This is a genomic window from Thioalkalivibrio sp. ALMg3, assembly GCF_000381225.1.
GTDB lineage: Bacteria > Pseudomonadota > Gammaproteobacteria > Ectothiorhodospirales > Ectothiorhodospiraceae > Thioalkalivibrio > Thioalkalivibrio versutus.
In genome coordinates this window covers 1-56,533 of sequence record NZ_KB906234.1, presented here as the reverse complement: position 1 = coordinate 56,533, position 56,533 = coordinate 1, and the positions used below count along the sequence as shown (strand labels likewise).

Below are 56,533 nucleotides of genomic sequence, written 5' to 3'. Positions count from 1 at the left end.
CGACGCGACGGCCCTTCGGGTTCATGACGAACGGGATACGCAGCGAGGCGGAGCGGTTGCGGGCGGAGTAGGCCAGCATGACCGGTGCCTCGAAGCCCGGCACCAGACGCTTGTAGCTGTTGGTGGACGGGTTGGTGAAGGCATTCAGCGAGCGGGCGTGCTTGATGATCCCGCCGATGTAGTACAGCGCGGTCTCGGACAGGCCGCCGTACAGGTCACCGGAGAACAGGTTCTTGCCGTCCTTGGACAGCGACTGGTGCACGTGCATGCCGGAGCCGTTGTCACCGACGATCGGCTTGGGCATGAAGGTCGCGGTCTTGCCGTGGACGTGGGCCACGTTCTGGATCACGTACTTCAGGATCTGCACCTCGTCGGCCTTCTGCGTCAGGGTCGCGGGACCCACGCCAATCTCGCACTGGCCGGCGGTCGCCACCTCGTGGTGGTGCACCTCGGTCTCGAGGCCCATCTCGGTCATCACTTCGCACATGGTGGAGCGGATGTCGTGCAGGCTGTCGACCGGCGGGACCGGGAAGTAGCCGCCCTTCACGCCCGGGCGGTGACCGATGTTGCCGTCCTCGTAGACGCGCTCGGAGTTCCAGGAGGCCTCCTGGGAATCCACGCGGCAGTAGGAGCCGGACAGGGTGCTGCCCCACTTCACGTCGTCAAAGATGAAGAACTCGTTCTCCGGGCCGAACAGCGCGGTGTCGGCGATGCCGGTGCTCTGCAGGTAGGCCTCGGCGCGGCGCGCCAGGGAGCGCGGGCAGCGGTCGTAGCCCTGCATGGTGGCCGGTTCGACCACGTCGCAGCGGATGTTCATGGTCATGTCTTCGAAGAACGGATCGAGGACCGCGGACTCGGCGTCCGGCATCAGGATCATGTCGGACTCGTTGATTCCCTTCCAGCCGGCGATCGACGAGCCGTCGAACATCTTGCCTTCCTCGAAGGTTTCCTCGTCGATGTCGTGGGCCGGCACGGTCACATGCTGTTCCTTGCCCTTGGAGTCGGTAAAACGGAAGTCGATGAAGCGAACTTCCTTTTCCTTGATCTGGTTCAGCACGTCGGCTGCGGACATGGGGATCTCCTTGGTCTTTACTTGAGTCTTCAAAGGTGGCCGGCCGGCCCGTCGGGCGCTTGCGCGGCGTCGCGGTTCATTATGCAGGCATCATGCCATCCGGTCCTGTTTGGCCCGGGCGCGCGAAAAACGGGCACCCGGGGCGCCCCGCCGCATCCTGGGTGCACCAATCTGGTGCCTTATCTGCACAATTTTCGTGCGCATCGTGGTGGCCCGCACCTAATGAGTGCAGGGCCGATAGAGTAGCGTGACCTCGCCCAGCATGTCGCCTACCCCGGGATGGCGGTGCAGTCGGTCGGCCAGGGCCTGGGTGCGGGCCTCGAGGTCTGCCGGCGCGGCTGCCCCGTCAAGGCGCAGGGTCAGCGTCACGTGTACCCGACCGCCGAGATAATGCAGCGACAGGTGCTCCACCGCATCCAGTTCCGGGGCGTCCGCCCAGGCCTCGCGCAGCGCCTCCACCAGCGTCGGGCGCAGCGGCAGCATGGAACTCCGGGCCTGTTCCGCGTCGTTTTCCGGATCCACGTGCACGGTGATGTCGTTCACCCGGTCATGTGCATCGGTCACCGCGTGGAACACCGCATCGGCAATCCGATGGCCCTCGGAGACCGAGATCATCGGCGCGACCTGGATATGCACGTCCACGACGACTTCGCTGCCGTGGCGGCGCGTGCGCAGCATATGCGCATCCTTGACCCCGGGCACATCCATGATCGTGCGGTGGATGCGCTCGACCTTCTCCGGCTCCAGGGCCGTGTCGATCAGCTCCGCCGCGCTGCGTACGATCAGCCGCCCGGCGATATGCAGGATGAACAGCGCGACGATCAGCGCCGCGAGGGCATCCGCCCACGGGAACCCGGCCACCGCAGCGGCCACCCCGGCCAGCACGAACAGCGACGAGATCGCATCCGTGCGGTGATGCCAGGCGTTGGCATCCAGCATCCGCGACTTCAGGCGCTTCGCCACCCGGTGGGTGTACTGATACAGGCCTTCCTTGGCCACCAGGGTCAGCAGGGCAAAGGCGATCGCCATGTTTGCGGGGCCGGTCATGGCCTCGGGCTCGACCAGGCGGTTGCCGGCAGCCCAGGCAATCGCCAGACCCGCGAGCGCCAGAAAGACTCCGACGATCACCGTGGCCAGGGTCTCGATCCGCGCGTGACCGTAGGGGTGTTCCTGATCGGGGGAGGCGGCGGCCTTGCTTGCCGCGAACAGCACCACCCCGTCGGTGATCAGGTCCGACAGGGTATGCACGCCGTCCGCCACCAGGGCCTGCGAGTTCAGCAGCCAGCCACTGACGAGCTGCGCCACGGCGAGGAAGCTGTTCACGGCCGCGCCGACCAACGTGACCCGGCGGGTATCACGATAGCGCTGGCCGCTCTCCGGCGTGACCGAAGGTCCGGAATTGGCGAGGGGGTCGCTCAGGGCCACTCTCCCGAACAGAATCAGGGCCCCAGTATGGGCGCGCTTTGGCTGCATGCAAAACGCCCGCGCCAACGCGAGCGGTGGCCGTGGCCGAAGCCGGGCCGATATACTGTCGGCTTTGCCCTGACCCGGGATCCCGCATGTCGCAAGAACGCACCCCGCCCAGCAGTCCGACCTTCCAGGACCTGATCCGCCGCCTGCAGGACTACTGGAACGATCACGGCTGCGTGGTCCTGCAGCCCTACGACATGGAGATGGGCGCGGGGACCTTCCATCCGGCGACCTTCCTGCGCTCCATCGGGCCGGAGCCGTGGCGCGCGGCCTATGTGCAGCCGAGCCGCCGCCCGACCGACGGGCGCTACGGCGACAACCCCAACCGTTTGCAGCACTACTACCAGTTTCAGGTCCTGCTGAAACCCTCGCCGCCGGACATCCAGGCGCTCTACCTGGGCTCGCTGGAGGCGCTCGGGTTCGACACCCTGACCCACGACGTCCGCTTCGTCGAGGACAACTGGGAGTCCCCGACGCTGGGCGCCTGGGGTCTGGGCTGGGAGGTCTGGCTGAATGGCATGGAGGTCACCCAGTTCACCTACTTCCAGCAGGTGGGCGGACTGGACTGCCACCCGGTCTCCGGCGAGATCACCTACGGCCTCGAGCGCCTGGCGATGTACTTGCAGGGGGTGGAGAGCGTGTTTGATCTGGTCTGGACGATCGGGCCCGACGGCCGCGCGATCACCTACGGCGACGTCTACCACCAGAACGAGGTGGAGCAGTCCACCTACAACTTCGAGCATGCCGACCGCGACGCCCTGTTCGCCGCCTTCGACCAGCACGCGACCGAGAGCGATCGCATGATCGAGCTGGGCCTGCCCCTGCCGGCCTACGAGCAGATGCTGCGCGCCTCGCACAGCTTCAATCTGCTGGATGCGCGCGGCGCGATCTCGGTCACCGAGCGCCAGCGCTATATCCTGCGCGTGCGTGAGCTGTCGCGGAACGTCGCCCGGAAATACTACGAGTCGCGCGAGGCCCTGGGCTTCCCGCTGTGTGCCGAAGACGACGCGAACAAGCCCGACGCCGCCTGAATCCCGCAATCCCGCGCCGGCCGGCCCCCTGGGTCGCGCGGCGCGTACTGGACCCAACCTGGACCCGACATGGCCGAAGCCCGCGAACTCCTGATCGAACTTGGCACCGAGGAGCTGCCCCCGACCGCCCTCGCGCGCCTGCGCGACGCCCTGGCCGAGGGCCTGACCACCCGCCTGCGCGAGGCCGGGCTGGAGCCGGGCGAGCCCGAGGCCTTCGCCACCCCGCGGCGCCTGGCCGTGTTGTTCCCGAGCGTACCCGCGCGCCAGCCGGACCAGCTGCAGGAGCGCCGCGGCCCGGCGGTGGCCGCGGCCTTCGACGATGCCGGCGAGCCGACCAAGGCCGTGCTGGGCTTTGCCCGATCCTGTGGCGTCGAGGTCGAGCGCCTGGAGCGCGAGACCACCGACAAGGGCGAATACCTGGTGTTTCGCCAGCTGCAGCCGGGGCGCGCCCTCGGCGAACTGCTGCCGGAGATGCTGGAGGCCGCGCTGGACGCCCTGCCCACACCCAAGCGCATGCGCTGGGGCAGCAGCCGTACCGAGTTCGTGCGGCCCGCACACTGGCTGGTCGTACTGCACGGGCCCGAGGTGCTGGAGATGACCGTGCTGGAACAAACAGCGGGTCGGGAGACCCACGGCCACCGCTTCCATCAGCCCGGCGCCCTGGAGCTCAAGCGCGGGAACGACTACGCCGAGCGGCTGCGTCGCCCGGGGTTTGTCGAGCCGTCTTTCGAGGCGCGCCGCGAGCGCATCCTCGAGCAGGTCCACGAGCAGGCGAAGGCCCTGGGCGGGCGCGCGCTGGTGGATGCGGACCTGCTGGACGAGGTGACCGCGCTGGTCGAGTGGCCGGTGGCGCTGACCGGCGGCTTTGATCCGCGTTTCCTGGATGTCCCGCAGGAGGCGCTGATCTCCACCATGCAGGACAACCAGAAATACTTCCCGGTGGTCGACGAGGCCGGCCGCATGCAGCCGCACTTCATCGTGATCAGCAACATCGAATCGCGCGACCCGCACGCGGTGCGCGACGGCAACGAGCGCGTGCTGCGCCCGCGCTTCGCGGATGCCGAGTTCTTCTGGCAGCAGGACCGCAAGAAGCGCCTGGAAGAGCGCCTGGAGGCGCTGGACTCGGTCGTGTTCGAAAAGCGCCTGGGCACGCTGCGCGACAAGTCCATGCGGCTGGAGGCCCTGATGCAGCGCCTGGCCGGGCTGATGGGCCTCGACGCACCCCTCGCTGCGCGCGCCGCACGTCTGGCCAAGTGCGACCTGGTCACCCAGATGGTGTTCGAGTTCACCGAGTTGCAGGGCACCATGGGGCGTTACTACGCCCTGCACGACCGCGAGGACGAGACCGTCGCCGCCGCGATCGAGCAGCACTACTGGCCGCGCCAGTCCGGCTCCGAGCTGCCGGACGCCCCGCTCGCCCAGGCGCTGGCGCTGGCCGATCGTCTCGACACCCTGGTCGGCATATTCGCCATCGGCAAGCAGCCCAGTGGCACCAAGGACCCGTTCGCCCTGCGCCGCGCCGCGCTCGGGCTGGTGCGCATCCTGGTCGAGCGCGAACTGCCGCTGGCCTTGACCCCCTTGCTGCAGGCCGCCGCCGAACCCATCCGCGAACGCGTGCCGGAGGCCGATCAGGCCGTGGAACCGGTACGCGAGTACATCCTCGAGCGCCTGCGCGGGTACCTGCTGGAACAGGGGCAGGCGCACGAGACTATCGAGGCAGTGGCTGCGGTCGCGCCGGATGCCCCGCTGGATTTCGTGCGCCGCGTGCGCGCGGTCAGCCTGTTCCGCGAGCGCCCGGAGGCCGAGGCCCTGGCCGCCGCGAACAAGCGGATCCACAACCTGCTGCGCAAGGCCGGCGAGGAGGCCGAGGCGGAACTCGATCCGGAGGCCCTGGCGCTGGACGAGGAGCGTCAGCTGTACCAGGGCCTGCAGGCCGTGCGTCCGGGGGTCGAGCAGGCGGTGGCCGACGGTGACTACCTGCATGCCCTCGGCGAACTGGCAGGCCTGCGAGATCGGGTGGACACCTTTTTCGACCAGGTGATGGTGATGGCCGAGGACGCCGCAGAGCGGCGCAACCGCCTGGCCCTGCTGCGTGAACTGCGTCGCGCGTTCGAGACCGTGGCCGACATCGGCCGCCTGGCGACGGGGTAGGGCCGGGCGATGCTGCCCCTGATCCGAGGTCTGCTGTTCCAGCTGGGGCTCGTTGGCTCCATCCTGGTCTTCGGGCTGCTGGTACCGCCGCTGATCTGGCCGTTTTCCCGCCCCGTCCGCTACCGTGTCCTGACCCTGTGGGGCCGGTTCAACGTCTGGTGGCTGCGTGTCAGTTGCGGCATCGATTACCGGGTGCACGGGCGCGAGCACATCGACCCCTCGCGCCCGCATGTGGTGCTGTCCAAGCACCAGTCGGCCTGGGAGACGGTGGCCTTCGTCGGGATCTTTCCCATGCAGACCTGGGTGCTCAAGCGTGAACTGATGCGGATTCCCCTGTTCGGCTGGACGTTGTCCATGCTCGATCCGGTACCGATTGATCGCGAGGGCGGACGCCAGGCCCTGGAGAACCTGGTGGCCGAAGGCAAGCAGCGCCTGGACCAGGGCCGCTGGGTGATCGTGTTCCCCGAGGGCACGCGCGTGGCCCCGGGCGAACACGGGCGCTACCGTCAGGGCGGCGCGATGCTCGCAGTGCGCACCGGCTACCCGGTCCTGCCGGTGGCGCTGAACAGCGGGAGCTTCTGGCCGAAAAAGGGCCTGCGGCGCTATCCCGGCACCGTCGAGGTAGTGATCGGGGCACCGATCGAGACCGCCGGTCGCAAGCCGGTCGAGGTGCTGTCCGAGGCCGAGAGCTGGATCGAGACCACCATGACCGAGATCGAACCTCGCCCCGCCACCCTGTCGACGGAGAAGCCCGATGGCCAGTGAACCCCTGATCAGCGCCCCATTGGTCGAACTGCGTGACCGGACCATCTACCGGATCGGCGATTCGGAACCGGCCGTGTGGCTGATCGACGACCTCGAGCTCGGCGGCATCCTGGTGAACGCGCCGATCTATTCGGAATCGCTCCTGGAGGCGATCCGGGCCATCAGCAAGCCCGCGTACCTGTTCCTGCCCAGCCGGCATGGGGCGCAGGATCTGGATGCCTGGCGCGCTGCGGGACTGGAGACCCTGACGTTCGAGGCCGAGGCCCCGGCGATCCGCGCAGCGGGCGGCGAGATCGATATCGCCTTCAACCGCAAGCAGCGCCTGTCGCGCACCATCGACTTCCTGCCGATGGCCGGCGTAACCGATGGCACCTGTGCACTGCGCCTGAAGAATCTGCCCGGCGTGGTCTTCTTCGGCCCTGCCCTGGCCCCGGGCGCGGACGGCTGGCCCACGCTGATCCAGAACCCTGAGGATCATTCCTTCGAGGCACGCCTGTTCGGTGCCCTCGGAGTGAAGGATCTGAAGTTTGCCTACGCCTTCTGCGACCGCTTTGATCCCGCCACTACGCAGTTCGGCCCGGACGCTGACCAGCACATCCAGGCCCGCATCGAGGCCGTGTTCGACGAGTAGCGGTGCTGTCCAGGGCTTGCGGGTGCGGTGCGGCTGGGGGGGTACCCCTCGCCGATTGCCGCGGCGCGTTGCGCCTCGCAATGACGAGTCGATACGGGTTCCTGCACTCGATTCGTGTGCGTCAGCTGCGGGTGATCAGGGTCTGGATCACGTGGCCGGCGGCGGTCAGGCCGAAGATCGCGGGCAGGTAGGAGATGGTGCCGTTGACCGAGCGCGGGCGCCCGCCGTCGCCGACCGGCCGGTGCTCCGTGCCCTTGCGCGGCTGCTCGATGGAGAACACCACGGGGTAGTCGAGATGTGCGCCCAGGCGCCGCAGCCGCTTGCGCATCTGCCGCGCGAGTGGGCACACGCGGGTCTCGGTCAGCGGCCCCACGCGCACGGCCGTCGGGTCGATGCGCCCACCTGCGCCCATGCTCGAGATCACGGCCTGCCCGCGGGCCTGGGCGGTCGCGACCAGCGCGGCCTTGCAGACAATGGAGTCGATCGCGTCCAGCACGAAGTCGGCATCCTCGGGGACCAGGTCGCCGATGGTGTCGGGCTGGAGGAAGTCCTGGCGAATGATGACCTCGATGTCGGGATCGATGTCGCGGATGCGGTTCGCCATGATCTCGGTCTTGGGCCGGTCCACGGTGGAGCGCAGCGCGACGAGCTGGCGGTTCAGGTTGGAGGCCCCGACCACGTCGTGATCGGCGAGGGTCATGCGTCCGACCCCGGCCCGCGCGATCGCCTCGGCCGCGTAGCTGCCCACACCGCCCAGTCCGGCGATGAAGACATGCCGATCGCGCAGGCGTGCGGTGACGTCATGCCCCAGCAGCAGATCCGTGCGTTCGGTAAAGGGATTGTGCGGGGCGTCGGCGGGCGAGCTCATGCAGCGGAACCGGTCGGGAGCCGGAGGACCCGGCGTGCGTTTTGTGACGTGATTATAGCCATCTCGGCCGGATCCATGTCTCGCAGGGCCGCGAGCTGGCGGTTGACCTCGGCGGTCATGGCCGGTTCGTTGCGCTCGCCCTGGTGTCCGGCCAGCGGTTGGTCCGGGGCGTCCGTCTCCACCACCAGCGCCTGCAGCGGTGCGTCGCGCACCACGCGGTGCAGTTTCTTTGCGCGCTCGTAGGTCACGGGTCCGCCGATCCCGAGTGCAAAGCCGAGATCCGCCGCCTGCCGAGCCTGCTGCGGACTCCCGATGAAGGCATGCAGGATGCCGCTGATGCCGGGGTACTGGCGCAGGCCCTTCAGGACCTCGTCGAGCGCGCGTCGGCTGTGGATGATCACCGGCAGCTCGCGTTCCCGGGCGATGGCCAGTTGCCGCGTATAGAACCGCCACTGACGGTCCCAGTCGAGCTCCTGGTGGTAGCCGTCCAGTCCGATCTCGCCGACGGCGACGGTCTCCGGGTGCGCGTCCAGCCAGGGCTCCAGCGCGTCGAGGTCGTCATCCGCATGGTCCTGCAGGAAGATTGGGTGCAGACCGTAGGCGACATGCAGACCATCGTAGTGCCGGTGCAGGGCGTCCAGATCCGGCCAGCGGGCACGCGTGACGCCGGGCAGGACCAGCTCCTGCACGCCGGCGGCGCGGGCCCGGTCCAGCACCGCCGGGCGGTCCGGATCGAACGCGTCGAGGTCCAGGTGGACGTGCGTATCGATCAGGTGCAACGGATCCGACCTACGGACAGGGGTAGGTATAGCGGGCGTGGATCGCCTCGATGGCTTCCAGCACGGCGTCGGACAGGGTGATGTCGACGGTGGCGATGTTCTCGCGCAGCTGTTCCATGGTGGTCGCGCCGACCAGGTTGCTGGTCACGAACGGTTGCTGGTTGACGAAGGCCAGTGCCAGCTGGGTTGGCGTCAGCCCATGTTCGGCGGCGAGCCTGGCGTACTCGGCGGTCGCGGCCAGGCCGGATTCGTTGCTGTAGCGCTGGAAGCGCTCGAACAGGGTCAGGCGGGCACCTGCCGGCTTGGCGCCATCCAGGTACTTGCCGGAGAGCATGCCGAAGGCCAGCGGCGAGTAGGCCAGGAGGCCGGCGTCCTCGCGGATGGCCATCTCGGCCAGGCCCGCCTCGAAACTGCGGTTGAGCAGGTTGTAGGGGTTCTGGATGGAGACAATGCGCTCGGACAGGCCGCGGTCATGTGCGCGGATCCATTCCATGAAGCCCCACGGGGTCTCGTTGGAGATGCCGATGGTCCGCACCCGGCCGCTGTCGACCATGGCCTTCAGGGCGGCGGCGGTCTCCTCGATCGGCGTGGCGTTATCGTCGGGCTTGTGGCTGTAACCGAGCTGGCCGAAGAAGTTGGTCGCGCGCGCCGGCCAGTGGACCTGGTAGAGGTCCAGATAGTCGGTCTGCAGCCGCTTGAGACTGTCGCTCAGGGCCTGCTCGATGTGCTCGCGGTTCAGCTGGGGGCCGCCGCGCAGGTAGTCGATCATGCCGGGGCCGGCGACCTTGCTGGCCAGCACGACCTGTTCGCGATTCTGGCGCTGCGCCAGCCAGTTGCCAATGTAGGTCTCGGTCAGGCCCTGGGTGTCTTCGCGCGGCGGCACCGGATACATCTCGGCGGCGTCGATGAAGTTCACGCCCTGCCCCAGCGCGTAGTCGAGCTGCTCGTGCGCCTCGGCCTCGGTGTTCTGCTCGCCCCAGGTCATGGTGCCCAGGCCGATCAGGCTGACTTCGATATCGGTACGTCCCAGCTTGCGGTACTGCATGCCTTCTCCCGGGGTGTGGTGGAGTGCGTTTCAGGTGAACAGGGTCAGGACCCCGGTGTAGCCGTACAGGCGGTTGGCGAAGATCTCGCCATTGGCGAAGAAACCGACCAGGGGTACGTCCCCCAGTCCCTTTTGCACGATAGCCAACTCCGCGCCTTCCTGCCCGAACTGGTGGCGTCCGCGCCCGACACAGGAGACGTAGAGCGCCCCGCGAATACCGTTGGGTGCCTGGGCGCGCACCTGTTCCAGCATGCGTTCCAGGTCGTCGCGGGCGGCCTGGCCGTCGCGGCGCACGAACAGGATCTGCGACCCCGGTTCCAGCATCTCGCCGATCGCGAGGACCTCCTGGTCCAGGTCCACCCCGATGATGTTGCGCACGCGATAGTCGCCGGTATCCGAGCCGGCGATGGGAAAGCCGACCAGGATGTAGCCCAGCGCGCGTTCCAGATCGCGCGACAGGACATCGCCGATGATGCCCTTGAATGCCGGCAGCGCCTGCTGCCCGTCCAGACGCACAATGATGTTGCGCCAGGTCTCGGTCAGCTCGTGCTGGCCGGGCAGCGGTGTGCAGCCCTGGCTGTGGCGCGCGGCGATGGCGACATCGTCGCGCAGCGCCAGGCCGGTGATGCCCGAGGCGGAGACCCCGTCGGCGATCTGTACCACGCCGGGCTCGCCGGAGTTGACACCCCCGGTGGCGAACCAGGCGGTCTGCTCGCCGATCTCCGTCAGTATGTCTTCCAGGCCCTCCGTTTGGGGGTCGGCATTCAGGATCAGACGCCCCGGGGTCTGCGGGTCGAGGAAGCCGTCCAGTTCCTGTACCAGATCCTCGAAGCGACGTACCGGATGGTAGATGACCCGAACACTGGATGCCGGGAACTCGCCGATCATCAGGGTCACACCGGGCTGCTCGTAGAGCTCGTCGCGCGGGCCGATGATTGCCATGGCCATGCCGCCGACGAAGTGATCGATCCCGAGGCCTTCGCGCAGGTGTTTCAGTAGGCTGCGGGCGTGGCGGCTCAGGGGGTCGGAGAGATAGATGAAGCCGACGCGTACCTGATCATCGCCACGCACCGGCTGTTCGCCGAGCTCGGCGATCAGGGTGGTGGCCAGGGCCCCGGGCTCGTCGCCGCGGGCGGTGGCGCTGCGAAAGGGTGTGGTCATAAACCGAGATGCTCCAGCATGCTGAGGGCCTCGTTGTCGTCGACCGGCAGGCCGGTGTGCACGTGCAGGCCGCCGTCTTCGGCGAAGACCAGGCGGGCGTGGTGGCGAGTGTCCAGTTCCTCCAGAAACCAGGCGATCTCGGAGGGGTGCACGGCATGCTGCCCGCGCGTCAGGTGGCGCACGAGGATGGCGTCCTCGCGTACGTCCAGAAACAGTGGCTGAGGGAGCTCCAGCGGCAGGATGTAGGTCTGCACCAGCCATTCCACCGGGGTGGGGCGCCGCCGCGGCAGCGGTCGGCTGTCCATGCGGAAGTGGCCCCCGCCGCCCGGCTGCTTGATGAGCTCCTCCAGCCAGTCTCCGTTGAAACCCTGGTGCACGATCAGCGAGCGTCCGTCGTAACGGCTGCGAAAGCGCTCCATCTGTTGGGCCGGCCGTGGCCCGAAGAGTCCGATCACGCCAACTCCGTCCTGTTGGTTAAATTCCGAATCCTAGCGGAATGCCCGGCCATGAACGAAAAAAGCCCCGCCGGAGCGGGGCTTGGGAACTTCTCTTGGGCTTGCGGATCAGCCGCGACGCGACAGCATCTCGTGGATGATCGGGGCCAGGATGACCTCCATCGCGAAGCTCATCTTGCCGCCCGGGACCACCAGGGTCTTGGGATCGGACATGAAGGAGTCCGGGATCATGTTCTGCAGGTACGGGAAGTCGATGCCGAGCTTCGCCGGATCCTTGAAGCTGATCACCACCATCGACTCGTCCGGGGTCGGCACCGCGCGGGCGATGAACGGGTTGGAGGTGTCCACCGTCGGCACGCGCTGGAAGTTGATGTCGGTGTAGCCGAACTGCGGGGTGATGTAGTTCACGTAGTCCGGCATGCGGCGCAGGATCGTGTCGACGATCGCCTCGGCGGAATAGCCGCGCTCGGCGTTGTCGCGGAAAATCTTCTGGATCCACTCGAGGTTCACGATCGGCACCACGCCGATACCCAGGTCCACGTGCTGCGCGGCGTCCACTTCGCCATTCACGACCAGGCCGTGCAGGCCTTCGTAGAACATCAGATCGGTGCCCGGCTGGATCTCTTCCCAGGGGGTGAACTCGCCCGGTCCAAGGTTGGTGCCAAGGCGCTCGTTGTGCTCGGCGGCCTCTTCGTCGGAGTGCAGGTAGTAGCGCTTCTCGCCCTGGCCGGTCTCGCCGTAGGTCTTGAACAGCCCCTCGATGCGATCGAACAGGTTGGCTTCGGGGCCGAAGTGCGAGAAGTGATCGTTGCCGTCGGCGGCGGCCTTCTGCATCGCCTCCTTCATTGCCTTGCGGTCATAGCGATGGAAGCTGTCGCCCTCGATCACTACCGGGCTGATCTGCTCGCGACGGAAGATGGACTCGAAGGAGCGCTTGACGGTGGAGGTGCCGGCACCCGAGGAACCGGTCACCGCAATCACGGGATGCTTCTGGGACATGGGATTTCTCCTTGCAAACGGGTTGCTAAAGGTTGCGTTTAACAGACTAGAAAATCAGGTTGAGCATGAACATGGCGACCACGGCGAACAGGATGGTCATGATGCCGCCCGCCTTCATGAAGTCCTTCACCCGATAGCCGCCGGGGCCCATGATCAGGGCGTTCACCTGGTGGGTCGGGATCAGGAAGGAATTCGAGGTGGCGATCGCCACGGTCAGCGCGAACACGCGCGGGTCGGCATCCATGCCCGCGGCCTGCGCGGCGATCGCGAAATTGATCGCCAGCGGCACCAGCAGCACGGTCGCGCCGACGTTGGACATGACCAGCGTGAAGAACGTGGCCAGGGCGAAGATCGTCGCCTGCAGCACCCAGGGCGGTACGGTCCCCAGCATCTCCAGCGTGTTCTGCGCGATCCAGGCGGCGGTTCCGGTGTTCTCCACCGCCATGCCTAGCGGGATCAGTGACGCCAGCAGGAAGACGGTCTTCCAGCTGACGGCGCGATAGGCGTTGTCGAGGCTGATGACGCCGGTCAGGATCATGCCCAGTGCGCCGGTCAGCAGTGCGACCGAGAGCATCAGGTCGGTGAACACGATCAGGCCCACGGTCAGCGCCAGGAAGAACAGAGCATGCGGCACCTTGGACGGTACCAGTTCCTCGCGCGGATAGTCCGACGTGATCACCACGAAATCGCGGTCCTGCTCCAGCCGGGCCAGCGATTCCCAGGTGCAGTGCACCACCAGGATATCGCCCGGTTCCAGGGGGATGTCGCGTAGCCCCTCGCCGTAGGTCTCGTTGCCGCGCTGGATGCGCATCACCGACAGGCCGTAGGTCTGGCGCATCGCCAGTTCGGTGACCGTCTTGCCGGCGAGGTTCGAGCCCGGCGCGATGGCGACCTCGGCGACGCCGGAACGCCCACTGTCCAGGGCGTTGGCGAACACGTCGAGATGGGTGCTGGGACGCTTGCGCGTGCCCTCGCACAGCTTTTCCATGCGTGACGGGCTGGCCAGCACGGCCAGGTGCGAGTTGGCCTGGATCTCGTAGCCGGTCCACGGTGCCATGCGCAGCTCGTCGCGCATGTAGGTGCCGACGATCGCGATCCCGGTCTCGCGCTCAATCTCGGCCACCGTGCGCCCAACCATCGGGTCGTTCTCCGGGACGAACAGCTCATGGATCTCGTAGGACAGGCCGTACACGCGCTGGAAGTAGTCCTGTGCACTTTCGCGCTGGGTGGCCTTGCTCTTGACCGACGGCAGTACGAAGCGGCCCAGCAGCACGAAGTAGACGATGGCGGTGGCCAGCAGGGCCAGGCCGATCGGGGTCACGTCGAACAGCTGGAACGGTTCCATGTCCGACGGCAGCAGGTCGTTCAGCAGGATCAGCGGGCTGGACCCGACCAGAGTGATGGTGCCGCCGACGATCGCGGCGAAGCCCATCGGCATCAGCAGGCGCGACAGCGGGATGTTCAGGCGATTGGAGATGCGGCTCATCACCGGCATGAACAGCGCGGCTGCGCCGATGTTCTGCATGAAGCTGGAGATTACGCCGACGGTTCCGGAGACGGTCGGGATGATGCTTTTTTCGGTGGTGCCACCCACGCGCATGATGAACGCCGCCACCTTGTGCATCACGCCGGTCTTGTCCAGGCCGGCGCCGATAATCATCACCGCGATGATCGAGATCACCGCATTGGAGGCGAAGCCGCTGAACAGCTCTTCCTGGCCGACCAGCATCCCGAGTCCGGGCACCAGCGTCAGCAGGCCGAGCAGGACCATCACCGAGATCGCCGCCAGGTCGACCCGGATGATCTCGGAGACAAACAGGAAGATCGTGAACGCGAGCAGCGCAAGCACCACGATCATCTCGGTGGTCAGCGTAAGGTTTTCCATGTTCCAGTCGTGTCCTGAGGACCCGCGCCGGACGGCGCGTGGCCAGAAGCCGAAAAAGGGGACTCGCGCCGGGCGCAGGCGCCGAGGCGGGTCGGAGGAAACAGGTTCCGCCTTTCCCTTGAAAGCGCGGGATTATTTCATCCCGCGGGCACGGACGCAAAAAATGCGCCGGCGTCGGGTTGGCGGTTCGGTCGGCGCGGCCCCGAGTGCTGGCGTTTGCCGGCATGTCGGTTATGCTTGGAAAAAAGTCCAGGTGGAGACCCTAGCATGTCCGAATCCGATGCCCCGATGTGCCGTTTCGAGACCATCGTCCTGGCGACGGATGGCTCCGAATTCAGCGAATCCGCCGAGAATGTGGCGCTGGATCTGGCGCAGCGCTGTGGTGCGCGCCTGATCGTCGCACGGATTATCCGCACCGATACCCAGCACGATGCGTTGTCTCCGCCGCGCAGCCACGAGGCGAGCGTTGCCGGCCAGACCGATCTGGACGCGCTGGAAAAGCGCGCCCGCGAGGTGGGCATCGATGCCTCCATGATCCTGCGCCACGGGGTCGACCGGCACCAGGAGATCGTCGCCATTGCCGAGGAGTTCAAGGCCGGGCTGATCGTCATCGGCCGGCGCGATCGCGGTGACCTCTCGCGCCTGATGGTGGGGGACGCCACGCGCAAGGTCGTGGGGCTCGCACCCTGCAACGTGATGATCGTCCCGCGCGGCGCCCAGGCGCCGCATCGCGGGCTTCTGGTGGGGACCGACGGCTCCGACCTTGGGGACCAGGCCGCGCGCGCCGCAATCGAGCTGGCCGGCTATTGCAAGCTTCCGATCACGATCGTGTCGGTGGCGGTCCCGGGGCAGAACGAGGAGCGGCGTCAGGAGGGTGTCCAGGCCATCCAGCGTCTGCAGGGCGAGGCCCGCGAGAAGGGGCTGGAGGCCGATGCGACCTTCGAGGAGGGGCGCCCCGAGGTCACCCTGCTGGAGGTCGCTGCGCGCGACCATCGCGATCTGGTGGTGGTCGGCAGCCACGGGCGTACCGGGCTCAAGCGCCTCCTGATGGGCAGCGTGTCCGAGCGCGTGATTGGCGGGGCTGACTGCCCGGTCCTGGTGGTCAAGAACGTCTGATCCGACCCGGCATCGCGCCGGGTATCATCAGGCGGGTTCGTCGGTGCGCCGGTAGAGCAGATCGGCGACCTTGTGGCCGCGTTGCTCCCCGCGCCGTTCGAACTTGGTCACCGGGCGCTCCGGCGGCCGGCCGGGAGCCGGGATCAGGCCATCCGGCACGAACCATGGCCGGCATTCCTCCAGCACCACCATCATGTGTTCGGCGTATTCGGCCCAGTCGGTCGCCAGATGCAGCCGCCCGCCCGGCCGGATGCGCGTCGCCAGGTGGCGCACGAAGGCCGGCTGGATCAGGCGCCGCTTGTGGTGGCGCTTCTTGTGCCAAGGGTCGGGGAAGAACACCTGCACGCAGTCCAGGCTGGCGGGCGTCAGGTAGTGCTCCAGCAGTTCCACCGCATCGACGTCGCTGACGCGCACATTGGTCAGGCCGCGCTGCTCCACCTCGCGCAGCAGATGTCCGACCCCCGGCCGGTGCACCTCGGTCCCGATGAAGTCGCGTTCCGGTTGGTTCGCGGCCTGCTCGGCCAGGCTCTCGCCGTCCCCGAAGCCGATCTCCAGCGTCACGGGTGCCGTGCGCCCGAAAACGGAAGTCAGGTCCAGCGGTGCCGCGGGTTCCGGTAGCTGCAGGCCAAAGCGCGGTAACAGGTCGTCCAGTGCCCGCTGCTGGCCCGGCGTCAGCCGGCCCTCGCGGCGCACGAAGCTGCGGATACGGCGGTAGAACGGCTTGTCGTCCGTCTCGGCGTTGGCGTGGTCGCTCATGCTCAGCTGAAGAACAGGCCGGTCTGCGGCGAGGAGGCCGAGGCGTAGCGCCGCGGCGCCATGCGCCCGGCGCGAAAGGCCTGGCGCCCGCCGATGATCGCGTGGCGCATCGCCGAGGCCATCAGCACCGGGTCGTCGGCCGCGGCGATGGCGGTGTTCATCAGCACGCCGTCGCAGCCCAGCTCCATTGCGATCGCGGCGTCCGAGGCGGTGCCGACTCCGGCATCCACCAGCACCGGAACCGAGGCGTTCTCCACGATCTCGCGGATGTTGTAGCGGTTCTGGATCCCCAGGCCCGAGCCGATCGGCGCGGCCAGCGGCATGATCGCCAGGCAGCCGATGTCTTCCAGGCGCTTCGCCAGCAGCGGGTCGTCGGTGGTGTAGACCATCACGTCGAAGCCTTCGGCCACCAGCGTCTCGGCGGCCTTCACGGTCTCGAAGACGTCCGGGTACAGGGTCTTCTCGTCGCCCAGGACCTCCAGCTTCACCAGGTTGTGGCCGTCGAGCAGCTCGCGTGCCAGGCGGCAGGTGCGGATCGCATCCTCGGCATTGAAGCAGCCGGCAGTATTCGGCAGCAGCGTGTAGCGCTCCGGCGAGATCACGTCCAGCAGGTTGGGTTCGTCCGGGTTCTGGCCGATGTTGGTGCGGCGGATGGCGACGGTCACGATCTCCGCGCCGCTCGCCTCGATGGCGTCGCGGGTCTGGTCGAGATCGCGGTACTTGCCGGTCCCAACGAGCAGGCGGGAGGTGAACTCGCGCGTGCCTACGCGGAACAGGTCGTCGGCGGACGCGGCCGATTCGGTCATGGTCATTCCTTCGTTGAAAAGTGGTCGCAGGCCGGGCGGCTGGGCAATCTAGCCGCCCCCGATTGCCTGCACGATCTCCACGCGATCCCCGGGTTTCAGGGGATGGGCCGCGTGCTCGCTGCGCGGGACCAGCTCTTCGTTCACCTCCACCGCCAGACGGCGGCCGCCAAGGCCGCGTGCCTCGATCAGCGCGGCCAGGGTGGCCTCGCGATCATCGGGGAGTTCAAAGGGTTCGCCGTTCAGCTGAATCTGCATGGTTCTTCGACTGCTCAGTTTACCGTTGAGCCGGAGGCCGACAAGGCCTACAATCGGCGGCGCAAGCGGGTGTAGTTCAATGGTAGAACGGGAGCTTCCCAAGCTCTTAATGTGGGTTCGATTCCCATCACCCGCTCCATTCTATCAGGCTTCCCGGCCTCACCGGTCCCCGGAAAGCGGGATATGGACTTGCTCCAGATCCCTGTTATATCGTCGGAATCATGAACATCGACTCCAACAACCCGGATCTGCTTTCGGTCCACGCTGCGCGCGAAATGCTGCGCGAGCACGCGATCTCCCCGACCGAGCAGCGCGTCGAGATTGCCCGCGTGATGTTCGCCCGCCATCAGCACCTCAGCGCCGAGCAAATCCTCGGGCAGCTAATGCGGCATGCCTCGCGGGTGTCCAAGGCCACGGTGTACAACACCCTGAACCTGTTCGCCGAGAAGGGGCTGGTGCGCGAGGTCGTGATTGATCCGGCCAAGCTGTTCTACGACTCCAACCTGAATCCGCATCACCACCTGTTCCATACCGATACCGGGCAACTGGAAGACGTGGATCCGGCGCGGATCGACATCTCCGATCTGCCCGCCCTGCCGGAAGGCAAGGAACTCGAGGGTGTGGACGTCGTCTTCCGCGTGGGCCGCCGCCGCTCCTGAGCTGGTGATCGGTCGATTGTCCGGGCTCGCCGGATTGTGGTCGGCACCGGCCCTCGCTATCATGTCGCGCTTCGCCGGTGTAGCTCAGTTGGTAGAGCAATCGATTCGTAATCGATAGGTCGGAGGTTCGACTCCTCTCGCCGGCACCATCTTTTTCTGTGGTTTTCCCGCGTCCGCTCAGCCCCGGTTGCCGCTGCGCTGCGGGCGGCTGCCTCCGGGGCGGCCGCCTCCGCCGGAGCGTGGCCCACCGCGGCGATCGTCGCGCGGCTTGCGCGGGCGTGGCTTCGGCTTGACCGCATCCTGGAACAGGCGTGCCGGGTCCACGCTCGCGGTGGGGATGCGCTCGCCCAGATAGCTCTCGATATCCGGCAGGTAGAAGGCCGAGTCCTCGCAGCCGAAGCTGATCGCGTCACCTTCGGCGCCCGCACGTGCGGTGCGCCCGATACGGTGCACGTAGTCCTCGCCGGACTGCGGCAGATCGAAGTTGAAGACATGCGTGACCGCCGGGATGTGCAGCCCGCGGGCGGCCACGTCGGTCGCCACCAGGTAGGTGTATTCTCCAGCGGCGAAGTGTTCCAGCAGCTGCGAGCGCTTGTTCTGCGGCACGTCGCCGGACAGCAGCGCGGCCTTCTGGTCGTTCACGTTCAGCCAGTCGCAGACCTTCTCGGCGCCGTGCTTGGTGTTCACGAACACGATGGCGCGCTCCGGCTTGAGGTCGCGTGCGAGCCCGAGGAGCAGCGGGATCTTTTCGTCGTTGGCCGGGTAGTAAATCACCTGGCGCACGCGGTCGGCAGTCAGGGTCTCGGCCTCGACCTGGACCTTTTCCGGATTGTTCATGTGCTCGTACGCCAGCTCCATCACGCGGAAGGACAGCGTGGCGGAGAACAGCATCGACAGGCGTTCGCTGGCCGGCGCGCAGCCACGCATCAGAAAGCGCACATCCTTGATGAAGCCGAGATCGAACATGCGATCCGCCTCGTCCAGCACCACCACCTCCGTATGCTTGAGCCCGAAGACCTTCTGCTTGAAGTAGTCGATGATGCGTCCGGGCGTGCCGATCAGGATGTCGGCGCCGGCCTCCAGCTGTTCGCGCTGGCTGTCGTAGCCGGTGCCGCCGTAGGCCAGCGCGAGCTTCAGCCCGGTCTCGGCGCCCAGCGATTCGGCATCCTTGTGGATCTGGATCGCCAGTTCGCGGGTCGGGGCCAGGATCAGGGCGCGCACGTCCGTGGGCCGCCGGTTGGGCGAAGGCTGCTGGCGCAGCAGGCGGTTGAAGGTCGCGATCAGGAAGGCGGCCGTCTTGCCGGTCCCGGTCTGGGCCTGGCCGGCGACGTCGTGGCCGGCCAGCGCGATCGGCAGGGTCTGTGCCTGGATCGGGGTGCAGGTTTCGAAACCGGTGGCGCGGATGCCCGCCTGGACGGGTTCGGGCAGATCGAGCTGGTCGAAGCGGGGTGTGTCCTGCACGGTTTCGGTCATGGGGTTCCTCGGTTCCTGCGTATTACTTGAACTGTCCGGCGTTGATCGTCGATAGTAAGGGCCGTGCAGCCGGCGGTGCGGGCTGCTCCCCCAACCCAAGTCATGAGGGCTCGGAGTGAGCGACAAAATTGTGTACACATCGGACGCCGGTTTCGACGAGGACGTCCTGAAGGCGGATCAGCCGGTCCTGGTGGACTACTGGGCCGAGTGGTGCGGGCCCTGCAAGATGATCGCCCCCATTCTGGACGAAATCGCCGAAGAATACGCCGGCAAGGTCAAGGTCGCCAAGCTGAACATCGACGAGAACCCGTCCACGCCGCCGAAGTACGGCATCCGCGGGATCCCGACGCTGATGCTGTTCAAGAACGGCGATGTCGAGGCCACCAAGGTCGGTGCCCTGTCCAAGTCGCAGCTGACTGCGTTCCTGGATCAGCACCTGTAACACCCGGGCCTGGCGGTTAACCGCCAGGCCTCGCAGGCGCCCGGCTTCACCGGGGTTGCCCCGCGCCGCCGCCTCGCTTACCATCGAACCAGTTCGAGTGGCCGCCAGGCCATTCCCTGCCTCCTTCCAGTCAATCCGAGTGACCACCCCCGGTCGCCGATCATCCACGTTGAACACAGCATCCCACGCATGAATCTGACCGAATTGAAGCGGATGTCCGCTGCCGATCTCGTGGCCTTTGCCGAAGAAAAAGGCATCGAGAACATGTCCCGTGCCCGCAAGCAGGAGATCATCTTCGCCCTGCTCAAGGCTCACGCGAAGAGCGGCGAAGCCATCTTTGGCGACGGTGTCCTCGAGATCCTCTCCGACGGCTTCGGCTTTCTCCGCAGTGCCGACAGCTCCTATCAGGCCGGGCCGGACGACGTCTATGTCTCGCCCAGCCAGATCCGACGCTTCGGACTGCGCACCGGCGACACCATCTCCGGCAAGATCCGCCCGCCCAAGGACAACGAGCGCTACTTCGCGTTGTTGAAGGTCTCGGAGATCAACTTCGAGCCGCCGGAGAACGCCAAGCACAAGGTGCTGTTCGAGAATCTCACCCCGCTGCATGCCAACAAGCGCATGCGCATGGAGCGCGGCAATGGCTCCACCGAGGACATCACCGCGCGGATCATCGACATCGTCTCGCCGTTCGGCAAGGGCCAGCGCGGCCTGATCGTCTCCCCGCCCAAGGCGGGCAAGACGCTGATGCTGCAGAACATTGCCCAGAGCATCGCCGGCAACTACCCCGAGTGCTATCTGATCGTCCTGTTGATCGACGAGCGCCCGGAAGAGGTCACCGAGATGGACCGCATGGTCCAGGGCGAGGTCGTCTCCTCCACCTTCGACGAACCGGCCCAGCGCCACGTGCAGGTCGCCGAGATGGTGATCGAGAAGGCCAAGCGCCTGGTCGAGCACAAGCGCGACGTGGTGATCCTGCTGGATTCCATCACCCGCCTGGCGCGCGCCTACAACACCGTCTCGCCCAGCTCCGGCAAGGTGCTCACCGGTGGTGTGGATGCCAACGCCCTGCATCGCCCGAAGCGCTTCTTCGGTGCCGCGCGCAACGTGGAAGAGGGCGGCAGCCTGACCATCATCGCCACCGCACTGGTCGAGACCGGGTCGAAGATGGACGAGGTGATCTACGAGGAGTTCAAGGGCACCGGCAACATGGAGCTCCAGCTGGAGCGCCGCATCGCGGAGAAGCGCATTTATCCTGCGATCAACGTGAACCGTTCCGGCACCCGCCGCGAGGAGCTGCTGACCGCACCCGAGGAGCTGCAAAAGCTCTGGATCCTGCGCAAGTTCCTGCACGGCATGGACGACATCGAGGCCATGGAATTCCTGCTCGGCCGCATGCAGTCGTCCAAGACCAATTCCGAATTCTTCGACCAGATGAAGCGCAGCTGACAGGGGGCGGGCGCAGCCCGCCCCCTGTCAGCGCGAGCGCCAGCGAAGCGATCGCCCCACGCAGCCCCGGTCCCTCCCGGCTTGGCGCTCCGAGCCCTCCTGGTTGCCCGCAGAGGGCACGGAGCGCATAGAGAAGGCCCATTCTGGTCCAGCGGGATTGCAGGGCTGTTGATTCGCAGGGGATGGCAAGTTGCCGGAAGCCCGGTTACGGCGTACCCCAAAAGGGTCCACGCCTTCCGCGTTGTGCATGATCCAGCGGTGTCTACCGCCCCCGACAACCCCTGCGCCTTTCTCCGTGTCCGCTGTGCCCTATGTGGTGCGGCGATCAGACGAGCCACCTCGCCGGTCGCAGCCCGGATGGCGTTCAGCCCGGGACCGGCTCGAAGCTGATCAGCCGGTCCAGGCGCCACCATTGCCGCCGGCCCTCGGCGTCACGCAGGATCAGGTACTCCGCGCTGCGCCGGGTGCGCAAGTCCAGCGGCCGCACGATCGCGATGCGGTCCATCTCCCCGCGGCGCCAGTGCGTGCGCAGGGACTGACCGCGCAGGATGGCCAGCTCCAGCTCGGAATAGCGCTCGCAGTCGATCGGGGTATACGGTGGCGCGGCGCTCACTCGCCCTCCCGCTGGGCAGCGACGCGCGGAATCTCCTCGTCGCCGGCATCCTCGCGGCGGAACACGATGGGGGCACAGCACACCGCGCAGTCCTCGACCCATTCGCGGTCATTGCTGACCATGTCCACCGTGATCTCGCCGGGCTCGCCGCACCAGGGGCAGGCGAAATCAACAAACTCGACGGGACGCATTATCGACCCTCCTCCCGGCCCGCGGGCCAGGCTATCGGCGTGGCGATCGAGTCCTGCGGAGTCCCTTCCGGAAGAAAACGCTCCAGCACGTCATTAAGAAACGCCAGGCCCCGTTCCGTGGCCTGCACGCGCTCCGTATCCGCCCCCAGCAGCCCGTCCGCGCGCAGTTCGGAAAGCGCCGGCTCGAGCGTCGCCAGCGGCAGGCCGCAATGCGCCTCGAAGCTCGCGGCCGGAACACCTTCCACCAGTCGCAGCGCGTTCAGCATGAACTCGAAGGGTCGCTCCGCCGTCGGCACGGTCTGATCGTTGTGCTGCTGCGGCCCGGCGAGATAGGCCTCCGGCTGGCGCGGCTTCACCCGCCGCAGGATCGTGCCATCGTGCACCTGCGTCAGCTTGCCGTGGGCCCCGGCGCCAATGCCGAGATAGTCGCCGAAGGTCCAGTAATTGCGGTTGTGGCGACATTCCTGCCCCGCGCGTGCATAGGCGGATATCTCGTATCGAGTATAGCCAGCCGCCGCCAGATGGGACTGGCCGCGGGTGAACAATTCCTCGATTGTGACGTCCTCCGGCAGTTCGGGTGGGCGCGCCGCGAACAGGGTGTTCGGCTCGAGGGTCAGCTGATACCAGGAGATGTGCCCCGGGTCCTGTTCGATGGCCGCTTGCAGGTCCGCCAGCCCGGCCGCCACCGACTGACCCGGCAGGCCGAACATCAGATCCAGATTGATCGCCTCGAAGCCGGCGGCGCGGGCGTGCTCCACCGCGTCGCGGGCCTCGGTGGCGCCGTGGATGCGGCCCAGCCGAGCGAGCATCGCATCGTCGAAGCTCTGGACACCCAGCGACAGCCGATTGACCCCGGCCTCGCGGTAGCCGCGAAAGTAGGCGCGATCGGCGGTGCCAGGGTTGGCCTCCAGGGTCACCTCGCAGTCCGGGCGCAGCGGCAGCCGGGCACGCAGACCGGACATGAGAGCGTCCAGCGCCTCCGGCGGGAACAGGCTCGGGGTCCCGCCACCGATGAACACACTCTCCAGCCGTCGCCCCCATACATCCGGGAGCTGGCCCTCCAGATCCCGCAGCAGCGCCGCCACGTAGTCGTCGAACGGCGCCTCGCCGCGGGGCTCGTGGGAGTTGAAGTCGCAGTACGGACACTTGCGCACGCACCAGGGCAGGTGCACGTACAGCGCCAGTGGCGGCGGATGGATCAGGGCGGAGTTCATGTGCGGAGCATAGGCGAGCCCCCGGGTGGCGTCGAAAGCACCCAGTCCCGTCATTGCGGCCTCCGACGCCTGGGTTTTCGCGCCGATCGCCACGGCGCTTCGCGCCTCGCGATGACGGTGACCGGAATCACGGTCATCGCGAGCGCCCCAGGCGCGCGGCGATCTCCCGGGCCGGACCCCGACGCGGGCCCGAATATGCGCCGGGGTATCGTCGGGAGGTTGCCACGGCCCCTGCGGGGCCTCGCAACGACGGGCACAAAGACACCGTTATCACGAGGCGCGCAGCGCCGTGGCGATCTCCCTGGATGCGCCCCGGAGCCAGGCAGGACCGGGTGTCAGGCCGTCGGGTTGCCCATACGGTTGCGCAGGCTGGCCACAAGCTGTTGCAGGGCCTGGCCGCGGTGGCTCAGGCGGTTCTTGGTCGCCGGGTCCAGTTCGGCCGAGGTGCAGCCTTCCTCCGGAACGAGGAACAACGGGTCGTAGCCGAAGCCCTCGGCGCCGCTGGCCTGCTCGGCGATGCGTCCGGGCCATACGCCCTCGGCGATGATCGGGGCCGGGTCCTCGGCGTGTTCCAGGTACACCACCACGGCGCGGAAACGCGCACCCCGCTGTTCCGGTGGCACGCCTTGCAACGCCTCCATCAGCCGCGCGTTGTTGGCGGCATCGTCGGCGTCCGTACCGGCGTAGCGCGAGGAGTAGATCCCCGGCTGGCCGCGCAGGGCCTCCACCTCCAGCCCGGAGTCGTCGGCGATCGCTGGCAGCCCGGTATGCCGGGCGGCGTTGCGCGCCTTCAGGATGGCGTTCTCCACGAACGTCAGGCCGGTCTCCTCGGCCTCCGGCACGCCATGCTCCGATTGTGGCTCGACCGCCAGGCCCAGCGGCTCCAGCAGGGTGCGGATCTCGCGCAGCTTGCCGGGGTTGCCGGTGGCCAGCACCACGCGCCGCGGTTCGCCCGTCATGCCTAAATCAGCCTTCGGCCAGAACGGCGCGCTGGGCGTCGCAGATCTCGCGGATGCCCTTCTCGCCCAGATCCAGCATCTGGTCCAGCTCGTCGCGGCGGAAGGCGTGGCCCTCGGCCGTGCCCTGGATCTCGATAACCCCACCGGCCTCGTTCATCACCAGGTTCAGGTCGGTCTCGGCCTGGGAGTCCTCGTCGTAATCGAGGTCCAGCACCGGCGTGCCATTGAAGATGCCCACGGAGACCGCTGCCAGGTGCCCGTGCAGCGGGTCCTTGCGGATCAGGCCCTGTTCGCGTGCCTTGCGGATGGCATCGCGCAGCGCGACGTAGGCCCCGCTAATCGCGGCCGTGCGGGTGCCGCCATCGGCCTGGATCACGTCGCAGTCGACGATGATCTGGCGTTCGCCGAGGGCCTCGAGATCGACCGCGGCACGCAGCGAGCGCCCGATCAGGCGCTGGATCTCCATGGTGCGACCGCCCAGCTTGCCCCGGGCGGCCTCGCGCACCATGCGCTCGTGGGTGGAGCGCGGCAGCATGCTGTATTCGGCGGTGACCCAGCCGCGGCCCTTGTTCTTCAACCACGGCGGCACGCGCGACTCCACCGTGGCGTTGCACAGCACGCGCGTGTCCCCGAATTCCACCAGTACGGAACCCTCCGCGTGACGGGTGAAATGGCGGGTAAAACGCACGGCGCGCATCGCGTCGGCTGCTCGGCCACTGGGTCGCATGCTGTGATCCTTGCTAGATTTGAGAGGGGCGCAGTATACGGGCCATGAGTGTAGTGCGTCGCCCAGTGGGGTAACGCACTACACTCATGCCTTGCGCAGCAGGGACCGCAACGGGGGAATAATGATTACCAGCATGACCGGATTTTCCCGGCACGCCATCACCCTGGACGGGGGCGTGTTCGACTGGGAGCTCAAGAGCGTCAATCACCGCTACCTGGAGCTGCGGATCCACCTGCCGGATCACCTGCGCTCGCTGGAGGCCGAGGTGCGTAAACGCCTCAAGGGCCACTTGGCACGCGGCAAGGTGGACGTGGTGCTGCGCGACCGGGGCCAGGCGGACAACGCCCCGGAGGCCTTCGATCAGGAGCGCGCGCAGGCACTGATCGATGCCTGCGCGGCGATCGAGCGAAGGATGCGCAATCCGGCCCCGGTCTCGCCGCTGGACGTGCTGAGCTGGCCCGGCGTCCTGCAGGGCGCCTCGGATGCCGGCGAGGTCCTGGCGGAGCCGCTACTGGCCGGCTTCGACACCGCGCTGGAGGCCCTGGTCGCGATGCGTACGACGGAGGGGGCGGCCCTGGCCGATGGCATGCGCACGCGCCTGGAGGCCCTGGCGGAGCATGCCCGGACGGTCCACTCGCGGCGTCAGCCGATGCTCGACGAGCAGCGCGAACGCATCCTGGCGCGCATCCGCGAACTGGACCTGCACCTGGACCCGAAACGCCTGGAACAGGAGGTCGCGTTGCTGGCCCAGCGCATGGATATCGCCGAGGAGCTGGATCGCATCGACGGTCACGTGGCGGCCGTGCGCGAGATCCTGGACCAGGGCGGGCCCAGCGGTCGGCGGCTCGACTTCCTGATGCAGGAGTTCAACCGCGAGGCCAACACCATCTCCTCCAAGTCGCACGATCTGGAGATCACGCGTGCCACAGTGGAAATGAAGGTCCTGATCGAGCAGCTGCGCGAGCAGGTGCAAAACCTGGAATAGCGCGATGCGCCGGTTTCGCCTGCGCCTGGCGATCTCGCGCCAGGAGATGGAGGACTACTACACTGGCCGCGCCGCAGTGGTCTTTGCGCAGGCCGACAGCGGCGAAAGCGTGCAATTCCCGGCGCGGCTGCTGCGCAGCCATCTGGATCAGCGCGGCGTGCATGGCGTGTTCGAACTGATCACCGACGATGACTACAAGCTGAGGGAGTTTCGCCGTGTGTAAGGGAGGCGTTCCTCAGCCTGCACAATCGGCGCGAGTGCGGGCCAGTACAGTGAGCGCCGTCTCTCTCAGGCCCTTGAAAACGCGGGAAGTGTCCCCTAACTGTAAGGGTGAGTCAGATGACACCCACACAGGAGGGAATGCCATGACCATGACCCGCTACGAACCGTTCAGCCTGCTCGGTCAACTGTCGCGCGAACTTGGGCGCATGCCGGACCTGCCCGGCGCCGAGGACTCTTCCGCGACCTCAGACTGGGCCCCCGCGGTAGATATCCGCGAAGAGACCGATGCCTACGTGCTGCATGCCGATATCCCCGGGGTAGACCCGAAGGACATCGAACTGAACATGGAGAATGGCGTGCTGACCCTGCGCGGCGAGCGCAAGCACGAAAGCGAGGAAGAGAAGGATGGCTACAAGCGCATCGAACGCGTGCGTGGCACGTTCTTCCGCCGCTTCTCGCTGCCGGATACGGCGGATGCCGAAAACATCTCCGCGCGCAGCGAGAACGGCGTGCTGGAGGTGCGCATCCCGAAGCAGGCCCGCGTGCAGCCGCGCCGGATCCAGATCGAGAACTGATCCGGCCTCACGTGCCCGGTGGGGATGCTCGCCCACCGGGCGAGACACGGGCGCTGCCCCGGGTTCCACCCGCGGTGGCGCCCGTTTTTTTGAACCTTGGGAGGCACGGATCTTTTTCTGCGGCTCCTGTCTCCCGGGGTGACAGCCGCATCCCGGCTATCATGGGCTAGGGAAACACTGATCAATGTACACACTCGCGTTGGTACCCCAGGTTTTCCGAGACAAGGCGCGGCGTGCAGCGGGTAGTGGTTCTACCCGCAAGCGGCGCAACGCAGGATCGGGGAACCTGGGGTACCAACCCCGAAGGGGCTCGGCCGCTTTTGCGCGCGCACGGCGTTGCGGCTCCTTTGTGCAGAGTGACTGCACGGCAGTCGCCGCGCCTTGTTCGCACGCAAAAGCGACTCGAGCGCGAGCGTGTACATTGATCAGTGTTTCCCTAGGCGGGATCCGGGTGTCACCCGAGGACGCAGCCGCAATCGCTCGAGGAAAGCAATGGAATACAAGGACTACTACAAGATCCTCGGTGTGAGCCGCGACGCGAGCCAGGACGAGATCAAGAAGGCCTATCGCAAGCTGGCGCGCAAGTACCACCCGGATGTCAGCAAGGACCCGGACGCCGAGACCCGCATCAAGGAGGTCAACGAGGCCTACGAGGCCCTGGGCGACGCGGAAAAGCGCAAGGCCTATGACCAGCTGGGCTCTAACTGGCGCCAGGGGCAGGACTTTCGTCCGCCGCCCGGCTGGGACGGTCGGGCGCAATACGGCGGTGCCCGCGGGGGCGCCGATGCCGGCGGCTTCTCGGACTTCTTCGACTCGATCTTCGGCGGTGGCGGCATGGGTGGGGGGCGTCGCCGTGGTGGGGCCGGCTTCAACATGCGCGGCGCCGACCGCGAGGGGCGCGTGGACATCAGCCTGGATCAGGCGCTCAAGGGCACCGAGGTCTCGGTTCAGGATGCCGAGGGCCGGGTGCAGCGCGTGCGCATCCCCGCCGGGGCCAAGGATGGCTCGCGCCTGCGGGTGCGCGGCCAGGGCGACCCGGGCGTTGGCAGTGGTGGCGCCGGCGACCTGCTGCTGGAGATCCGGGTGAAGCCGGACAATCGCTACACGCTGGACGGTCGCAACCTCTACCGCGACATCCCGATCACCCCTTGGGAGGCCGCGCTGGGCGCGACGATCGAGGTGCCCACGCCGCATGGCTGGGTCAACCTGAAGGTCCCGGCCGGTACCCAGTCGGGCAAGCAGATGCGCCTGAAGGGCAAGGGACTGCCGGGCAAGCCACCGGGTGATCTCTACCTGAAGCTGCTGGTGCAGGTCCCGCCGGAGGACGAGGCCGGTGACTGGTACCGCAAGATGGCCAAGGAGTCGTCCTTCGCCCCGCGCGCCAACCTGGCGCCCTGATCGAGGATCGCCCATGCGTCGGCTGGTTCCCCTTCTGATCCTGGCCCTGGCCCTGCTCGGGGCCGCACCGGCCGCCGCCCAGCTCCCGGCCGCGGTGGACGGTCAGCCCCTGCCCTCCCTGGCGCCGATGCTCGAGCGCACCATCCCCGGAGTGGTGAACATTGCCACCCGCGCGCGGGTCGTGGAGTCGGTCAGCCCGCTGTTCGACGACCCCTTCTTCCGCCGGTTTTTCGATGTCCCCGAGCGTTCGCGTGAACGGGAACGCCAGGGTCTGGGCTCCGGCGTGATCGTGGACGCCGAGGCCGGCACCATCCTGACCAACAGCCACGTGATCGCGCGCGCCGACGCGATCCTGGTCACGCTCTTCGATGGCCGCCAGTACGAGGCCGAGGTGGTGGGCACCGACCCGGCCACCGACGTCGCCGTGATCCGCATCGACGCGGAGGACCTGCAGGCGATCCCGCTGGCGGACTCCGACGCCCTGCGCGTGGGCGACTTCGTGGTCGCCATCGGCAACCCCTTCGGCCTCGGCCAGACAGTGACCAGCGGCATCGTCAGTGCCCTGGGCCGCAGCGGACTGGGTGGTGACGGCTTCGAGGACTTCATCCAGACCGATGCCTCCATCAACCCTGGCAACTCCGGCGGGGCGCTGGTCAACCTGCGTGGCGAGCTGGTCGGAATCAATACCGCCATTCTCGCGCGCGGCGGGGGCAACATTGGCATCGGCTTCGCGATCCCAGCCAACATGGCCAGCCAGATTCGCGACCATTTGCTGGCGGAGGGTCGCGTGGAGCGCGGCGCGCTGGGAGTGGAGATGCAGGACCTGACCCCGGCGCTGGCGCAGGCCTTTGGTCTGGACGTGTCGCAGGGGGCCGTGATTACGCGGGTGGTGCGTGAGTCCGCCGCCGAACGTGCCGGCCTCCAGAGCGGAGATATCGTGCTGCGGGCGGACGACCAGCCGGTGCGCAGCGCCGGCGATCTGCGCAACCGGCTCGGCCTGCTGCGCGCCGGTTCCGATGTGCGCCTGGATGTCCTGCGCGACGGGGCCGAACAGCGGATCGTGGCCCGCCTGGATCGCCCCGAAGAGCGGCGCATCGAGGGCGCGGCCGTGCATCCGCGGCTGGAAGGTGTTCGCTTGTCCGAGGCCACCGGGCGTGACGGGGGTAGTCGCGTGGCTGTGATCGCGGTGGAGCCCGGCACCCCGGGGGCGCGCGCCGGCCTGCGCGCGGGCGACGTGTTGCTGGCCATCAACCGCCAGCGCATCCAGCGCCTGTCCGACCTGCCGCAACAACTGGCCGCACACCAGACCCTGGAGCTGCAACTGCGTCGCGGCAACCAGACCCTCTTCCTCACCCTGCGCTGAGGACCGGCCGTGTTCCATTGCGCCCAAGGCCGCGCGCAACTCCGTCACCCGGCGCACCCCCGTGTCCACTGTTAAGCCGGCCTTATCCTCCGGCCCACCCCGTCATCCCGGCCGGAGCGAAGCGGAGAGCCGGGATCTCCCGCGCTGGAGCCTCCGCGGACGCCCGGCTCATCTCCGGCGGTGGCGATCCCGGATAACCGCTGTGCGGTTTCCGGGATGACGATGTGGGGGCGGCCGGGATGCCCCATGTCCTGAGCTGTGGGTCCCGTAGGAGCCTGCTTGCAGGCGAATGCCCCTGCCCGCGTCCGACTTTGGCAGGAGCATTCGCCTGCAAGCAGGCTCCTACAAGGGGGGGGCGAACAGCGGGTGGCGTTCAGAAACCCGGGGTGTTTTTCTCCACCCAGCGGTCGGTGCCGTCGGCCAGGGTCTCGCGTTTCCAGAACGGGGCCTCGTGCTTCAGGCGTTCGAGGATGTCACTGCAGGCGTCGCGGGCGGCGATGCGGTGGGCGGACCAGGTGGCCACCAGCACCAGGGCATCGCCGGGACGCACATCGCCGACGCGGTGGGCCACATGGCAGCCCAGCAGCGGCCAGCGCGCCTCGGCCTCGGCGACGATGCGCTCCAGCTCGCGCTCGGTCATCCCCGGATAGTGCTCCAGGAACAGGCCGGTCACGTCCTCGTCTTCGTTGAAGTCGCGCATGCGGCCGACGAACACGCTGGCCGCGCCGCGGGCGTTCGCCGGGATGGCCTGTTCGGCCTGGCGGACGACCTCCCAGGGATCGAAATCGCCGGTATAGATCTCGACCGCCACCCTAGCCCCCGGTCACCGGCGGGAAGTAGGCGACCTCGTCGCCATCGCGTACCGGGGTATCCAGGCTCGCCTGTTCCTGGTTGACCGCGGCCATCAGGCGTTCCGGGGGGGCATCCTGGTGCAGGTGCCGCCACAGCTCGCCGACGGTCAGGCCTTCTCCGGGCAGGGCCACTTCTTCGCCCTGGCGGCCCAGTTCCTCGCGCAATCGCGCGAAATAGTGAACGCTTACGGTCATTCCGGCCCCTGTAAAGATAACTGCGAGTCAAGCATTATAGCCGGCATGAACGAATTCACTCACTTCGATGCCGAAGGCCATGCGCACATGGTCGATGTTGGCGAAAAGTCCGTCACCCATCGCGTGGCGATCGCCGAGGGCCGGATCCACATGCAGGCGGACACCCTGCAGCGCATCCGCGAAGGCCGCCATGCGAAAGGGGACGTCCTGGGTATTGCCCGCGTGGCTGGCATCATGGGGGCCAAGAAGACCGGCGACCTGATCCCGCTTTGCCACCCGATCGGACTGACCCGGGTGGCCCTGGAGCTGGAGACGGAAGACACCGCCGTGCGCGTGCAGGCCACCTGCGAGGTGCACGCCCGGACCGGGGTGGAGATGGAGGCGCTGACCGCCGTGTCCACCGCGCTGCTGACGGTCTACGACATGTGCAAGGCCGTGGACCGCGGCATGCAAATTGATGGTGTTCGCCTGCTCGAGAAACGCGGGGGCCGCAGTGGCACCTGGCGGGCCGAACCGAAAGGAGATTCCGAATGAAATGGATCAAGCGCCTGCTGGGCCTGATCGCCGTACTGATCCTGCTGGCCATCATCGTGGCCGCCTACCTGCTGATCACCTTCGATGCCAATGACTACAAGGAGCGCATCGAAGCGGAGGTGCAGGAAGCGACCGGTCGCGAGTTGACCCTCTCCGGGCCGATCGGCCTGACCCTGTTCCCCAGCCTTGGGCTGCGTCTGGAAGAGGTGCGTTTTGGCAATGCCGAGGGCTTTGGCGACGAGCCGTTCGCCGAGGTCGACGTGGTGGATGTCGCGGTGGCGGTGATGCCGCTGCTGCGCCGCGAGCTGGAGGTCCAGCGCGTGCAGGCCGACGGTGTGCGCCTGAACCTGGCACGCGACGAGCAGGGCCGCAACAACTGGGACGACCTGCTGGATCACGCGGGCGCCGCCCGCGACGAGGCCGTGGGTGCGGATGACGACGAGCGCACCACGACCGAGACGCGGCTGGCCCTGCAGCGCATCGACGTGGCCGGAATCTCCCTGACCAATACCCGGGTGCACTGGGATGATCGCGAGACCGGCATGCAGGCCACCCTGGACCCGTTCGAGCTGCAGATTGGGCGCTTCCGCCCGGGCGTCGAGACGCGGCTGGATCTGGAAGCGGTCGTGCGCGCCGAGGGCGGCGATCTGGCCGAACCCGTGGAGCTCGCGCTCGACCTCGGCGGGCTGATGAACGTCGACCTGCTCAACGAGCGCTACTCCGTGCGTCGTCTGAACGCCACCCTGGGCCTCGACGGTGGTGGCTTGCCGCGCGCCGTGGGCATGACCCTGGAAACCGATGTCGCCCTGGAAATGGCCGACGCGATGTCCCTGCGCCTGGAGCGTCTGACGCTGGGTGTCGCCGGCGTGCGCATGACCGGGTTTGCCGAGCTGTCCGAGCTGGATGGCGAGCAGCCGCAGATCCGTAGCGAGATGCGCACCAACACCTTCAACCTCAAGGACGTGTTGACGGACCTGGGAATGGACGCCCCCAAAACCAGCGATCCGGATGCCCTGGCCCGGGTTGCCCTAGACCTGTCCGCCCACGGCAGCTTCCAGGCGTTGAACATGGACCCGTTCCTGATCACCGTGGATGACGCCATGCTGAGCGGTTCCGCGGGCTGGGATGGCCGCGGCGAACGCCCGCTGATCACCTTCGATGTCTCCGGCGAGCGCCTGAATCTCGACCGCTACCTGCCGCCGGAAGTGGAAGAGGCGCGCACGGAAAACGGCAATGGCAATGGCGAAGCCGACGAGGATATCGCCATCGAGTTGCCGCTGGAGGCCCTGCGCAGCGTCGATATGGATGGCAGCGCGGCGCTGGGCCGCCTCGACGTGATGGGCATGGTCCTGCGCAACATCGAGCTGCAGATCCGCGCCGAGGCCGGTGACTGGAATATCCAGCCCCTGAATGCCGAGGCCTACGGCGGCGAGCTGAGCAGCCGCCTGCGCCTGGATGCGCGCCACGATGCCCCGCGCTACGAGCTGGCGGCCGACCTGCAGGCCCTGGATATCGGGGCCCTGCTGGAAGACTTTCAGGGTGACGATGCGCGCCTGATGGGTACCGGCAACCTGGAGCTGGACATCGCCACCCGGGGCGAGCTCCTGAGCGAGCTGAAGGGTGCCCTGAACGGCTCCGGCAACATGCGCTTCGAAGATGGCGCGGTTCGCGGCATCAACGTGGCCCAGATCATCCGCCGGGCCGAGGCGCGCCTGCGAGGCGAGCAGCTGGAAGAAGACGAGCCCAACCAGACCGATTTCAGCGAACTGACCGGCAGCTTCACCATTCGCGACGGCATCGTGCGCAACGAGGACCTGGCGGCCAGCTCGCCCCTGCTGCGGGTGAGCGGCGAAGGCCAGGCCGACCTGAACGACGACACCCTCGACTACCGCGTGAATACCACCGTGGTGGGTACGCTGGAGGGCCAGGGCGGCCGGGAACTCGACGATCTGCGCGGCGTGATGCTGCCGATCCGCATCAGCGGCACGTTCACCGACCCGAGCTTCCGTCTCGACCTGGAGGATGCCCTGCGGGACCGCTACGAGGACGAGGTCCGCGAACGCGTGCAAGAGGAAGAGGATCGTGTCCGCGAACGCCTGGACGAGGAAGAAGAGCGCGCTCGCGAGCGCATCGAGCAGGAGTCCGACCGGCTTCTGGATCGCTTCCGCAGTCGCTGAGCACCCGCGGCGCCCGCCCCCGGTGCGGGTGCCGCCATGGTCGATTCGCCCATGAACGCCTTCGCCGAGCGGCTGCTCGCCTGGTTCGATCGCCACGGTCGCCAGGACCTGCCGTGGCAGCATCCGCGCACGCCCTATCGGGTGTGGGTCTCCGAGATCATGCTGCAGCAGACCCGGGTGGAGACCGTCGTCCCCTACTTCCAGCGCTTCATGGAGCAGTTCCCCGACGTGCAAAGCCTTGCCGCGGCCCCGCAGGACGCCGTGCTGCACCAGTGGTCGGGGCTGGGCTACTACGCCCGTGCACGCAACCTGCATCGGGCCGCGCAGGTGGTGGTCGAGGACCACGGGGGCGTGTTCCCCGCCGATCGCGAGGGCCTGGAACAACTGCCGGGCATCGGGCGCTCCACTGCCGCCGCCATCATCGCCCAGGCGCACGATGCGCCCGAGGCCATCCTGGATGGCAATGCCAAGCGCGTACTCGCCCGTCACGCGGCGATCCACGGCTGGCCGGGCAGTACCGCCGTCCAGCGTGAACTGTGGGCCGAGGCCGAGGCGCGTACCCCTGCCACACGCTGCGCGGATTACACCCAGGCGATCATGGACCTGGGCGCCCTGCTCTGTTCTCGCAGCCGCCCCGCCTGTGAGGCCTGCCCGGTGCACGTGGACTGCGGCGCCGCGCAGCAGGGCCTGACCGGCACGTTGCCTTCGCCCCGGCCGCGCCGCGATCTGCCCACACGCACGCGCTGGGCCGCCTGTCTGCGGGCACCGGAGGGTATCGCCTTGATCCAGCGCGAACAGGACGGCATCTGGGGCGGGCTCTACAGCCTGCCAGAGGCCGAAACCGCCGAGGCCCTGGAAGACTGGGTGCTCGTTCAGTGGCCCGGTGCCACCCCGTCCGGTGCCGATCACGGGCTCCAGCACAGCTTCAGCCACTACCGCCTGGATCTGCGCATTCGGCCCTTCGACCTCCCGGCTGGCGCGTGTGGGATCATGGAAGGCAACAGGGTGATTTGGTATAAACCCGGCACATCACGGGCGGTCGGCATCCCGGCCCCCATCCAGCGTTATCTGCACGACGACAAGGATCCCGGCAATGGCACGAACCGTTAACTGCGTGAAACTCGGCAAAGAGGCGGACGGGCTCGACTTCCCGCCCTATCCCGGCGAGATGGGCAAGAAGATCTACCTGAACGTGTCCAAGGAGGCCTGGCAGGCCTGGCTGAGCCACCAGACCATGCTGATCAACGAATACCGCCTGACCCCGGTCGACCCCAAGGCGCGCAAGTTCCTCGAAGAGGAAATGGAGAAGTTCCTGTTCGGCGACGGTTCGGAAAAGCCGGAAGGTTTCGTCGACCCGAACGCCTCCTGAGTCGCAGTTTTCCGCGGCTCGTATCGATCTGGCGGCCCCGCGCGCTTGACGTGGGGCCGCCGGACGGCTTTAATACCGCCCTTCGTCCGCAGGACGATTCCCCCGAAGTATGGCCGGGTAGCTCAGTCGGTAGAGCAGGGGATTGAAAATCCCCGTGTCGGCGGTTCGATTCCGTCCCCGGCCACCATTATTTCCCCCTTGTGGCACCATCTTTCCCATGAGCGTTCGCCATATCCTGCGCATGGGACACCCCGACCTGCGTCGCGTCTGCGACCCGGTACCCGAATCCGATTTTGACAGGCCCGACCTGCACGCCTTGGTGGACGACCTAGTCGACACCATGCACGCCAACGAAGGGCTCGGCCTGGCCGCCGCCCAGATCGGTGTGCCTCAACGCGTTGCCGTGATCGAGATCGAGCCCGGCAATAGCCGCTACCCCGATGCCGTGCCCACCGGCCGCCTGGTTCTCGTCAACCCGGCCGTGACCGTGCTCGACCCGACGCCGCAGCGCTACTGGGAAGGTTGCCTCTCCGTACCCGGCCTGCGTGGCGAAGTCGCGCGCCCCCGCCACATCGCCGTGGACTACCGCGAGCCGGATGGAACACCCCGCCACCTGGAACCCGAGGGCTTCCTCGCCACCGTCTTCCAGCACGAGATCGACCACCTCGACGGCAAGCTCTACATCGACCGCGTCACCGACACGAGGCGCCTCGCCTTCCTCGACGAATACCGCGAATTCCACGCCACTGACTGACGGTGCGGATGTGCTACCGCTTTACGTTCGCACTTCCAGGCGAACCATCCACTCCGTCCTGCATTCCGGGACGAATCTCTATACGCGACTGAGTTTCCGAGCAAAAAGGCTTAACAATCTGGTCTGGAGCCGGTGAAAGACCGTTTTTTCGCGCAAGATGCGGCGAGAGTGACCCGTCAGCCAGGACGTGGCGTTTAAGCCGTTAAAATCGCTGGCAAGCCCGAAATAAGGGATAAGGATGGATTGCGGTTATGGATCCGCAGCTTACTGTGGTCCGACTTATTAGCCGGGAACGGCGTGGAGGGATGCTTCAGGGAGGGACGCCGCAGGGCAAAAGGCAAGGTTTGACCCCGTGGTTCGCCGCATGTTGATCGCGGCTCCCCAAAAAACCTTACTGCTGATAGGATCGTCCCGAAGGGTCATGAGATGGTGTTGCCTGTTGAAACTGACGGGGGCAGGCCATTGGTCAGGCTGTCCAAGAGAAAAGGGGGTTCTTTGCAGCAGGGAATCGCACGCGAGTCGCTCACAGCGCGCCAGTTTGAACGCCTGAAGGAGACTTTCCGCAAGGAACTGAGGGCTGATCGGCCGCCGGACTCGGCCCGGGACGAGATCCGAATCTGGATCGAGGACATGCTGGAAGTCGAAACGGATTCCGCTGTCCGGATCGCCGCCGACATCGAGCGAACCGTTCTGGCCGAGGTCGCGGACGTAAGGCAGATCGATGTCCCCGTAATAGACGAAAGGGGGCAGACGAGATGGTACGCCGGGCCTCAGGCAACCGATGTCTTCTGGCCTACGCTTCAACGGCATCTTCTGGATGAAAAGGACTGGACAGCCGAGTCGGTAAAGTCCATTGATGACCAGTCATCGTCCATCGTGGCCAGGCTGGCGCCACCTGAAAAGCCGGATAAATTCTCTGCGCGCGGGCTCGTTGTCGGCTATGTGCAGTCGGGCAAAACCGCCAACATGACGGCTGTCATCGCCAAAGCCATGGACTCTGGGTACAAGCTGGTCATCATCTTGGCGGGCTTGACGGATGCCTTGCGCGAGCAGACTCAGGAGCGGATGGAAGAGGACCTTGTCTCCAGCCACCCGGAACTCTGGGATCATCTTACGACCAAGGAAGAGGACTTCGACGCCGGGACCCGACAGCACCTCGTGATCCCGAAAAAGGGCGGCATTCTTGCCGTGATGAAGAAGAATACGCATGTTCTTGCCCGACTGAGAGACTTCCTCGAGCAGACCGCAGTCGCCACTCGCATGAAACTCCCGGCCTTGGTGATCGACGACGAGACCGATCAGGCAAGCCCGGATGTCGCTCGTCAGGATCGGCACGAAGACCCGAGTACAATTAACCGACGGATTCGGGAGGTGCTTAAGCGGCTACCCAAGTGCTCCTATCTGGGGTACACCGCCACGCCCTTTGCCAATGTCCTGATAAACCCGGGGGCCGAGGGAAACGAGGAGTACGACCGGGATCTGTATCCGAGGGATTTTATTGTCTCGATCCCTGCGCCGGACGAATATTTCGGGGCGGAGAGACTGTTCGGACGTGATCTTCTTTCTGCCGATGACCCTGGTCCATCCGGATCCGGCCTGGACGTTATTCGCACTATCCCCGAAGCCGAACTCGAAACCATTGCCGCCCTCGCCAAGGGGGAAGCCGCCGCGGAAGGCGGGTTTCCGGCGTCGCTCGAAAAGGCTCTTCTCTGGTTCGTTCTCGCTACAGCAGCCAGACAGCACCGCGAGCCGTCTCATTCGACCATGCTGCTGCACACCAGCCGCCTTACTGAGGCCCACGAAAATCTCGAATTCGCAGTAAATGCCTTCCGGGAGCGTTTTGCCTCCTTGTCGGAAGTCGAGCGGCGCGAGCGCTTGCAGACGCTCTGGCGGGAGGAGTATCCGCGCCTCCCGCCGACCGACTTCGAGCGAGAGCCGCTTCCCGAGGACAGCGTCTTGGAGCGCTCAAAGGATGTGCTGGCCGGTCTTCTCGTCGTCCAAGACAACTACGTGAACGACTCCCGCCTGGAATTTCCGAAGAAAGGCGATCCTGTCTGGGCCGTTATTATCGGAGGAGATCGCCTTGCGCGGGGCGTGACGTTGCCGGGTCTCATAGTCAGTTACTTCGGACGAAATGCCCGCCAGTACGACACCCTTATGCAGATGGGCCGCTGGTTCGGTTACCGGCATGGCTACGAGGAGTTACCGCGGATATGGATGACCGCCGGCACAATGTCCAGTTTCCGCGAGCTTGCGACGATCGAGGCCGAATTGCGCGAGGATATTGCTGTTTATCGTGACGGATCGATTCGTCCCGTGGACTGGGGGGTGCGGATACGAAAGGTCCCGGGCTTGCTTGTTACCCGGCGCCCGGCGATGCAGTCGTCGAAAGAGGCAGCCCTCTCCTACTCTGGAGAGCACCTGCAAACGATCCGTTTCTATCATCGCGACAGGGAGTGGCTTGAGCGGAATTGGCGGGCAGGCGCGAGCTTGCTCGAAAGGGCGGCAGAGGACCCCAGCACCGAACAAGAATCCCGGGACGAGGCTTTTTTGGTTAGAAATGTTCCAGTGGATGCCGTGTTGGAGTTTCTGCGGAGCTATCAGACTTGCCGCGAGCAAGTTCGAACGAATACCAAGGCGCTCCGCAAATACATCGAGAAGTACGAATCGGGCGAGCTCGCCCGCTGGAATCTGGCGGTGATGATGCCGGCTCGCTCTCGTCCCGGCTCGATGAGGCTGGGCCCTCTGGCGGAAACGCGGCTGATCAATCGTTCCGCGTTGCAGCGCTCGCCCGAGGAATGCACTGACATCAAGGCGCTGATGTCCAGGAAGGACATCTTGGTGGACACGTATTCGCCAGCTCCTTCGCGTAGTGAATGGAAGGCCCTGAAGGACCATCGGTCCAATGAGTACGGAGGTTCGCCTCCACCACTTTTATTGCTCTACCCGATCGACAAGGATTCCCAGCCGCGGAACCCCGAAGCCGGTACGCGAGACCCCTTGAACGCTGTACATCATGTTCTCGGCATGGGCATTCTGTTCCCGGAAGATCCGACGGGGTTCAAGGGGCACTACATCACAGTCGATCTCGGCGATGTCGTGATCGAAGACGAGGAAGACATCGATGGAGACTGACGAGGCCTCCCAACTTTCGCCGAGCGAAATCCTGTGGTTTTGGGAAAGTCTGGCGCGCCGTGTCGGCGAGACGGACAGCCAATGGCTGGAGCCCCGTGAAGGCGGCCTTGGTCATCGCTTCATGCTCTCGCTTGCCGAGGCCGGAGCACCTTCCGTGATGGTGGCTATCGAACCTGACGAGAAAGGCCCGGACAGCCTTTCGGGAAAGAATGTCGAAATCGGAACCGCGACGATCTCTATGGCGGGTCGGCGACAACGCGGCATACGGGTCACGTGCAGGGAACCAAGGCTTCGCCACGTGTTTGCCGAGCTTGTGGCCAGTATTCACAGAAGGCTTCGCCAGGGGCGATCCGGTCACGCTGCGGTTCGCGACGCAGTTGTCGATTTTCGCCGGCTGCTCGATGGTGGAGCGGGCGATACTGTTACTCGCGAAGTCGCGGCAGGTCTGGCGGGCGAGCTGATGCTCCTGAAGACTCTCGTGGAGGCGGACCCCTCTGCCTGGAAAACCTGGGAGGGACCGGAGGGGGGTGAACATGACTTCCATCGAGGTGGAAAGTCTTTTGAGGTCAAAACTTCGACTCGCAGGGCGGCCTCTACGGTCGAGATACACGGAATTCGCCAGCTAGACCCGCCGGCTGCAGGTTTGCATCTTGTCCACCAGACGCTGATTCCGGATGCCGATGGCGACATTTCGGTTCCATCGTTAGTAGCAGATATCGAAGGTCGGGTTGCCGATCCTGCCGGGTTCTACGAGCGTCTCTCCGCCGCGGATTATTCGCATCTCTCTGCGCATCGTTGGGAGCTTCACCGCTTTACTCGGGGCTTGCGACGTTTCTTCGTGGTGGGTAAGGAATTTCCGCGCCTCACCCCCGACCGTCTTGCAAGCGGAGATCTGGATCCGGGAATTGACGGTGTGACCTTCTCCTTGCGCCTGGACGCCATAACCGGCTGGGAAATCCCGCAAGATGAAAGCGATGCGGTCGTTAGCGAGTTTCTTTATGTCTGATCCTCGTGTTCTTCGGTCGAGCGAGCCTTACAGCGACTTTGGAAACCTGTCGGGTGAAGGCGCAAGGAGGCTCCTTGGGTCGCCCGCCACGGAACCACTGCTGACTGCGATCCGGGAAAGTGTCCAGAACAGCTGGGATGCGCGTCTCGTTGGAGAGAGACCGACTTATCTGCTGCGCTTGAGAACCCTTTTGCCCGAGGAGCGCAAGTACCTGAAGGAGGTTGTATTTCAGGATCTCTCCCCGGACCCAGATTCACCACTTCGCGATCTTTTCGAGAAAAAGAACATACGTGTCGCCGAGATTTGTGACTTCGGGACTTTTGGTTTGACCGGCAAGACCCGTCCTTCCGAGGTGACAGAAGATGAAGACTCTCGATTTGTTCGATTTCTAAGAAATATCGGGGCCCCCCGGAGAGAAGGCAGTCATTCCGGCGGTACTTACGGATACGGCAAGTCTTCCCTTTTCTCGCTAAGCTCCTGCCAAACTGTGCTGGTTGACAGTCTTACGCAGGAACAGGATGGAAGTCGGGAACACCGGTTCATGGCCAGCCGCATGGGTGAAGAATTCTTTGATCCCGGCACGGGCAGGAGCTTTACCGGCCGGCATTGGTGGGGAGGGGATGAAACAGAAGGCGGAGCAGTAGACCCTGTCCGTGACGATGATGCAAAGGTGCTTGCGGAGGGGCTTGGCTTGCCCGCCCGAATGGGGCGCACCGGAACATCCGTCATGGTTCTCGATCCCGTGATTGAAGTGGACTGGACCGAGACGAAAGTGCTTGTAGAGCATGTTCACAAGGCCTTTCTCTGGTTTTTCTGGCCTAAACTGGTCCCTCGGCCGGGTGAAGAGGTCTCTCCAATGCGCTTCGAGATGGAGTTCGAAGGCATCCGGCACGAGCTGCCCCCCATCGAATCGACACCTCCGTTCCATCTATTCGCTGAAGCTTTGCAAAAGGTTCGTTCGGCACCGAACGATCAGGTGCGCGAAGTCAAAAGCCTTCGACCCAAGAAACTCCTGGGTTTCATGGGCTATGAGCGGGATTTCGTGGAGGAGCGAACTTTCGACGTCTCGACCGATACCGGCATATCGATTCCGGGGGTCATTCATCACGTTGCGCTAATGAGGCCCGCCGAGCTTGTGGTCAAGTACCTTGAAGGCCCACCGTTGGCCAACGATCGATTCGAGTGGGCCGGAGTTTTTGTTTGCAGTTCCGAAGAAGAGGTCGAACGCGCCTTCGCCGCATCGGAGCCTCCGACGCATGATGACTGGAATCCCAAGGCCCTTCCCAAGTCACCCGCTCGAACATTCGTGAATGTAGCGCTATCTCGCATCAGGGAAATCGTAGAGGAATGGAATCCGCGGCCAAGAGATCTATCCGGAGGGGATTCCAGCGGACTTGCGCCGGTAGCCGATGCGCTCGGAAGGACCTTATTGTCCGGCAGCGGGGATAGGGCGGTCCCTTCTCGACGGTCTTCCGGCAAGACAGGTCGGCCGAAAAGCCTGAAGCTGACCGATGTCGGCCTGGAGAATCTCGAAGTGGAAGGACAACAAGTGGTTGCGTCTTTCCGCTTTTCTCTGATCGGGCCGGAGGGGGCCGAGGTCGTTCTATCGACCGATCCTGCAATCGTGACCGAAGGTGGAGGCGAGATGCTGGATGCTGCCCCGGGGGGGGATCGACCGGAGGTGCGGGGGTGGGAAGTGGGGGGAGCTCGATTTCCCCCTGCCTCCGCGATCCCGGTTGAGCTTGCCGATCAGGTGACCGCCGGCACCGTACGCATCACTGTCCCGGTCGGCATGGCTATTCGGCCGCGCCTTGCAGTGCGAGAGGTGGTGAATGAGTGAAGCGGTTGCCTTCCCATTTCTGAGGCCGAGTGAATCTAGAATAGAGGCGGGCCCGTGGCGCACTTTGTCTCCCGACGGCGACGGGTTTCTTCCCGAGATTCTGGGGGACTGGGATTATTCGGTTGATCTGGAGCTCGAGCGCTCCCTTCGCGTGGATCTTGACGGCATGTGCAGCGATGCTGGCCTTCAGACTTCTTCGACGTTTGTTGTGAGCGTCTACCTCGTTACCGGCGAACTTAAAATTCGCAGAAGTATTTTCCGGAAGGTTGTCAGTGGTGATTCCGCCCCTGATCAGATCGAAATCGGGCCGTTCGTTCTTCAAGGCTCTGATCTGCAGGGTGTGGTAGAGCTAACAACTAGCATCACGCTGGAAAAGGCGAGTCGTTCGAACGCCCTTGCCCCCATTGCGCCAGGAAGCCGGCTTTGGTGGGATCGGTTCATTTGTCGTCTGGAAGGCGGTGGCGGACGTCTTCCAATGGAGGCCAGAAATTTCTCCGAAGTTTCGGCGGCCTATGCCCGGGCTCCATGGTATTTCAGGCTGGAGGCGGCACGATTGGAAGATCGCTTTGAAATGGCGTTTCAGGTGGTTCTAAATTCCAGCCGCCTCGACACCTTCGAAGCGATATCGCGAGAAGAGCCCGTCATAATGTCGATTCTGCAGGCTGATCTTGTCCGACATGTCACGAGCCGTTTGCTGGACAATGACGAGTTCACAGCCCATCCGGAAGATTATCCGGATGGCAGTGTCGGCTCATTGGTTTCTGGTTGGCTTCAGGCGGCGTTTCCAGAGCTTGCCCCGGAGCAGATTCGTGACCTGCGTGACCAGCGGCCAGCCGACTTCGATGCAGTCATTGCATCGAATTTCGGAGGTTGCCATGACAGTTGAACTTTTTCCTAGGCTCGACAGTTTTTCGGCCAACGCATTATGGGCCGAGTTTGCGAGCGATGAAGCCTCTATCGAATTCGAGGACGTGCGGCATCCCGCTGTGACATTTACTGCGACGGGTGGATCTAGAGTCGATTTCGAGAAGTTAATGGCTATCCGTTCAGATCTTCTGTCGATTGCGCGGGACTGCGGATTCCCTGGAGAGCGTTGCGGAGAGATGACGCGGCAATTCGATTTCCGGGTTTCTCGGTATCTGGTAGAAAGCTCGGGAGTTCCTCCCTGCGAGGCCTATCGTCAGGGAGTATGGGCGTACTTTACGTTAGTGCTGCTTCCCGATGTGACTGACTGGCGTTACCCGGGGCGCAAGCGTGAAAGATGGACGGGAGGAGTACGGAACACGTTCGGAGTGCTTTGGCGCCGCGGATTTCTGATAGGTGCCGATCACGGCGATGGTCGAGGAAGCGATTGGGGCAGCCTAGAACCGCTTACGCAGGATGCGCTCGTTCAGATTGTCGAACGCCCTCTGTTGTCGGCTAGTCCCCGTACGGCGAGGATGATTGCAGCAATCTGGAAAAAGGCTAGCGAGGAGAACCGGGGCGGAGCAATGGAAGCGGTAACGCGCGAGGCGGCCCGTAACTTGATCGCGTATCGCGTGACCCAGGATCTTGACGGACTTTCCGACCAGGAGCTTTCCCATCGTGTTGGTGCTGTGTTCCGTAAAGCCGTGGCGATGATTTCCCGAGCCAATTGACGTTCGACTGTCTCCTCAGGCGATAGTCCCGGCAGGTTCCGGTCGGGGCTGGAGGTGGCCACAGGAGGCGTGTCCGCTATGGGCAATAAGGACGCCCCTGACAATTTCAGCGATTTGGCGTGCCAGCCAAGGGGGGACAGCGTTCCCGACTTGGGTGTATTGCTCGGTGCGGTTGCCCTCGAAGAAGTAATTGTCCGGGAACGTCTGGATGCGCGCCGCTTCCCGTACCGTCAGTGCCCTGCACTGGGATGGGTCGTGATGGATGTAGTAGTGGCCGTCCTTCGAAATATGGCTTGTGATGGTTTTCGCGGGCTCGTTGCGGAGCTGGACGCGGAAACGATCGGCGAACTTTCCGCTCATCCAGTTGGCGTGGTTTGGCGCGAGACTCGGCAGGCCGAAATCACCGGAGCCGGAGGGCGACCGGCCGTGCAGTTCGGCGAAGGTCGAAGCGTACATGTACCGACCTAGGTCGCTCGGCATGTGGGACCTTGCCTCGTGGTTCAAGAGCACCTCGAGCCTGGGGTCATCCCACCAGTCGGCCAAGTCCGGCTGCGCCGGAAGTGTGGGCGATTTCATTTTGGGATAGCGCAATCCGCCCCGGCTTAGGCTATGGCGTCTCCGCAGTCCCGATATCGTTGCTTCGAGTCGTTCCGCGATGTCGCGTTGCCCTGCACTGCGAGCCTCAGGGGCAAGTTGTCGAACCTGAGCCCGGACGCTGTCGAGCCAGCCCTCGTCGCTGTCCTTGCGAGAAAGCCCACTGCGCAGAGCGGGCAGGTCATCAATCGCTTGCCCCGTCGTGACTGCAGGCAAGGGTCGAAGTACTTCGGGGTTTGCGGAGATGTCGTTGCGAACGCCCACAAGAAACACGCGATGGCGTGTCTGGGGGACGCCGTGATCCTCCGATCGGACGAGGAAAGATTCCCCTCGTATCGTTTCGGGATCATCCCCCGCGCGGAAGACGATATCGGGATCGACCAGCGAATGAATTCGGTAGCCCGGGCCGTTGGGTGCACGTTCCAGGGCACTGTCGGGATCAACCAGGTCCACCAGAATCTGATTGAAGATCCTTTTTCCGCCCACTCGCGACGTCAGGATGCCCTTGACGTTCTCCATGACGAAGACTGCTGGACGGTAGTGCTGGATGAGCTTCAGGTATTCGCGATAGAGGAAGTGCCGGTTGTCGTTCTCCGGCACGTACTCAGCGATCCCTCTGTTGCGTGCTCGACCCACGACCGAGTAAGCCTGGCATGGCGGGCCACCGACCATTACTCCGTTGGCCGAGTCGAACTGCCTTTGGTCGAGGGCGTTCGTGAAAAGCTTGTCGTCGTTTTCCTGACCCAGTGTGACGCACAGGGCTTCTTGTTCGGCGTGGTGCCACGCACCCCGTGTCGCCGCGGAAAACGGCATTTTGCTCTGGCCATGCACATAGCGGTAATAGTCGTCGAGAGACTCGCCGTTCGCCTCCAGCGCACGCTTGAACGCCCGTAGCTTAAGAGTCTTGTGAGCCGGCGGCGAACACTCGGCAGAGAGTTCGATCCGGAAAAAATCGTTGAGTGACGCAAAGCCCTCGCCCAATCCCCCGGGGCCTGCGAACAGATCTGCAACCGGGACCTGCTCGTTCATCGGGTCGTACCGAACTTGCTGAGTTGCGATTCGAGCATGCGTGGCCTGACCATTGGTAAATGGATGTCGTTGACCGAGATACACGTTCCCGAATGATGTCCGGAATCCGCTCCAGGAATACGCGGCCCGAATTGCGTGTGCGACGGTTTCTTCATTCCAGGGGGTTTCGGTTTCGCCTGCATGCGCGTGGGTTGCCGGGCAAGCCCGATCTTGTAATGAAGAAACATAATCTCGCCATATTCGTTCATGGTTGTTTCTGGCACCGCCATCCAGGCTGCCAGTTGGCTACAACGCCAGCTACAAACGCGGGTCGCTGGCAGCGGAAGTTCGCGGCCAATGTCGAGCGCGATGAACGGACCCGTTTGGCTCTGCGCGCATCGGGCTGGCGCGTACTGGTGCTGTGGGAATGCGGGCTCAAGGGCCGCGATATTGAGCAGAATCTTGCATGGCTCCCCGCATGGATCAGAAGCGAAGAAGGATTCTGCGAATGGCCTGCTCCCGCGTCGCGTGCACACTCAACCGACTAGGTGGATGTCCGCCGCCAATGGTACCAGGTTCCGAGATCTGGTGATGCGACTGGACGGGGCTAAGCGCTTTCTTGCACCGCTTTACCAACCGTCTTCTGTTCCCAGGCGAGGGCGTGGCGGACGATGAGGTCGAGGTCGGCGTATTGCGGTTCCCAGGCGAGGGTCTGGCGGATGCGGCGGGCGTCGGCCATCAGGGCGGGCGGGTCGCCTTCGCGACGCGGGCCGAGCGTGACGTGGAAGTCGACGCCGCTGGCGCGTTTCACGGCGTTGAGGACCTCGAGCACGCTGTAGGCGTGGCCGTAGCCGCAGTTGAGCAACTGCGAGTTGCCGCCACCGTCGAGGTGTTCCAGGGCGCGGACGTGGGCGGCGGCGAGGTCCTCGACGTGGATGTAGTCGCGTTCGCAGGTGCCGTCGCGGGTGGCGTAGTCGGTGCCGAACACGGTGATGCCGTCGCGCTGGCCGGTCGCGGCCTGGCAGGCGACCTTGATCAGGTGCGTGGCGTCCGGCGTGGCCTGGCCGAGACGGCCTTCGGGGTCGGCGCCGGCCACGTTGAAGTAGCGCAGGCTGATGTAGCGCAGGTCGGAGGCGGCGCCCAGGTCCATGAGCATCCGTTCGGACATCATCTTGGAGGCGCCGTAGGGGTTGATCGGCTGCAGGGGGGCGTCCTCCGCGACCGAGACGGTGTCGGGGATGCCGTAGACGGCGGCGGTGGAGGAGAACACGAAGTAGCGCACGCCGGTGGCGGCGCAGGCCTCCAGCAGGTTGAAGGTGTTGCGGGTGTTGTTGCCGTAGTACTTGAGCGGGTCGGTGACCGATTCCGGCACGATGATGTGCGCGGCAAAGTGCAGCACGCCGTCGAAGCCGCGTTCGAGTGTTTCCCGCAGGCGCCCGGTATCCGCCAGGTCGCCGACGACCAGCTCGGCATCCCCCACGGCCCATGCGTGCCCGGTGCTGAGGTTGTCGTACACGGTGACGTCGTGCCCGCCCCTGCGCAGATGCTGCAGGACATGGCTGCCGATGTATCCAGCGCCGCCCGTTACCAGCAGATTCATCCGTCGCCCCTCGGTTGTGATGGGTTGGGGCTGGCGGGGCGCGTCAGGAGTCCGGCGGTGCCGGGTGACGGCCGTATTGCCAGCGATACCACAGAATACCGAGGTACTCGTGCATGGCGAGCCAGCTGGTGCGCATGGCGTTAGCCTGGGGTTTGAAGGCGCCTAACGAGAGCCTCGTGTCGTGGGCGACGAAGGCGCCGGTCGGCGCCGGGATGGCCTCCAGCCCGGCGCGCTCGAATGCCGCAGTGGCGCGCGGCAGGTGGTGCGCATGGGTGACGAGCAGGACGCGTTGCATGCCGCGTTCGTGCAACAGCGCGGCCGAGTGCCGGGCATTGCCTTCCGTGTCGCGCGCACGGGTTTCCTGCCACACCGGACTGACGCCGAACTCCTCCAGGACCTCGGCCATCCAGCGGGCTTCCGGTTCCCGGTCCTGCGGGCCGCCACCGGTGGCGACCACGGGGAGTCCGGTTTGCCGGTGCAGGGCGGCGGCGTAGCGCAGTCGCACCAGGGCCAGGTCGTTGACCGTTTCGCCGGAGAATTCCGCCGCACCACTGCGATACCCGGCGCCGAGCACGACGATGGCCTCGGCGTGTTCCAGCGCGGCCGTGTCGGGCGGCGAGTAGGCGGCCTGCAGCGGGGCCATGAGGGCGTGACTGACGGGCGGGATGCTGAATGCGTAGGTCAGGAGCAGCCCGCCGGTCAGCAGGGCCTTGCCTGCCAGGGTCCGGTACAGGAGCAGGCCCGCCAGGGCCAGGAGGAGCGGTCCGCTGGGCGGGAGCAGAAACCAGTCGGCAAGGAAACGGAGAGACAGAAACTCCACGGGACACTCCTGTTCGGTGGAGGTAGATGGCCCGGCGTCCCCGTAACACGAACGTTAGTCCTGGAGCGCCGGGAATGAAGACCTTACGTGGACTCTGTTCATACCCGAGGCCTAACATCAAGTTGCTTGTGGAATCCGGTATTCCCGGTAAGCGTAGCCAGTTTCCGCGACCTTTTGGGGTGCGGTGCGGGCCCCGTTCCCGGTCGGGTGAAGCCTCTAACAACCGCCAGAATCTCCAAGGGGGAGTCGTGATGTCCCTGATCAATGCTGCAAAGGCCGGGTCGAAGTCCGGGCCAAGGTTCGGCTTCGTCATCCTGCTGCCGGCCTTGTTGCTGGCAGGCTGTGCCACGACGGATTACCCGGAGGCCCCGACCTCCATCGAGCGCACGGTGATCGAGCAGTACATCATCGGTCCCGGCGATTCCCTGCAGGTATCCGTGCGCGGCAACCCGGACCTTTCCACTGGCGTGTCGGTACGCCCCGACGGGCAAATCACGACCCCACTGGTCGAGGATGTCCAGGCGAGCGGGCAGACGCCCACGGAGCTGGCTCGTGTGATGGAGGAGGAGCTGTCCCGCTACCTGCGCGATCCGATCGTCACGGTGATGGTGACCGGTTTTGCCGGGCCCTATAGCCGCCAGATTCGCGTGATCGGGCAGGCCGCCGCGCCGCAGGCGCTGCAATATCGCGAGGAGATGAGCGTGATGGATGTGATGATCGCGGTGGGCGGCATCACCGAATTTGCTGCCGGAAATCGCGCAGTGATCGTGCGTAACGAGAATGGCGAGCGCAAGCAATATGGGGTGCGCCTGGACGACCTGGTCAACGGTGGCGATATCTCGGCCAACGTGGACATGCTGCCCGGTGACACGCTGATCATTCCTGAACGACGCTTCTGACGAACCCGGAACGGGGGGCCGGTTTCCGGGTGGGTGGGCCTTTGAGGCACCGCCCGGGAACGACCGCCCCCATTGATCGGGCTCGGGGACGGTAGCCATGGACCCCCTGAAAAGGACGAACCACTCTTCTGTGCACGCGCCTCGGCGAGGCGGCTAGTCGTGCGCATCTTTGGCCACTACATCCGCCGCCGCGTCCTGATGCTCGCGGGCGCGGAGTTGCTCGTGGCGTATCTGTGCCTGTATGCGGTGCTGACCCTGCCGCCCTTCCAGCCGGAAGCTCTAAGCCTGCTGGACCCCCAGCTGATGGTGGCGACGCTGGTCGTCCTGGTCGTCCTGACTCTGGCCGGCCTGTACGAATCCGACTACCTCGCGACCCGCAGCACGCTGCGGTCGCTACTGCGCCTGGTTCCCGCCATCCTGGTTGTGGGTGGGTTGCTGCTGGCCTATGGCGCCATGGTCCCGGCGGCGCTGTTTTCGCCGACCGCAGTCGGCGGCGGCGTGCTGCTCCTGCTGACCGGTCTGGTCGCCGAAAGGACCCTCTGGCGCAACTTTTCCGAGGCGGATGCGTTCAAGCGCCGGGTCCTGGTGCTGGGCACCGGCAGCCGGGCCTGCGCGATCGACACGATCCATCCGGACAAGCATTCGGAAGAGCTGCCGTACCGGGTCCTCGGGTACATCGCTACCCAGGGCGAGAAGGATTGCGCGCGGGATCCGGGACGCCATTTCCAGCTCGGGAGCGATGCCAGCCTGCTGGACATGGCGCGCGAGCACCGCGTACACGAGATCGTGGTCGCGATCCGTAATCGACGCCACAACCTGCCGATCGGGCAGCTGCTTGAGTGCAAGCTCAACGGGGTTGCCGTTACCGACGTCTCGAGCTTCTTCGAGCGCGAACTGCAGAAGGTCCAACTGGACTCGCTGAACGCCAGCTGGTTGATCTTCGGCGAAGGCTTCCGGCAGCACTGGACGCGCAACGCGGTGAAACGGACGTTCGATGTGCTGGCCAGCGCCACACTGCTGGCGGCGACCCTGCCGGTGATGCTGGCCACCGCCCTGGCGATCAAGCTGGAGAGTCGCGGCCCGGTGTTCTACTGGCAGACCCGTGTGGGTCAGGGGAACGTCCCGTTCGAGGTCTGCAAGTTCCGCAGCATGCGCGAGGACGCCGAGGTCGATGGCGTCGCGCGCTGGGCGGTGCATGACGACGACCGCATCACCCGTGTCGGGCGCATTATCCGCAAGCTGCGCATCGACGAACTGCCGCAGGTCATCAACGTCTTTCAGGGCAGCATGTCGTTCGTCGGACCGCGCCCGGAGCGACCGGTGTTCGTCGGACAGCTCACCGAGCAGATCCCCTATTTCCCCGCGCGCCACACCATCCGTCCGGGGATCACCGGCTGGGCTCAGGTGCGGTATCCCTACGGGGCCTCGGTCGAGGATGCGCGGCAGAAGCTGCAGTACGACCTGTATTACGTGAAGAATCACACCCTGTTTCTGGACATCCTGATCCTGTTCGAGACCGTCAAGGTTGTGCTGTTCGGCCGCGGGGCCCGCTGAATTCGCGATGCTGATGCCCCTGGCCGCGACGAGCTATCTGACGGCGGCACTTGCGTTCCTGGTCCTGGCCGTTGTGACCGTGGTGCGCTGGCGCAATCGCCCCTCGGCCCTGTGGATGGTGCTGGCCTCGCTGCTGTCGGTGGGATGGGCGGGATATCTGGGCTTTCTGGCCTGGCACTACGGGACCAGTGCCGCGATCTCCGGTGGGGTGATGGAGGTGGCGCGCAATGCCGGTTGGTTTGCGGTGTTGCTGGCGCTGCTCGCCGGCAGTGGCAGCCGCCCCGGGGTCGAGCCGCGTGCGTTGCGCTGGTGGGGGGCGGCCACCACGGCGTTCCTGTTGTTCATCCTGGTGCCGATGCTGTGGCCACAGTTGCTGGGCGCCATCTGGCCGGGGCTGGCAACCCTGTTGATGGCGATTGCCGGACTGGTGCTGGTGGAGCAGGTCTACCGCAACACGCCGCCGCAGAATCGCTGGGAGATCAAGTTCCTCTGCCTGGGCCTGGGTGGCCTGTTCGCGTTCGACCTGTTCCTGTTTGCGGATCTGGTGCTGTTCCAGACGATCGACAGCCCGTCCTGGCAGGCCCGCGGGTTCGTCAACGCGCTGGTGGTCCCGTTGCTCGCGGTCGCGGTGAGCCGGCGCCTGCCGCACCGCGAGGGGCCCACGGTGTCCCGCCATCTGCTGTTTCACACCGCGTCGCTGTTCGGGGCCGGGCTGTATCTGCTGGCGGTCGGGGGCGCGGGGTATTACCTGCGCCACCACGGGGGCGATCTCGGCGCGCTGCTGCAGGTCACCCTGCTGTTCGGGGCCGTGCTGCTCCTGGCGATCGTGCTCTTTTCCGGCAGCGTCCGCGCCCAGTTGCGCGTCTGGCTGGCCAAGCACTTCTTCAACTATCGCTACGACTACCGCCAGGAGTGGCTGCGGTTTACCGGCACCCTGGCGCAGACGGACCACGAGACCCCGTTTCGCCAGCGGGCCATCCAGGCCATTGGCGAGCTGGTCGAGAGTCCGGGGGGATTGTTGTGGGTTCGTCGGGACGACAGCACCTTCGCCCTGGACGGGGTCCTGAATCTGGGCCAGCCGGATTATCCGTCAATGGAACCGGACGACCCGCTGGTGGCGTTTCTGACGCACTCCGGCTGGGTGATCGATATTGACGAGTTCCGCCGCGATCCGGCGTTCTATCACGGGCTCGATCTGCCGCAGTGGCTGGTCGACAATCCGCGCCACTGGGCCGTGGTGCCGCTCCTGAAAAGCGATGGCCTGGAGGGCTTTGTCGTGCTCGCCCAGCCGCGGGCACGGCACCGTATCGACTGGGAGGAGCGCGACCTGCTGAAGACCGCGGGCCGTCAGCTGGCGGTCTACGTGGCCCTGGTGCAGACCGACGAGGCGCTGCTGGAGGCGCGGCAGTTCGAGACCTTCCACCGGCTGGCGGCGTTTCTGGTCCACGACCTCAAGAACGTATCGGCCCAGCTGTCCCTGATCAGCTCCAACGCCGAGCGTCACCGCGATAACCCCGAGTTCGTGGCGGACGCCTTCCGCACCGTCGGCAACGCACGCGAGCGTCTGGAACGCACCCTCGCCCAGTTGCGCAAGGCGCAACCGGGTGCCGACAGCCCGCGTCAGGCGATCGACATGGACGCCCTGTTGCGCGAGGTTGCGGGCGATAGCCGCGAGATCCATCCGCTGCCCCGAGTGGCGATCGACACATCCGCGGAGGTCCTCGGAAACCGAGACGCCCTGCGGAATGTACTGCTCCACCTGGTGCGGAATGCGCAGGAGGCCACACCGGATAACGGCGATATAACCTTGACCCTGAAAACCCGGGATCAATGGGTCATTATCGGAATCGAGGATAACGGGTCCGGCATGGACGAGGACTTCGTTCGTCGGCGGCTCTTCCGTCCGTTTCAGACCACCAAGGGAAACGCCGGCATGGGTATTGGGCTGTATGAGGCCCGCGACCTGGTGGTCCGGATGGGCGGGCGGATCGATGTTTCCAGCCGCATCGGCGAGGGGACCACCTTCACGTTGCGCCTGCCGCAGCACGGCGCATGACAACCCTCCCCGCCGTCCACCATCACGTCCTCCCCGGGCCGGGTGCAATGTAATGGAGTCGATGCTCAAGCTTTTGATTGTCGAGGATGACACCGGCCTGCAAAGCCAGTTGCGCTGGTGTCTGGACGGCTACGAGATCCTCCAGGCCCAGGATCGCGCCAGCGCGATGGCCCACATGCGCCGTCATGAGCCCGAGCTGGTCACGCTGGACCTGGGTCTGCCCCCGGACCCCGCAAACGCCACCGAGGGCCTGGCACTCCTGGAGGAGATCCTGGCGTTCAATCCCGGGGTCAAGGTGATCGTGGTCACCGGCAACGATGATCGCGAGAACGCCCTGAAGGCTGTTGCCCTGGGGGCCTACGATTTCTATATCAAGCCCGTGGACGCCGAACTCCTGCGCCTGATCGTGGACCGCGCCGCGCGGCTGTACGAGCTCGAGGAGGAGAATCGGCGCCTGGCCCGTGGTGGCGTCTCTTCGCTGTCCGGGCTCATCACTGCGGACCCGCGCATGCTTCAGGTCTGCCGCATGGTGGAACGCGTGGCGCCCTCCGACGCGACGGTGCTGTTGCTGGGTGACAGCGGCACCGGCAAAGAGGTCCTGGCGCGCGCCGTCCATGACCTGAGTAACCGGGCCAAGGAGCGCTTCGTTGCGATCAACTGCGCCGCGATCCCCGAGAACCTCCTGGAAAGCGAGCTGTTCGGCTACGAGAAGGGCGCCTTCACCGGTGCTACCCGCCAGACCATCGGCAAGATCGAACACGCCGACAAGGGCACGTTGTTCCTGGACGAGATCGGCGATCTTCCGCAGAGCCTGCAGGCCAAGCTCCTGCGCTTTCTGCAGGAGCGCACGGTCGAGCGCCTGGGCGGGCGCAACGAGATCCCGGTGGATGTGCGCATCATCGGTGCGACCAATCAGGACCTCCAGGCGCTGATCCGCTCGGGCGATTTTCGCGAGGACCTGTTCTATCGCATTAGCGAGATCGCCATCGACATCCCCCCGGTCCGCGAACGTCAGGGTGACGCAACCCTGTTGGCGCATGCGCTTCTGGAACGCTTCGCCCGCGAGCAGGGCAAACCCCGCCGCGGCTTCACTGCCGATGCGCTGCGGGCGATCGAGGGCCACAGCTGGCCCGGCAACGTGCGCGAGATGGAGAACCTGATCCGGCGCGCCGTAATCATGGCCGACGGCAATCTGGTGACCGCGGAAGACCTCGGCTTGCAGGACCGGGATCAGGATCCGCCGCCGGAGCGCCTGCGCGAGGCCCGTGACCGGGCCGAATATCAATCCGTAATCAAGGCGATGGGGCGCACGAACGGCAACATTGCCCAGGCAGCCGACACTCTCGGCATTACCCGTCCAACGCTCTACGGCCTGCTCGACAAGTACGGGCTCAGATGAGGAGCACCATAGTGACTACCCGATACATGCAAGAAGACGCCGGGCTCGCCCGGCCCCGCCCCATCCGGATCCCGAACGGGCGGCTGAAGCCCCTGGCCCTGGCCGTGGTGCTGGCCACCGGTGTCGGTCTGGCCGGCTGCGACCAGATCGGGGCGGGCAGCGAACAGGACTACCTCGAACGCGCCCAGGCCCTGCAGGAGAAGGGCGACTACCAGGGCGCGCGCATCGAGTACCGCAATGCCCTGCAGCTGAATACCGATGCCCCGGCCACTCGGCAAAGGCTCGGGGTGGTGTACCTGCAGTTGAACAACCCCGAGGAGGCGCTGCGTCAGCTGGAGCGGGCGCAGTCGCTCGGGATCCCGGACGCTCAGGTGGCGTTGCCGCTGGCCGAGGCGTGGTTCGCGACCGATCGTTTTGCGCGCATTCGTGAGCAGGAGGTGCCAGAGGACCTGGCGGCGGAGGAACGGCCGCGGCTGCACGCCTTGCGGGCCGTCGCCTTCGCGGCCGTCGGCGAGCGGGAGGCGGCGGAAGGCGAGCTGGCGCAGATTGGAGAGCGCGAGCAGGAGCCGCTACAGGCCCTGGCGCAGGCCCACCTGTCGATGGCCCAGGGCGATGCCGAGCACGCGATCGCATCCCTGGAGCAGGCCCTTGAACTGCAGCCCGAGCTGGGACAGGCCTGGAGTCTCCTGGGCGAGTATCGGCGCATCACCGGCGACCCCGAGGGTGCGGAAGAGGCCTTCAGCCGGGCCATCGAAGTCCGCCCGGCCTCGGGGCGCGATCACATGGCGCGGGCGATGGTGCGTCTGAATGCCGGTGATTACGAGGGTGCGCGGGCGGATGTCGACGGCCTGAAGCAAGGCGGCTCGTCGCATCCGGGCGTGCATTATCTGGACGGGATGCTCCTGATGGAGCAGGAGCGGCATAGCGAAGCACGGGCGAGTTTCGAGCAGGCCCTGGCCGGCAATCGCTCCTACAGCCCGGCGCTTCTGGGCCTCGGCCTGGCTCATCGCAGTCTCGGCAACATGGAGCAGGCCGAACACAACCTCAATCGTCATGTTCAGGAGAGCCCCGGATCACTGCAGGGCATTCGTACGCTGACGGCGATCTATCTGGAACAGGATCGCGTGGAGGATGCCCTGCAGTTCGTGGAGCGGGCGAGCCGTGACTACACCGGCGAGCCGGCCGACATGGCCGAATTGCGCGGGCGACTGCTGCTGGTTGCCGGCGATTCCGAAGCCGGCATCGATGCGTTGCGCGACGCGGCGGCGTCGAGCCCGGGTTCGCAGGGTCTCCAGGAATTGCTGGCGGTGGCGCTGCTCCGGGGCGGGGAGACGGAAGAAGGTCTGGATGCGCTGCGCGCCGCCGGAGGCGGCGAGGCCTCGGCCCAGCAGGTGGATACCACGCTGGTGCTGTACCTGTTGCAGACAGGACGCTACGACGAGGCACTCGAGCGGGCACAGCGTCTGCAGGAGCTCCAGCCGGAAGCGGCCGGTCCGCTGAGCCTGCAGGGCGCTGCCCTGATGGGGCTGGGGCGAACCGACGAGGCCCGGGCGGCCTTCCGCGAGGGCGTCGCGCTGGACCCGGACGATATATCCGTGGCGATGAACCTCGCTGGTCTGGAACTCCAGGCCGGCAATCGCGGGGCGGCGCGCGAGGTGCTGGAAGCGATCCAGGAGCGTGACCCGGGGCATGCCCGTTCTGCCCAGCGCCTGGCCAACATGAGCCTGCAGGATGGCGACCACCAGGGGGCGGCGCGCTGGCTGCAAACGGCCATCGATTCGCAGCCCGAGTTGCTGCCGCCGCATCTCACCCTGGCCCAGATCCAGCTTCAGGGCGGCCAACCGGAGCAGGCCCTGCAGACGCTCCTGGCCGCGCGTGAACATCACCCCGGGAATCCGGACCTGCTGTATGCGCTGGCGGACGTCCAGCAGAGTCTCAATCGTCCGGATGACGCGGTGACAAGTCTCGCGGAGGCCGTCGAACAGGCGCCGGACAACGTGAACCTGCGCCTCGCCCTGGCCCGCGCGCATGCGCAGGCCGGTGACGATGCCGCGATCGAGAGCACGCTTCGCGAGCTCCTGGAGCAGCAGCCGGACCACTACCGGGCCCGTCTGCTTCTGGCCCGGGGCCTGCTCAATCAGGAACGCATGAGCGATGCCGAGCCCCATCTGGCGCGCCTGGAGGAGCTCTACGAGAACCGCAGCGAGGTCCAGGCCTTGCTGGGCCGCGCGGCCATGCAGCGGGACGACCCAGCCGCCGCCGTGCGGCATTACCGGGCCGCACTGGCGGACCCGGGTTCGCAACGTCGGGACTGGGTGCATGCACTGGCGGAGGCGCAGCGCGAAACCGGGGATGGCGATGCGGGACGGGCCACGCTGGCCGCCTGGCTGGACGAAAATCCGCAGGACCTGGCGACATGGCATATCCACGCGGCGCAGCAGATGGCGGCGGACGACCGGTCCGGAGCGGTGGATTCGTACCGTCGGATCGTCGAGCAGGATGGCGACGACGTGATTGCGCTCAACAACCTCGCATGGTCGTTGCGCGAGAGTGATACCCGGCAGGCGCTGGAACATGCGCGCCGGGCCGCCGAGCTCGCACCGGAGGCGGCTCCGGTGCTGGACACCCTGGGCGCGGTGCTGATCCACGCCGGTGAGCATGCAGAGGCCGCAGACATCCTTGGCCGTGCCAGCGAACTTGCCCCGGATGACCCGGGCATTCAGTACCACCTGGCCTGGGCGGAAAGCGAACAGGGCGAGCAGGATGCCGCCGCTGAACGCCTGCGTCGCGTGCTGGACGGGCACGACCAGTTCCCTCAGCGGGCGGATGCCGAGGCGTTGCTCGACCGCTTGTAGACCCGGCACGAACCGGTCGTCGATCAAGGGGGCTGCCGAGAGCAGCCCCTTTTTTGTGTGCGTCAGCCTGGTCGCCGCACATCCATCCGTCCGGCCGGTCCTGCGATCCCGGGTCGACCCGGACATTGCTTCGTTGGCTGGTTTCTGACGGCTGCGCTCGGCCGGGGGGGGCGTTCGCGGCGGTCGGCTCGGCCCGCGACAGGATGTCGGCGGGGATGAGTCAATGCCATGATTTCGGGGCCGGGTTATCCGTCCCCTCGACTACGGCCCACTGCCATGCTCCTGGTGTCTTCGCAGGTGCCTGGGAGACGCTGATGAATGTGCCGGCATTGCGCATTGCGGTGATGCCCCGTGTATCCCGAGACTCGGCGCGGCGCGCAGTCCGGTCGTGGTACCGACCCGTTTGCATCTTGGTCGGGGCGCAGCGGGGGCTCGGGCATACGGGGCGCTAGCCTTACACGCCTCCGAAGGACGGGGCTCGAGTTCGAGTGGTGCATTGATAGTCTTGCCCTGGCAGGCCAGGCGGACATCCGAAGGGGGGATCGTCGGTCCGGGGTGGTGGTGCGAGTCCGAACAGGGGCAGTCGCCGGATGATTGCCGGGGGTGGCGGGAGAGGGGTTGGCCGGTTCGCACGAGGGTCCATGACCGCTGTAGTACCGGGCCCGGATCGCGGAACAAAAAAAGGGCTCCCCGAAGGGAGCCCTCAACTCGATGCCCCGGGGGGAGGGCCATCAA

At 65.8% G+C, this 56,533-nt stretch carries 52 protein-coding genes and 3 tRNA genes (1 of these 55 cut by a window edge); 32 read left to right on the top strand and 23 right to left on the bottom strand.

Features of this window, described 5'->3' with window-relative positions; all coding sequences use genetic code 11:
• Positions 1-1,072 carry the 5' portion of a glutamate--ammonia ligase gene (gene glnA / locus F622_RS0112990; RefSeq protein WP_018175903.1) on the bottom strand. 338 nt of this gene lie to the left of the window's left edge, so the window shows 1,072 of its 1,410 coding nt (coding positions 1-1,072); it begins with the start codon at positions 1,070-1,072; the stop codon falls past the left edge of the window.
• Positions 1,073-1,291: 219 nt separating this feature from the next.
• The gene (locus F622_RS0112985) at positions 1,292-2,545 is read right to left on the bottom strand and encodes a cation diffusion facilitator family transporter (protein ID WP_026287974.1); all 1,254 of its coding nucleotides are present in this window, start codon (positions 2,543-2,545) and stop codon (positions 1,292-1,294) included.
• Positions 2,546-2,631: 86 nt separating this feature from the next.
• Between F622_RS0112985 and glyQ the strand changes: the two genes are divergently transcribed.
• The 4 genes from glyQ (at position 2,632) to F622_RS0112965 (ending at position 7,120) form a co-directional block, all read left to right on the top strand.
• Complete coding sequence (gene glyQ / locus F622_RS0112980; protein ID WP_018168756.1) at positions 2,632-3,573, top strand: glycine--tRNA ligase subunit alpha; 942 nt, start codon at positions 2,632-2,634, stop codon at positions 3,571-3,573.
• Between the two features lie 69 nt (positions 3,574-3,642).
• The gene (gene glyS / locus F622_RS0112975) at positions 3,643-5,724 is read left to right on the top strand and encodes a glycine--tRNA ligase subunit beta (RefSeq protein ID WP_018144903.1); all 2,082 of its coding nucleotides are present in this window, start codon (positions 3,643-3,645) and stop codon (positions 5,722-5,724) included.
• Positions 5,725-5,733: 9 nt separating this feature from the next.
• Positions 5,734-6,489, top strand: coding sequence for a 1-acyl-sn-glycerol-3-phosphate acyltransferase (locus F622_RS0112970; protein ID WP_019572108.1), 756 nt, complete (start codon positions 5,734-5,736; stop codon positions 6,487-6,489).
• On the top strand, positions 6,479-7,120 hold the full coding sequence (locus F622_RS0112965) for a hypothetical protein (protein WP_018144901.1): 642 nt from the start codon (positions 6,479-6,481) through the stop codon (positions 7,118-7,120). Before F622_RS0112970 ends, F622_RS0112965 begins: the two co-directional genes overlap by 11 nt.
• Before the next feature lie 121 nt (positions 7,121-7,241).
• Here the strand turns inward: F622_RS0112965 and F622_RS0112960 are convergent, their stop codons facing one another.
• The 7 genes from F622_RS0112960 to F622_RS0112930 all read right to left on the bottom strand — a co-directional run bounded on the left by F622_RS0112960 (position 7,242) and on the right by F622_RS0112930 (position 14,312).
• A complete protein-coding gene (locus F622_RS0112960) occupies positions 7,242-7,988 on the bottom strand; it encodes a ThiF family adenylyltransferase (protein ID WP_018144900.1) in 747 nt (248 codons plus the stop codon).
• Positions 7,985-8,767 (bottom strand): TatD family hydrolase, encoded by a 783-nt coding sequence (locus tag F622_RS0112955; protein ID WP_018938660.1) that lies wholly within the window; start codon positions 8,765-8,767, stop codon positions 7,985-7,987. Before F622_RS0112955 ends, F622_RS0112960 begins: the two co-directional genes overlap by 4 nt.
• Before the next feature lie 10 nt (positions 8,768-8,777).
• Positions 8,778-9,812 carry an NADP(H)-dependent aldo-keto reductase gene (locus tag F622_RS0112950; RefSeq protein ID WP_019563038.1) on the bottom strand — a complete coding sequence of 345 codons (1,035 nt, stop codon included), beginning with the start codon at positions 9,810-9,812 and terminating at the stop codon, positions 8,778-8,780.
• Positions 9,813-9,842: 30 nt separating this feature from the next.
• Entirely contained in the window at positions 9,843-10,973 is a 1,131-nt protein-coding gene (locus F622_RS0112945; protein WP_018175894.1) for an FIST C-terminal domain-containing protein, read from the bottom strand.
• Positions 10,970-11,428 (bottom strand): hypothetical protein, encoded by a 459-nt coding sequence (locus tag F622_RS0112940; protein ID WP_018144896.1) that lies wholly within the window; start codon positions 11,426-11,428, stop codon positions 10,970-10,972. Before F622_RS0112940 ends, F622_RS0112945 begins: the two co-directional genes overlap by 4 nt.
• A gap of 108 nt (positions 11,429-11,536) precedes the next feature.
• The gene (locus F622_RS0112935; protein ID WP_018144895.1) at positions 11,537-12,427 is read right to left on the bottom strand and encodes a phosphoribulokinase; all 891 of its coding nucleotides are present in this window, start codon (positions 12,425-12,427) and stop codon (positions 11,537-11,539) included.
• A 46-nt stretch (positions 12,428-12,473) separates the two neighbouring features.
• Positions 12,474-14,312: an SLC13 family permease gene (locus F622_RS0112930; RefSeq protein ID WP_018144894.1), complete on the bottom strand. Its 1,839-nt coding sequence runs from the start codon at positions 14,310-14,312 to the stop codon at positions 12,474-12,476.
• A gap of 267 nt (positions 14,313-14,579) precedes the next feature.
• Between F622_RS0112930 and F622_RS0112925 the strand changes: the two genes are divergently transcribed.
• Entirely contained in the window at positions 14,580-15,428 is an 849-nt protein-coding gene (locus F622_RS0112925) for a universal stress protein (protein ID WP_018938663.1), read from the top strand.
• Between the two features lie 27 nt (positions 15,429-15,455).
• On the opposite strand, the gene trmB is transcribed toward F622_RS0112925, so the two are convergent.
• The 3 genes from trmB to thiS are packed head-to-tail and all read right to left on the bottom strand — an operon-like array spanning position 15,456 to position 17,245.
• Complete coding sequence (gene trmB, locus F622_RS0112920) at positions 15,456-16,184, bottom strand: tRNA (guanosine(46)-N7)-methyltransferase TrmB (RefSeq protein WP_019572107.1); 729 nt, start codon at positions 16,182-16,184, stop codon at positions 15,456-15,458.
• 2 nt (positions 16,185-16,186) lie between these two features.
• Positions 16,187-16,990, bottom strand: a complete 804-nt coding sequence (locus tag F622_RS0112915) for a thiazole synthase (protein WP_018168745.1) — start codon at positions 16,988-16,990, stop codon at positions 16,187-16,189.
• Between the two features lie 48 nt (positions 16,991-17,038).
• Positions 17,039-17,245: a sulfur carrier protein ThiS gene (thiS, locus tag F622_RS0112910; protein ID WP_018175889.1), complete on the bottom strand. Its 207-nt coding sequence runs from the start codon at positions 17,243-17,245 to the stop codon at positions 17,039-17,041.
• A gap of 65 nt (positions 17,246-17,310) precedes the next feature.
• Here thiS and F622_RS0112905 point away from each other — a divergent pair.
• The 3 genes from F622_RS0112905 (at position 17,311) to F622_RS0112895 (ending at position 18,053) form a co-directional block, all read left to right on the top strand.
• Positions 17,311-17,384, top strand: a tRNA-Gly gene (locus tag F622_RS0112905).
• 82 nt (positions 17,385-17,466) lie between these two features.
• Positions 17,467-17,904 (top strand): Fur family transcriptional regulator, encoded by a 438-nt coding sequence (locus F622_RS0112900; protein WP_018144889.1) that lies wholly within the window; start codon positions 17,467-17,469, stop codon positions 17,902-17,904.
• Between the two features lie 73 nt (positions 17,905-17,977).
• Positions 17,978-18,053 (top strand) — tRNA-Thr (locus tag F622_RS0112895).
• 28 nt (positions 18,054-18,081) lie between these two features.
• On the opposite strand, the gene F622_RS0112890 is transcribed toward F622_RS0112895, so the two are convergent.
• Complete coding sequence (locus F622_RS0112890) at positions 18,082-19,377, bottom strand: DEAD/DEAH box helicase (protein ID WP_019563036.1); 1,296 nt, start codon at positions 19,375-19,377, stop codon at positions 18,082-18,084.
• A 115-nt stretch (positions 19,378-19,492) separates the two neighbouring features.
• On the opposite strand from F622_RS0112890, the gene trxA reads away from it, so the two are divergent.
• Both trxA and rho read left to right on the top strand, forming a co-directional pair.
• Entirely contained in the window at positions 19,493-19,819 is a 327-nt protein-coding gene (gene trxA / locus F622_RS0112885; RefSeq protein ID WP_012983830.1) for a thioredoxin TrxA, read from the top strand.
• Positions 19,820-20,008: 189 nt separating this feature from the next.
• On the top strand, positions 20,009-21,268 hold the full coding sequence (gene rho, locus F622_RS0112880) for a transcription termination factor Rho (RefSeq protein WP_018649579.1): 1,260 nt from the start codon (positions 20,009-20,011) through the stop codon (positions 21,266-21,268).
• Positions 21,269-21,632: 364 nt separating this feature from the next.
• Here the strand turns inward: rho and F622_RS0112875 are convergent, their stop codons facing one another.
• From F622_RS0112875 to rph, 5 genes are all read right to left on the bottom strand, one after another.
• A complete protein-coding gene (locus F622_RS0112875; protein WP_018168682.1) occupies positions 21,633-21,881 on the bottom strand; it encodes a transcriptional antiterminator, Rof in 249 nt (82 codons plus the stop codon).
• Entirely contained in the window at positions 21,878-22,072 is a 195-nt protein-coding gene (locus F622_RS0112870) for a CPXCG motif-containing cysteine-rich protein (protein ID WP_018649577.1), read from the bottom strand. The genes F622_RS0112875 and F622_RS0112870 overlap by 4 nt, the downstream gene beginning before the upstream one ends.
• Positions 22,072-23,340, bottom strand: a complete 1,269-nt coding sequence (gene hemW, locus F622_RS0112865) for a radical SAM family heme chaperone HemW (RefSeq protein WP_019572106.1) — start codon at positions 23,338-23,340, stop codon at positions 22,072-22,074. The genes F622_RS0112870 and hemW overlap by 1 nt, the downstream gene beginning before the upstream one ends.
• Before the next feature lie 281 nt (positions 23,341-23,621).
• Positions 23,622-24,245 (bottom strand): RdgB/HAM1 family non-canonical purine NTP pyrophosphatase, encoded by a 624-nt coding sequence (rdgB, locus tag F622_RS0112860; protein WP_019572105.1) that lies wholly within the window; start codon positions 24,243-24,245, stop codon positions 23,622-23,624.
• 7 nt (positions 24,246-24,252) lie between these two features.
• The gene (gene rph, locus F622_RS0112855; protein ID WP_019568919.1) at positions 24,253-24,972 is read right to left on the bottom strand and encodes a ribonuclease PH; all 720 of its coding nucleotides are present in this window, start codon (positions 24,970-24,972) and stop codon (positions 24,253-24,255) included.
• A gap of 121 nt (positions 24,973-25,093) precedes the next feature.
• Here rph and F622_RS0112850 point away from each other — a divergent pair, with 121 nt between their 5' ends.
• From F622_RS0112850 to F622_RS0112830, 5 genes are all read left to right on the top strand, one after another.
• On the top strand, positions 25,094-25,957 hold the full coding sequence (locus F622_RS0112850; RefSeq protein ID WP_019572104.1) for a YicC/YloC family endoribonuclease: 864 nt from the start codon (positions 25,094-25,096) through the stop codon (positions 25,955-25,957).
• 4 nt (positions 25,958-25,961) lie between these two features.
• Positions 25,962-26,180, top strand: a complete 219-nt coding sequence (locus F622_RS0112845) for a DUF2835 family protein (RefSeq protein ID WP_018144873.1) — start codon at positions 25,962-25,964, stop codon at positions 26,178-26,180.
• 142 nt (positions 26,181-26,322) lie between these two features.
• Positions 26,323-26,754, top strand: coding sequence for an Hsp20/alpha crystallin family protein (locus F622_RS0112840; RefSeq protein ID WP_019572103.1), 432 nt, complete (start codon positions 26,323-26,325; stop codon positions 26,752-26,754).
• Positions 26,755-27,246: 492 nt separating this feature from the next.
• Entirely contained in the window at positions 27,247-28,152 is a 906-nt protein-coding gene (locus F622_RS0112835; RefSeq protein WP_019572102.1) for a DnaJ C-terminal domain-containing protein, read from the top strand.
• A 13-nt stretch (positions 28,153-28,165) separates the two neighbouring features.
• Positions 28,166-29,515, top strand: coding sequence for a Do family serine endopeptidase (locus tag F622_RS0112830; RefSeq protein ID WP_019572101.1), 1,350 nt, complete (start codon positions 28,166-28,168; stop codon positions 29,513-29,515).
• Between the two features lie 373 nt (positions 29,516-29,888).
• On the opposite strand, the gene F622_RS0112825 is transcribed toward F622_RS0112830, so the two are convergent.
• Positions 29,889-30,326: a molybdenum cofactor biosynthesis protein MoaE gene (locus F622_RS0112825; RefSeq protein WP_018649571.1), complete on the bottom strand. Its 438-nt coding sequence runs from the start codon at positions 30,324-30,326 to the stop codon at positions 29,889-29,891.
• Between the two features lies 1 nt (position 30,327).
• Positions 30,328-30,561, bottom strand: coding sequence for a molybdopterin converting factor subunit 1 (moaD, locus tag F622_RS0112820; RefSeq protein WP_018939202.1), 234 nt, complete (start codon positions 30,559-30,561; stop codon positions 30,328-30,330).
• Positions 30,562-30,606: 45 nt separating this feature from the next.
• Between moaD and moaC the strand changes: the two genes are divergently transcribed.
• From moaC to F622_RS13985, 11 genes are all read left to right on the top strand, one after another.
• Positions 30,607-31,095, top strand: a complete 489-nt coding sequence (gene moaC / locus F622_RS0112815) for a cyclic pyranopterin monophosphate synthase MoaC (RefSeq protein ID WP_018938673.1) — start codon at positions 30,607-30,609, stop codon at positions 31,093-31,095.
• Positions 31,092-33,272, top strand: a complete 2,181-nt coding sequence (locus tag F622_RS0112810; RefSeq protein WP_019572100.1) for an AsmA family protein — start codon at positions 31,092-31,094, stop codon at positions 33,270-33,272. The genes moaC and F622_RS0112810 overlap by 4 nt, the downstream gene beginning before the upstream one ends.
• A gap of 51 nt (positions 33,273-33,323) precedes the next feature.
• On the top strand, positions 33,324-34,382 hold the full coding sequence (gene mutY / locus F622_RS0112805) for an A/G-specific adenine glycosylase (RefSeq protein ID WP_019572099.1): 1,059 nt from the start codon (positions 33,324-33,326) through the stop codon (positions 34,380-34,382).
• Positions 34,366-34,641, top strand: a complete 276-nt coding sequence (locus F622_RS0112800; protein ID WP_038032041.1) for an oxidative damage protection protein — start codon at positions 34,366-34,368, stop codon at positions 34,639-34,641. The genes mutY and F622_RS0112800 overlap by 17 nt, the downstream gene beginning before the upstream one ends.
• A 111-nt stretch (positions 34,642-34,752) precedes the next feature.
• Positions 34,753-34,828, top strand: a tRNA-Phe gene (locus F622_RS0112795).
• 30 nt (positions 34,829-34,858) lie between these two features.
• The gene (def, locus tag F622_RS0112790; RefSeq protein WP_019572098.1) at positions 34,859-35,395 is read left to right on the top strand and encodes a peptide deformylase; all 537 of its coding nucleotides are present in this window, start codon (positions 34,859-34,861) and stop codon (positions 35,393-35,395) included.
• A gap of 495 nt (positions 35,396-35,890) precedes the next feature.
• Positions 35,891-38,530, top strand: a complete 2,640-nt coding sequence (locus F622_RS0112785) for a Z1 domain-containing protein (RefSeq protein ID WP_026331582.1) — start codon at positions 35,891-35,893, stop codon at positions 38,528-38,530.
• The gene (locus tag F622_RS0112780; protein ID WP_019572096.1) at positions 38,520-39,536 is read left to right on the top strand and encodes a PD-(D/E)XK motif protein; all 1,017 of its coding nucleotides are present in this window, start codon (positions 38,520-38,522) and stop codon (positions 39,534-39,536) included. The genes F622_RS0112785 and F622_RS0112780 overlap by 11 nt, the downstream gene beginning before the upstream one ends.
• Positions 39,496-41,376, top strand: a complete 1,881-nt coding sequence (locus F622_RS0112775) for a hypothetical protein (RefSeq protein WP_231365759.1) — start codon at positions 39,496-39,498, stop codon at positions 41,374-41,376. The genes F622_RS0112780 and F622_RS0112775 overlap by 41 nt, the downstream gene beginning before the upstream one ends.
• The gene (locus F622_RS0112770; RefSeq protein ID WP_019572094.1) at positions 41,369-42,262 is read left to right on the top strand and encodes a hypothetical protein; all 894 of its coding nucleotides are present in this window, start codon (positions 41,369-41,371) and stop codon (positions 42,260-42,262) included. The genes F622_RS0112775 and F622_RS0112770 overlap by 8 nt, the downstream gene beginning before the upstream one ends.
• On the top strand, positions 42,252-43,013 hold the full coding sequence (locus F622_RS13985) for a hypothetical protein (protein ID WP_081620997.1): 762 nt from the start codon (positions 42,252-42,254) through the stop codon (positions 43,011-43,013). The genes F622_RS0112770 and F622_RS13985 overlap by 11 nt, the downstream gene beginning before the upstream one ends.
• A 15-nt stretch (positions 43,014-43,028) precedes the next feature.
• On the opposite strand, the gene F622_RS13500 is transcribed toward F622_RS13985, so the two are convergent.
• On the bottom strand, positions 43,029-44,636 hold the full coding sequence (locus F622_RS13500) for a DNA cytosine methyltransferase (RefSeq protein WP_019572093.1): 1,608 nt from the start codon (positions 44,634-44,636) through the stop codon (positions 43,029-43,031).
• A gap of 59 nt (positions 44,637-44,695) precedes the next feature.
• On the opposite strand from F622_RS13500, the gene F622_RS13980 reads away from it, so the two are divergent.
• The gene (locus F622_RS13980) at positions 44,696-45,163 is read left to right on the top strand and encodes a very short patch repair endonuclease (protein WP_019572092.1); all 468 of its coding nucleotides are present in this window, start codon (positions 44,696-44,698) and stop codon (positions 45,161-45,163) included.
• A gap of 59 nt (positions 45,164-45,222) precedes the next feature.
• Here the strand turns inward: F622_RS13980 and galE are convergent, their stop codons facing one another.
• Positions 45,223-46,215: a UDP-glucose 4-epimerase GalE gene (gene galE, locus F622_RS0112755; protein ID WP_019572091.1), complete on the bottom strand. Its 993-nt coding sequence runs from the start codon at positions 46,213-46,215 to the stop codon at positions 45,223-45,225.
• Positions 46,216-46,258: 43 nt separating this feature from the next.
• Entirely contained in the window at positions 46,259-47,035 is a 777-nt protein-coding gene (locus F622_RS0112750) for a YdcF family protein (protein ID WP_019572090.1), read from the bottom strand.
• Positions 47,036-47,286: 251 nt separating this feature from the next.
• Between F622_RS0112750 and F622_RS0112745 the strand changes: the two genes are divergently transcribed.
• The 5 genes from F622_RS0112745 (at position 47,287) to prsT (ending at position 55,798) form a co-directional block, all read left to right on the top strand.
• Positions 47,287-47,934: an XrtA/PEP-CTERM system exopolysaccharide export protein gene (locus tag F622_RS0112745; protein WP_019572089.1), complete on the top strand. Its 648-nt coding sequence runs from the start codon at positions 47,287-47,289 to the stop codon at positions 47,932-47,934.
• 159 nt (positions 47,935-48,093) lie between these two features.
• Positions 48,094-49,488, top strand: coding sequence for a TIGR03013 family XrtA/PEP-CTERM system glycosyltransferase (locus tag F622_RS0112740; protein WP_019572088.1), 1,395 nt, complete (start codon positions 48,094-48,096; stop codon positions 49,486-49,488).
• A 7-nt stretch (positions 49,489-49,495) separates the two neighbouring features.
• Positions 49,496-51,544: an XrtA/PEP-CTERM system histidine kinase PrsK gene (gene prsK / locus F622_RS0112735; protein ID WP_018168659.1), complete on the top strand. Its 2,049-nt coding sequence runs from the start codon at positions 49,496-49,498 to the stop codon at positions 51,542-51,544.
• A 61-nt stretch (positions 51,545-51,605) separates the two neighbouring features.
• On the top strand, positions 51,606-52,943 hold the full coding sequence (prsR, locus tag F622_RS0112730; RefSeq protein ID WP_018649562.1) for a PEP-CTERM-box response regulator transcription factor: 1,338 nt from the start codon (positions 51,606-51,608) through the stop codon (positions 52,941-52,943).
• A gap of 11 nt (positions 52,944-52,954) precedes the next feature.
• The gene (gene prsT, locus F622_RS0112725) at positions 52,955-55,798 is read left to right on the top strand and encodes an XrtA/PEP-CTERM system TPR-repeat protein PrsT (protein WP_231365758.1); all 2,844 of its coding nucleotides are present in this window, start codon (positions 52,955-52,957) and stop codon (positions 55,796-55,798) included.
• Positions 55,799-56,533: the final 735 nt, after the last annotated feature.

Bases quoted from the DNA above. Each gene is read 5' to 3' on its own strand.
- F622_RS0112935 (WP_018144895.1), bottom strand. From the start codon at position 12,427: ATGTCCCAGAAGCATCCCGTGATTGCGGTGACCGGTTCCTCGGGTGCC.
- F622_RS0112775 (WP_231365759.1), top strand. From the start codon at position 39,496: ATGAAAGCGATGCGGTCGTTAGCGAGTTTCTTTATGTCTGATCCTCGT.
- F622_RS0112810 (WP_019572100.1), top strand. From the start codon at position 31,092: ATGAAATGGATCAAGCGCCTGCTGGGCCTGATCGCCGTACTGATCCTG.
- F622_RS0112915 (WP_018168745.1), bottom strand. From the start codon at position 16,990: ATGACCGAATCGGCCGCGTCCGCCGACGACCTGTTCCGCGTAGGCACG.
- galE (WP_019572091.1), bottom strand. From the start codon at position 46,215: ATGAATCTGCTGGTAACGGGCGGCGCTGGATACATCGGCAGCCATGTC.
- F622_RS0112970 (WP_019572108.1), top strand. From the start codon at position 5,734: ATGCTGCCCCTGATCCGAGGTCTGCTGTTCCAGCTGGGGCTCGTTGGC.
- F622_RS0112945 (WP_018175894.1), bottom strand. From the start codon at position 10,973: ATGACCACACCCTTTCGCAGCGCCACCGCCCGCGGCGACGAGCCCGGG.
- prsR (WP_018649562.1), top strand. From the start codon at position 51,606: ATGCTCAAGCTTTTGATTGTCGAGGATGACACCGGCCTGCAAAGCCAG.
- F622_RS0112850 (WP_019572104.1), top strand. From the start codon at position 25,094: ATGATTACCAGCATGACCGGATTTTCCCGGCACGCCATCACCCTGGAC.
- F622_RS13500 (WP_019572093.1), bottom strand. From the start codon at position 44,636: ATGAACGAGCAGGTCCCGGTTGCAGATCTGTTCGCAGGCCCCGGGGGA.
- F622_RS0112770 (WP_019572094.1), top strand. From the start codon at position 41,369: ATGAGTGAAGCGGTTGCCTTCCCATTTCTGAGGCCGAGTGAATCTAGA.
- F622_RS13985 (WP_081620997.1), top strand. From the start codon at position 42,252: ATGACAGTTGAACTTTTTCCTAGGCTCGACAGTTTTTCGGCCAACGCA.
- F622_RS0112780 (WP_019572096.1), top strand. From the start codon at position 38,520: ATGGAGACTGACGAGGCCTCCCAACTTTCGCCGAGCGAAATCCTGTGG.
- F622_RS0112845 (WP_018144873.1), top strand. From the start codon at position 25,962: ATGCGCCGGTTTCGCCTGCGCCTGGCGATCTCGCGCCAGGAGATGGAG.
- rdgB (WP_019572105.1), bottom strand. From the start codon at position 24,245: ATGACGGGCGAACCGCGGCGCGTGGTGCTGGCCACCGGCAACCCCGGC.
- rho (WP_018649579.1), top strand. From the start codon at position 20,009: ATGAATCTGACCGAATTGAAGCGGATGTCCGCTGCCGATCTCGTGGCC.
- rph (WP_019568919.1), bottom strand. From the start codon at position 24,972: ATGCGACCCAGTGGCCGAGCAGCCGACGCGATGCGCGCCGTGCGTTTT.
- thiS (WP_018175889.1), bottom strand. From the start codon at position 17,245: ATGCAGATTCAGCTGAACGGCGAACCCTTTGAACTCCCCGATGATCGC.
- F622_RS0112900 (WP_018144889.1), top strand. From the start codon at position 17,467: ATGAACATCGACTCCAACAACCCGGATCTGCTTTCGGTCCACGCTGCG.
- def (WP_019572098.1), top strand. From the start codon at position 34,859: ATGAGCGTTCGCCATATCCTGCGCATGGGACACCCCGACCTGCGTCGC.
- F622_RS0112890 (WP_019563036.1), bottom strand. From the start codon at position 19,377: ATGACCGAAACCGTGCAGGACACACCCCGCTTCGACCAGCTCGATCTG.
- hemW (WP_019572106.1), bottom strand. From the start codon at position 23,340: ATGACGGGACTGGGTGCTTTCGACGCCACCCGGGGGCTCGCCTATGCT.
- F622_RS0112840 (WP_019572103.1), top strand. From the start codon at position 26,323: ATGACCATGACCCGCTACGAACCGTTCAGCCTGCTCGGTCAACTGTCG.
- F622_RS13980 (WP_019572092.1), top strand. From the start codon at position 44,696: ATGGATGTCGTTGACCGAGATACACGTTCCCGAATGATGTCCGGAATC.
- F622_RS0112925 (WP_018938663.1), top strand. From the start codon at position 14,580: ATGTCCGAATCCGATGCCCCGATGTGCCGTTTCGAGACCATCGTCCTG.
- F622_RS0112950 (WP_019563038.1), bottom strand. From the start codon at position 9,812: ATGCAGTACCGCAAGCTGGGACGTACCGATATCGAAGTCAGCCTGATC.
- F622_RS0112835 (WP_019572102.1), top strand. From the start codon at position 27,247: ATGGAATACAAGGACTACTACAAGATCCTCGGTGTGAGCCGCGACGCG.
- F622_RS0112965 (WP_018144901.1), top strand. From the start codon at position 6,479: ATGGCCAGTGAACCCCTGATCAGCGCCCCATTGGTCGAACTGCGTGAC.
- F622_RS0112870 (WP_018649577.1), bottom strand. From the start codon at position 22,072: ATGCGTCCCGTCGAGTTTGTTGATTTCGCCTGCCCCTGGTGCGGCGAG.
- F622_RS0112960 (WP_018144900.1), bottom strand. From the start codon at position 7,988: ATGAGCTCGCCCGCCGACGCCCCGCACAATCCCTTTACCGAACGCACG.
- F622_RS0112800 (WP_038032041.1), top strand. From the start codon at position 34,366: ATGGCACGAACCGTTAACTGCGTGAAACTCGGCAAAGAGGCGGACGGG.
- F622_RS0112985 (WP_026287974.1), bottom strand. From the start codon at position 2,545: ATGCAGCCAAAGCGCGCCCATACTGGGGCCCTGATTCTGTTCGGGAGA.
- moaD (WP_018939202.1), bottom strand. From the start codon at position 30,561: ATGACCGTAAGCGTTCACTATTTCGCGCGATTGCGCGAGGAACTGGGC.
- trmB (WP_019572107.1), bottom strand. From the start codon at position 16,184: ATGAGCGACCACGCCAACGCCGAGACGGACGACAAGCCGTTCTACCGC.
- glyQ (WP_018168756.1), top strand. From the start codon at position 2,632: ATGTCGCAAGAACGCACCCCGCCCAGCAGTCCGACCTTCCAGGACCTG.
- moaC (WP_018938673.1), top strand. From the start codon at position 30,607: ATGAACGAATTCACTCACTTCGATGCCGAAGGCCATGCGCACATGGTC.
- mutY (WP_019572099.1), top strand. From the start codon at position 33,324: ATGAACGCCTTCGCCGAGCGGCTGCTCGCCTGGTTCGATCGCCACGGT.
- prsK (WP_018168659.1), top strand. From the start codon at position 49,496: ATGCTGATGCCCCTGGCCGCGACGAGCTATCTGACGGCGGCACTTGCG.
- F622_RS0112745 (WP_019572089.1), top strand. From the start codon at position 47,287: ATGTCCCTGATCAATGCTGCAAAGGCCGGGTCGAAGTCCGGGCCAAGG.
- F622_RS0112830 (WP_019572101.1), top strand. From the start codon at position 28,166: ATGCGTCGGCTGGTTCCCCTTCTGATCCTGGCCCTGGCCCTGCTCGGG.
- glyS (WP_018144903.1), top strand. From the start codon at position 3,643: ATGGCCGAAGCCCGCGAACTCCTGATCGAACTTGGCACCGAGGAGCTG.
- F622_RS0112930 (WP_018144894.1), bottom strand. From the start codon at position 14,312: ATGGAAAACCTTACGCTGACCACCGAGATGATCGTGGTGCTTGCGCTG.